The 56,830-nt window shown below is 39.2% G+C and carries 63 protein-coding genes and 1 other RNA gene (1 of these 64 cut by a window edge); 30 read left to right on the top strand and 34 right to left on the bottom strand.

The window, feature by feature from the left end:
• The 5 genes in view from murE to mraZ are tightly spaced (at most 28 nt apart) and all read right to left on the bottom strand, a layout consistent with a single transcriptional unit that may run on beyond the window.
• Positions 1–627 carry the 5' end (the start) of a UDP-N-acetylmuramoyl-L-alanyl-D-glutamate--2,6-diaminopimelate ligase gene (gene murE / locus H5161_RS14395; RefSeq protein ID WP_182769548.1) on the bottom strand. 852 nt of this gene lie to the left of the window's left edge, so the window shows 627 of its 1,479 coding nt (coding positions 1–627); it begins with the start codon at positions 625–627; the stop codon falls past the left edge of the window.
• Positions 620–2,437, bottom strand: coding sequence for a peptidoglycan glycosyltransferase FtsI (locus tag H5161_RS14390; RefSeq protein WP_002957987.1), 1,818 nt, complete (start codon positions 2,435–2,437; stop codon positions 620–622). Before H5161_RS14390 ends, murE begins: the two co-directional genes overlap by 8 nt.
• Positions 2,434–2,760, bottom strand: a complete 327-nt coding sequence (gene ftsL, locus H5161_RS14385) for a cell division protein FtsL (RefSeq protein WP_002957986.1) — start codon at positions 2,758–2,760, stop codon at positions 2,434–2,436. The genes H5161_RS14390 and ftsL overlap by 4 nt, the downstream gene beginning before the upstream one ends.
• On the bottom strand, positions 2,757–3,695 hold the full coding sequence (gene rsmH / locus H5161_RS14380) for a 16S rRNA (cytosine(1402)-N(4))-methyltransferase RsmH (RefSeq protein WP_024606338.1): 939 nt from the start codon (positions 3,693–3,695) through the stop codon (positions 2,757–2,759). The genes ftsL and rsmH overlap by 4 nt, the downstream gene beginning before the upstream one ends.
• 28 nt (positions 3,696–3,723) lie before the next feature.
• Complete coding sequence (gene mraZ / locus H5161_RS14375) at positions 3,724–4,182, bottom strand: division/cell wall cluster transcriptional repressor MraZ (RefSeq protein ID WP_007582904.1); 459 nt, start codon at positions 4,180–4,182, stop codon at positions 3,724–3,726.
• 496 nt (positions 4,183–4,678) lie between these two features.
• Here mraZ and H5161_RS14370 point away from each other — a divergent pair, with 496 nt between their 5' ends.
• From H5161_RS14370 to H5161_RS14360, 3 genes are read left to right on the top strand one after another with little or no spacing between them, the layout of a single operon-like run.
• Positions 4,679–5,017, top strand: a complete 339-nt coding sequence (locus tag H5161_RS14370) for a hypothetical protein (RefSeq protein ID WP_002957982.1) — start codon at positions 4,679–4,681, stop codon at positions 5,015–5,017.
• A 6-nt stretch (positions 5,018–5,023) separates the two neighbouring features.
• A complete protein-coding gene (locus H5161_RS14365) occupies positions 5,024–5,479 on the top strand; it encodes a hypothetical protein (protein ID WP_182769547.1) in 456 nt (151 codons plus the stop codon).
• Position 5,480: 1 nt separating this feature from the next.
• A complete protein-coding gene (locus H5161_RS14360; protein ID WP_024596383.1) occupies positions 5,481–5,723 on the top strand; it encodes a hypothetical protein in 243 nt (80 codons plus the stop codon).
• Between the two features lie 3 nt (positions 5,724–5,726).
• Here the strand turns inward: H5161_RS14360 and H5161_RS14355 are convergent, their stop codons facing one another.
• Both H5161_RS14355 and H5161_RS14350 read right to left on the bottom strand, forming a co-directional pair.
• On the bottom strand, positions 5,727–6,701 hold the full coding sequence (locus H5161_RS14355; RefSeq protein ID WP_182769546.1) for a glutathione S-transferase family protein: 975 nt from the start codon (positions 6,699–6,701) through the stop codon (positions 5,727–5,729).
• A gap of 21 nt (positions 6,702–6,722) precedes the next feature.
• The gene (locus tag H5161_RS14350) at positions 6,723–7,565 is read right to left on the bottom strand and encodes a pirin family protein (RefSeq protein WP_182769545.1); all 843 of its coding nucleotides are present in this window, start codon (positions 7,563–7,565) and stop codon (positions 6,723–6,725) included.
• A 201-nt stretch (positions 7,566–7,766) separates the two neighbouring features.
• On the opposite strand from H5161_RS14350, the gene H5161_RS14345 reads away from it, so the two are divergent.
• The gene (locus H5161_RS14345; RefSeq protein WP_182769544.1) at positions 7,767–10,871 is read left to right on the top strand and encodes an EAL domain-containing protein; all 3,105 of its coding nucleotides are present in this window, start codon (positions 7,767–7,769) and stop codon (positions 10,869–10,871) included.
• 89 nt (positions 10,872–10,960) lie between these two features.
• On the top strand, positions 10,961–11,845 hold the full coding sequence (locus H5161_RS14340; RefSeq protein WP_182769543.1) for a LysR family transcriptional regulator: 885 nt from the start codon (positions 10,961–10,963) through the stop codon (positions 11,843–11,845).
• A gap of 3 nt (positions 11,846–11,848) precedes the next feature.
• On the opposite strand, the gene H5161_RS14335 is transcribed toward H5161_RS14340, so the two are convergent.
• Positions 11,849–12,802 carry a YihY/virulence factor BrkB family protein gene (locus H5161_RS14335; protein WP_182670939.1) on the bottom strand — a complete coding sequence of 318 codons (954 nt, stop codon included), beginning with the start codon at positions 12,800–12,802 and terminating at the stop codon, positions 11,849–11,851.
• A gap of 127 nt (positions 12,803–12,929) precedes the next feature.
• Between H5161_RS14335 and H5161_RS14330 the strand changes: the two genes are divergently transcribed.
• Positions 12,930–14,009: a mechanosensitive ion channel family protein gene (locus H5161_RS14330; RefSeq protein WP_182769542.1), complete on the top strand. Its 1,080-nt coding sequence runs from the start codon at positions 12,930–12,932 to the stop codon at positions 14,007–14,009.
• 280 nt (positions 14,010–14,289) lie between these two features.
• Here H5161_RS14330 and H5161_RS14325 read toward each other — a convergent pair whose 3' ends face one another.
• Positions 14,290–14,628: a transposase gene (locus H5161_RS14325; protein WP_259395014.1), complete on the bottom strand. Its 339-nt coding sequence runs from the start codon at positions 14,626–14,628 to the stop codon at positions 14,290–14,292.
• 320 nt (positions 14,629–14,948) lie between these two features.
• On the opposite strand from H5161_RS14325, the gene H5161_RS14320 reads away from it, so the two are divergent.
• Both H5161_RS14320 and H5161_RS14315 read left to right on the top strand, forming a co-directional pair.
• Positions 14,949–15,479 carry a DUF6795 domain-containing protein gene (locus H5161_RS14320; protein ID WP_154903853.1) on the top strand — a complete coding sequence of 177 codons (531 nt, stop codon included), beginning with the start codon at positions 14,949–14,951 and terminating at the stop codon, positions 15,477–15,479.
• Positions 15,480–15,511: 32 nt separating this feature from the next.
• Positions 15,512–16,666, top strand: a complete 1,155-nt coding sequence (locus H5161_RS14315) for a lipase family protein (protein WP_182732814.1) — start codon at positions 15,512–15,514, stop codon at positions 16,664–16,666.
• A gap of 268 nt (positions 16,667–16,934) precedes the next feature.
• On the opposite strand, the gene rnpB is transcribed toward H5161_RS14315, so the two are convergent.
• An RNA gene (gene rnpB / locus H5161_RS14310) (RNase P RNA component class A) lies at positions 16,935–17,312 on the bottom strand.
• Between the two features lie 41 nt (positions 17,313–17,353).
• Positions 17,354–18,211, bottom strand: coding sequence for a 16S rRNA (cytidine(1402)-2'-O)-methyltransferase (rsmI, locus tag H5161_RS14305; protein ID WP_154903851.1), 858 nt, complete (start codon positions 18,209–18,211; stop codon positions 17,354–17,356).
• A 61-nt stretch (positions 18,212–18,272) separates the two neighbouring features.
• Here rsmI and H5161_RS14300 point away from each other — a divergent pair, with 61 nt between their 5' ends.
• Genes H5161_RS14300 through dolP form a run of 4 tightly spaced genes read left to right on the top strand, consistent with a single transcriptional unit; the run spans position 18,273 to position 21,731 of the window.
• Positions 18,273–20,150 carry a penicillin-binding protein activator gene (locus tag H5161_RS14300; protein WP_002957971.1) on the top strand — a complete coding sequence of 626 codons (1,878 nt, stop codon included), beginning with the start codon at positions 18,273–18,275 and terminating at the stop codon, positions 20,148–20,150.
• Between the two features lie 24 nt (positions 20,151–20,174).
• The gene (locus H5161_RS14295) at positions 20,175–20,546 is read left to right on the top strand and encodes a YraN family protein (protein WP_182694726.1); all 372 of its coding nucleotides are present in this window, start codon (positions 20,175–20,177) and stop codon (positions 20,544–20,546) included.
• 32 nt (positions 20,547–20,578) lie between these two features.
• Positions 20,579–21,172, top strand: a complete 594-nt coding sequence (locus tag H5161_RS14290) for an SIS domain-containing protein (protein WP_002957968.1) — start codon at positions 20,579–20,581, stop codon at positions 21,170–21,172.
• On the top strand, positions 21,165–21,731 hold the full coding sequence (gene dolP / locus H5161_RS14285; RefSeq protein ID WP_039485369.1) for a division/outer membrane stress-associated lipid-binding lipoprotein: 567 nt from the start codon (positions 21,165–21,167) through the stop codon (positions 21,729–21,731). Before H5161_RS14290 ends, dolP begins: the two co-directional genes overlap by 8 nt.
• 58 nt (positions 21,732–21,789) lie before the next feature.
• On the opposite strand, the gene H5161_RS14280 is transcribed toward dolP, so the two are convergent.
• The 8 genes from H5161_RS14280 to zapE form a co-directional block, all read right to left on the bottom strand.
• On the bottom strand, positions 21,790–22,227 hold the full coding sequence (locus H5161_RS14280) for a ClpXP protease specificity-enhancing factor (RefSeq protein ID WP_002957966.1): 438 nt from the start codon (positions 22,225–22,227) through the stop codon (positions 21,790–21,792).
• Positions 22,227–22,853, bottom strand: a complete 627-nt coding sequence (gene sspA, locus H5161_RS14275; RefSeq protein ID WP_002957965.1) for a stringent starvation protein SspA — start codon at positions 22,851–22,853, stop codon at positions 22,227–22,229. Before sspA ends, H5161_RS14280 begins: the two co-directional genes overlap by 1 nt.
• An 80-nt stretch (positions 22,854–22,933) precedes the next feature.
• Positions 22,934–23,683: a cytochrome c1 gene (locus tag H5161_RS14270; RefSeq protein ID WP_002957964.1), complete on the bottom strand. Its 750-nt coding sequence runs from the start codon at positions 23,681–23,683 to the stop codon at positions 22,934–22,936.
• Positions 23,680–24,945: a cytochrome b N-terminal domain-containing protein gene (locus tag H5161_RS14265; protein WP_002957963.1), complete on the bottom strand. Its 1,266-nt coding sequence runs from the start codon at positions 24,943–24,945 to the stop codon at positions 23,680–23,682. Before H5161_RS14265 ends, H5161_RS14270 begins: the two co-directional genes overlap by 4 nt.
• Positions 24,945–25,535 (bottom strand): ubiquinol-cytochrome c reductase iron-sulfur subunit, encoded by a 591-nt coding sequence (gene petA, locus H5161_RS14260; RefSeq protein ID WP_002957962.1) that lies wholly within the window; start codon positions 25,533–25,535, stop codon positions 24,945–24,947. The genes H5161_RS14265 and petA overlap by 1 nt, the downstream gene beginning before the upstream one ends.
• Before the next feature lie 581 nt (positions 25,536–26,116).
• Complete coding sequence (gene rpsI / locus H5161_RS14255; RefSeq protein ID WP_024595789.1) at positions 26,117–26,509, bottom strand: 30S ribosomal protein S9; 393 nt, start codon at positions 26,507–26,509, stop codon at positions 26,117–26,119.
• 8 nt (positions 26,510–26,517) lie between these two features.
• Complete coding sequence (gene rplM, locus H5161_RS14250; protein WP_002957960.1) at positions 26,518–26,946, bottom strand: 50S ribosomal protein L13; 429 nt, start codon at positions 26,944–26,946, stop codon at positions 26,518–26,520.
• 282 nt (positions 26,947–27,228) lie between these two features.
• On the bottom strand, positions 27,229–28,317 hold the full coding sequence (gene zapE / locus H5161_RS14245) for a cell division protein ZapE (RefSeq protein ID WP_002957958.1): 1,089 nt from the start codon (positions 28,315–28,317) through the stop codon (positions 27,229–27,231).
• A 134-nt stretch (positions 28,318–28,451) separates the two neighbouring features.
• Between zapE and H5161_RS14240 the strand changes: the two genes are divergently transcribed.
• From H5161_RS14240 to H5161_RS14230, 3 genes are all read left to right on the top strand, one after another.
• Positions 28,452–28,895: a YhcB family protein gene (locus tag H5161_RS14240; RefSeq protein WP_182769541.1), complete on the top strand. Its 444-nt coding sequence runs from the start codon at positions 28,452–28,454 to the stop codon at positions 28,893–28,895.
• Positions 28,896–29,024: 129 nt separating this feature from the next.
• Positions 29,025–30,377 (top strand): Do family serine endopeptidase, encoded by a 1,353-nt coding sequence (locus H5161_RS14235; RefSeq protein ID WP_182769540.1) that lies wholly within the window; start codon positions 29,025–29,027, stop codon positions 30,375–30,377.
• Between the two features lie 102 nt (positions 30,378–30,479).
• Positions 30,480–31,562, top strand: coding sequence for a trypsin-like peptidase domain-containing protein (locus H5161_RS14230; protein WP_024595792.1), 1,083 nt, complete (start codon positions 30,480–30,482; stop codon positions 31,560–31,562).
• Positions 31,563–31,648: 86 nt separating this feature from the next.
• Here H5161_RS14230 and murA read toward each other — a convergent pair whose 3' ends face one another.
• Genes murA through H5161_RS14195 form a run of 7 tightly spaced genes read right to left on the bottom strand, consistent with a single transcriptional unit; the run spans position 31,649 to position 36,313 of the window.
• Positions 31,649–32,908, bottom strand: coding sequence for a UDP-N-acetylglucosamine 1-carboxyvinyltransferase (murA, locus tag H5161_RS14225; protein ID WP_039485386.1), 1,260 nt, complete (start codon positions 32,906–32,908; stop codon positions 31,649–31,651).
• A 13-nt stretch (positions 32,909–32,921) separates the two neighbouring features.
• A complete protein-coding gene (locus H5161_RS14220) occupies positions 32,922–33,179 on the bottom strand; it encodes a BolA family protein (protein WP_002957953.1) in 258 nt (85 codons plus the stop codon).
• A 5-nt stretch (positions 33,180–33,184) separates the two neighbouring features.
• Positions 33,185–33,478, bottom strand: coding sequence for a lipid asymmetry maintenance protein MlaB (locus tag H5161_RS14215; protein WP_002957952.1), 294 nt, complete (start codon positions 33,476–33,478; stop codon positions 33,185–33,187).
• Positions 33,471–34,151, bottom strand: coding sequence for a phospholipid-binding protein MlaC (locus H5161_RS14210; RefSeq protein WP_039485391.1), 681 nt, complete (start codon positions 34,149–34,151; stop codon positions 33,471–33,473). The genes H5161_RS14215 and H5161_RS14210 overlap by 8 nt, the downstream gene beginning before the upstream one ends.
• Positions 34,152–34,156: 5 nt before the next feature.
• Positions 34,157–34,705, bottom strand: a complete 549-nt coding sequence (gene mlaD, locus H5161_RS14205; RefSeq protein WP_002957950.1) for an outer membrane lipid asymmetry maintenance protein MlaD — start codon at positions 34,703–34,705, stop codon at positions 34,157–34,159.
• Positions 34,706–34,718: 13 nt separating this feature from the next.
• Positions 34,719–35,498, bottom strand: coding sequence for a lipid asymmetry maintenance ABC transporter permease subunit MlaE (gene mlaE, locus H5161_RS14200; protein WP_002957949.1), 780 nt, complete (start codon positions 35,496–35,498; stop codon positions 34,719–34,721).
• On the bottom strand, positions 35,498–36,313 hold the full coding sequence (locus tag H5161_RS14195; protein WP_080945050.1) for an ATP-binding cassette domain-containing protein: 816 nt from the start codon (positions 36,311–36,313) through the stop codon (positions 35,498–35,500). Before H5161_RS14195 ends, mlaE begins: the two co-directional genes overlap by 1 nt.
• A gap of 255 nt (positions 36,314–36,568) precedes the next feature.
• On the opposite strand from H5161_RS14195, the gene H5161_RS14190 reads away from it, so the two are divergent.
• The 13 genes from H5161_RS14190 (at position 36,569) to H5161_RS14130 (ending at position 46,491) form a co-directional block, all read left to right on the top strand.
• Positions 36,569–37,537: a calcium/sodium antiporter gene (locus H5161_RS14190; RefSeq protein ID WP_002957947.1), complete on the top strand. Its 969-nt coding sequence runs from the start codon at positions 36,569–36,571 to the stop codon at positions 37,535–37,537.
• A 3-nt stretch (positions 37,538–37,540) separates the two neighbouring features.
• The gene (locus H5161_RS14185) at positions 37,541–38,512 is read left to right on the top strand and encodes a KpsF/GutQ family sugar-phosphate isomerase (protein ID WP_002957946.1); all 972 of its coding nucleotides are present in this window, start codon (positions 37,541–37,543) and stop codon (positions 38,510–38,512) included.
• The gene (gene kdsC / locus H5161_RS14180) at positions 38,513–39,064 is read left to right on the top strand and encodes a 3-deoxy-manno-octulosonate-8-phosphatase KdsC (RefSeq protein WP_007580311.1); all 552 of its coding nucleotides are present in this window, start codon (positions 38,513–38,515) and stop codon (positions 39,062–39,064) included. It abuts the gene before it with no gap.
• Entirely contained in the window at positions 39,061–39,615 is a 555-nt protein-coding gene (gene lptC, locus H5161_RS14175; protein ID WP_002957944.1) for an LPS export ABC transporter periplasmic protein LptC, read from the top strand. Before kdsC ends, lptC begins: the two co-directional genes overlap by 4 nt.
• Positions 39,605–40,150, top strand: a complete 546-nt coding sequence (gene lptA, locus H5161_RS14170) for a lipopolysaccharide transport periplasmic protein LptA (protein WP_002957943.1) — start codon at positions 39,605–39,607, stop codon at positions 40,148–40,150. Before lptC ends, lptA begins: the two co-directional genes overlap by 11 nt.
• Complete coding sequence (gene lptB, locus H5161_RS14165; RefSeq protein WP_002957942.1) at positions 40,147–40,872, top strand: LPS export ABC transporter ATP-binding protein; 726 nt, start codon at positions 40,147–40,149, stop codon at positions 40,870–40,872. Before lptA ends, lptB begins: the two co-directional genes overlap by 4 nt.
• Positions 40,873–40,941: 69 nt before the next feature.
• Positions 40,942–42,441 carry an RNA polymerase factor sigma-54 gene (locus H5161_RS14160; protein WP_002957941.1) on the top strand — a complete coding sequence of 500 codons (1,500 nt, stop codon included), beginning with the start codon at positions 40,942–40,944 and terminating at the stop codon, positions 42,439–42,441.
• 26 nt (positions 42,442–42,467) lie between these two features.
• Positions 42,468–42,755: a ribosome hibernation promoting factor gene (gene hpf, locus H5161_RS14155; RefSeq protein ID WP_007580301.1), complete on the top strand. Its 288-nt coding sequence runs from the start codon at positions 42,468–42,470 to the stop codon at positions 42,753–42,755.
• A gap of 4 nt (positions 42,756–42,759) precedes the next feature.
• Positions 42,760–43,212 (top strand): PTS IIA-like nitrogen regulatory protein PtsN, encoded by a 453-nt coding sequence (ptsN, locus tag H5161_RS14150; protein WP_024595797.1) that lies wholly within the window; start codon positions 42,760–42,762, stop codon positions 43,210–43,212.
• 18 nt (positions 43,213–43,230) lie between these two features.
• Positions 43,231–44,076: an RNase adapter RapZ gene (rapZ, locus tag H5161_RS14145; protein WP_002957938.1), complete on the top strand. Its 846-nt coding sequence runs from the start codon at positions 43,231–43,233 to the stop codon at positions 44,074–44,076.
• A gap of 42 nt (positions 44,077–44,118) precedes the next feature.
• Positions 44,119–44,391, top strand: a complete 273-nt coding sequence (locus tag H5161_RS14140; RefSeq protein WP_002957937.1) for an HPr family phosphocarrier protein — start codon at positions 44,119–44,121, stop codon at positions 44,389–44,391.
• A gap of 131 nt (positions 44,392–44,522) precedes the next feature.
• Complete coding sequence (mgtE, locus tag H5161_RS14135; protein WP_002957935.1) at positions 44,523–45,881, top strand: magnesium transporter; 1,359 nt, start codon at positions 44,523–44,525, stop codon at positions 45,879–45,881.
• A 202-nt stretch (positions 45,882–46,083) separates the two neighbouring features.
• The gene (locus H5161_RS14130) at positions 46,084–46,491 is read left to right on the top strand and encodes a protein disulfide oxidoreductase (protein ID WP_220488593.1); all 408 of its coding nucleotides are present in this window, start codon (positions 46,084–46,086) and stop codon (positions 46,489–46,491) included.
• Positions 46,492–46,661: 170 nt separating this feature from the next.
• Here H5161_RS14130 and H5161_RS14125 read toward each other — a convergent pair whose 3' ends face one another.
• A complete protein-coding gene (locus H5161_RS14125; protein ID WP_154903848.1) occupies positions 46,662–48,839 on the bottom strand; it encodes a YgiQ family radical SAM protein in 2,178 nt (725 codons plus the stop codon).
• 132 nt (positions 48,840–48,971) lie between these two features.
• Positions 48,972–51,161: an EAL domain-containing protein gene (locus tag H5161_RS14120; RefSeq protein ID WP_182719897.1), complete on the bottom strand. Its 2,190-nt coding sequence runs from the start codon at positions 51,159–51,161 to the stop codon at positions 48,972–48,974.
• Between the two features lie 111 nt (positions 51,162–51,272).
• Between H5161_RS14120 and H5161_RS14115 the strand changes: the two genes are divergently transcribed.
• Entirely contained in the window at positions 51,273–51,854 is a 582-nt protein-coding gene (locus tag H5161_RS14115; protein WP_182715711.1) for an SRPBCC family protein, read from the top strand.
• The gene (locus H5161_RS14110) at positions 51,823–52,710 is read left to right on the top strand and encodes a TIGR03899 family protein (RefSeq protein WP_039485422.1); all 888 of its coding nucleotides are present in this window, start codon (positions 51,823–51,825) and stop codon (positions 52,708–52,710) included. The genes H5161_RS14115 and H5161_RS14110 overlap by 32 nt, the downstream gene beginning before the upstream one ends.
• A gap of 33 nt (positions 52,711–52,743) precedes the next feature.
• On the opposite strand, the gene H5161_RS14105 is transcribed toward H5161_RS14110, so the two are convergent.
• From H5161_RS14105 to H5161_RS14080, 6 genes are all read right to left on the bottom strand, one after another.
• Positions 52,744–53,514, bottom strand: a complete 771-nt coding sequence (locus tag H5161_RS14105) for a TIGR04219 family outer membrane beta-barrel protein (RefSeq protein WP_002957929.1) — start codon at positions 53,512–53,514, stop codon at positions 52,744–52,746.
• A 3-nt stretch (positions 53,515–53,517) separates the two neighbouring features.
• Complete coding sequence (locus H5161_RS14100) at positions 53,518–54,504, bottom strand: DUF2333 family protein (RefSeq protein WP_024603343.1); 987 nt, start codon at positions 54,502–54,504, stop codon at positions 53,518–53,520.
• Positions 54,505–54,512: 8 nt separating this feature from the next.
• A complete protein-coding gene (locus H5161_RS14095; protein WP_404936166.1) occupies positions 54,513–55,022 on the bottom strand; it encodes a copper chaperone PCu(A)C in 510 nt (169 codons plus the stop codon).
• 79 nt (positions 55,023–55,101) lie between these two features.
• Positions 55,102–55,428, bottom strand: a complete 327-nt coding sequence (locus tag H5161_RS14090; RefSeq protein ID WP_002957925.1) for a hypothetical protein — start codon at positions 55,426–55,428, stop codon at positions 55,102–55,104.
• Between the two features lie 172 nt (positions 55,429–55,600).
• On the bottom strand, positions 55,601–55,807 hold the full coding sequence (locus H5161_RS14085; protein ID WP_002957924.1) for a PspC domain-containing protein: 207 nt from the start codon (positions 55,805–55,807) through the stop codon (positions 55,601–55,603).
• 9 nt (positions 55,808–55,816) lie between these two features.
• Entirely contained in the window at positions 55,817–56,497 is a 681-nt protein-coding gene (locus H5161_RS14080) for a PspA/IM30 family protein (protein WP_154903844.1), read from the bottom strand.
• Positions 56,498–56,830 lie beyond the last annotated feature (333 nt).

The raw sequence follows: 56,830 nt of genomic DNA, 5'->3' as shown, positions 1-56,830 counted from the left end.
ATCACCATGGTAATCTAAGTGATCGCGCGAAAGATTAGTAAACACAGCCGCTTTAAACTGACATTTAGCAACGCGTTGTTGCACTAACCCATGAGATGATACTTCCATGGCTATCAGCTTTTTATGCTGCGAATTTAAATCGCTCAAAATATGCTGTAAATCAACTGTTGAAGGCGTTGTGTTTATCAGTGGAATTAAGTTATCAGGATGGCCATAACCTAAAGTACCTATAATAGCCGACTCAGTACTACAAAACTGTGCTAAGTGGGCAATCATTGCTGTGGTGGTCGATTTACCATTTGTACCTGTCACACCAATTAAATCAAGAGTCTGACTTGGTTGGCTATAAAAGCGACTAGCTAATTCTGGAAGCTTTTTATCAAGCTCTGAGACTAAATACAGTGGCTCAAAACTGCTTTCAAATTCACATAATCTGTCAGCAATGATAGCTATTGCGCCATTTTCAATTGCTTTAGCAATAAATTGTCCGCCATCAAGTGTATGGCCTTTAATAGCAACAAATACATCACCTGGCGTTACTTCACGGCTATCAAGGCGTAAATGCTTTACCAGTTGCGAGGGCGCATCTATTTCGATGTATTTTAAAATATCCTTTAAATCACGCATCGTTATCTTTACCTTGTACGTACGCAACCTCTTCCTTGTCAGGCGCTACGTTTAATATTCTTAATGCGTTAGAGATGATTTCTGCAAATGCAGGGCCAGCGGTGGCACCTCCATAGTACACATCACCACCTGGTTCATTAATCATAACTACCACGGCTAAACGAGGATTACTTGCCGGTGCTACACCTGCAAAGTAACCTACATATTCATCACCATAACCACCTGCTACGGCTTTTTTAGATGTACCTGTTTTACCGGCAGCACGATACCCATCAACTTTTATGTTGCGAGCAGTACCGTCTTTTTCAAATACACTTTCCATCATGTGGACTACGGCTTCTACGTCTTTTTGTTTAAAAATACGTTCGCCTTCAGGTATATTATCTTGCTTTAAAATAGTCAGTGGTCGATTAACTCCACCAGCGCCTAACATGGTATAAAAGCGCGCCATTTGCGCAGTACTTACCGAAATTGCATAACCAAATGATAAAGTGGCAATTTCAAAGTCAGACCAACGACGATTTGGATAAAACAAACCGCTGCTTTCACCTACCATTCCAGTACCGGTGTCACTGCCAAAGCCTACTTTTTGATATAAGCCAACAAGGTAATCTTTAGGCACTAACTGAGTAACCTTCGCAACCCCCATATTTGAGGAGTACTTTAGTATTTCGCGCAGTGTTAGTTCGCCGTGATTACGAGTATCTCTAACTAAACTACCACCTAAACGCATCCAACCTGGGTAGGTATCAATCGTGTCATCTGCCTGAATGGCGCCGTAGTCTAGCCCAGCTAAAATGGCTAGAGGCTTAACAGTTGAGCCTGGTTCAAACAAATCTGTAATTGCGCGATTACGACGCTTATGAGGTGCAGCATCGCTTAAGTTATTTGGATTAAATGAAGGACTATTTACCATTGCCAGCACTTCACCGGTTTTAACATCAACTACCATAGCTGAGCCCGATGTGGCTTTGTAAGTCAGTACAGCTGATTTTACAGCTTTGTAGGCAATAGCTTGAATTCGCTGGTCAATACTTAGTTCTATACTTTCTGGCTCTACGCGCTCACGCTCGTCAAGCACTTCTACTTCACGCCCTTGTGCGTCTTTACGTATAGTGCGGCGGCCTTCCTCGCCCGTTAAAGCGTTTTCGTATAGCTTTTCAATACCTTCAATGCCTTTACCGTCTATATTAGTAAAACCAATAACATGCGCGGTAACCTCACCGGCGGGGTAATAGCGTTTAGATTCATCTAGTAAATGAATACCTGGTAGGCGTAAATCGCCAATATAATTTGCTACAGCAGGAGTAACTTGGCGCTTTAAATAAACAAAGCGACGCGAGGGATCGTTTAATAGTCGAGAGTTAATCTTCTTAGGATCAATGCGCAATACATCTGCAAGCTCACGCCAGCGTAAATCGTTTTTATAATAAAGTGCAGTACGCTTATCAAGCTCAGCGGTATTTTCAGCTAAAGATAAATGATCTTCGCCGCTTTTACGCGCTTGTTTAATTACTTTAGAGACAAGCGACTTGTGCAATGCTTTAGGATCAGCATATACACTTACAACAGGCACACTTACCGCTAACTCTTTACCATTACGGTCAAAAATCATCCCGCGTTGCACATGTAGTTTTTCAACGCGCACGGTACGTTTGTCACTTTCTGAACGTGCTTTATCAGGTTCTATTACTTGTAAATAAGCAGCGCGAGATACGAGTGTTACAAACACCATAAACACAACTGCACACACCAGCATAAAGCGCCATGTGATTAAATTAGTGACTGGTTTTTTGCCTCTATTTCTCATTGTACTATTATTACCTGCTCATCTTGACTCGTAGGTCTTTTCATTTTCAATTGTGATGTAGCTACTTCTTCAATGCGTGCATGTTGCGAATAAAATTCTTCTTCAACAAGTAAGTAGCGCCACTCTAAATCGAGCTCATCGCGTTCTTGTAATAATTGATCTTGCTGTATAAGTTGGCCACGAGCTAAGTGGGTTGTTTGCACAACAGCTAAACTAGAAGCGAATATCACAACCAACAAGGCCGAGGTTAGCTTATTAGCTCCTAGGCCTTTTAATATTTCAAAGAATAAATTAGGTTGCCGATAGCTCGCTTTTTTACTCATCCCAACCTCTGTGCAATCCTAAGTACAGAACTACGAGAACGTGGATTACGCTCTACTTCTGCAGCACTTGGCTTAATAGCTTTACCCACTGCTTTTAACGTCAGATTTTTATTTATTTGTGCATCAGTTAAAGGCAAACCTCTGGGTAATGCTTCTCCCTTACTCTGTTTTCTAATAAACTGTTTTACAATACGGTCTTCTAAAGAATGAAACGAAATCACTACTAAACGTCCGCCTGGCTTTAGCACTTTAACTGCAGACTGTAGCGCAGTTTGAATCTCTTCAAGCTCACTATTAATGTAAATACGAATAGCCTGAAAAGTACGGGTAGCTGGGTGTTTAAACTTATCTTTTACCGGTACAGCTTCATCAACAAGGTCAGCAAGCTGCTTGGTAGTTGTGATTGGCGTGTGCTCACGAACTTCAAGTACTTTGTGTGCAATGCGTTTACCAAACTTTTCTTCGCCCAATTTTTTAATTACGTGGGTAATATCATCCAACTCAGCCTCTGCTAACCACTGTGCTGCACTGCGACCTGTTGTAGGGTCCATACGCATATCGAGTGGGCCGTCTTTCATAAAACTAAAGCCACGCTCAGCGTCATCTAATTGTGGTGACGAAACACCAATGTCTAATAAAATGCCATCGACTTTACCAATTAGATCGTTTTGCTGTGCAACTTCGTATAGGTTTGAAAAGCGAGTATGTGCAATTGCAAAACGTGGGTCATCAGCAAATTTTTCAGCTGATTGTATTGCTTGTGGATCTTGGTCAATTGCTTGCAGGCGACCTTCATCACCAAGGCGTGCTAAAATTTGCCCAGAGTGGCCACCACGTCCAAATGTACCATCCATGTATATACCGTCTGGCTTAATTGCAAGGGCATCGATGGTCTCATCCATTAATACGGATACGTGTTCAAATTGCGCTGTCATTAGCTATTGTGTGCCTTTTTTTGTGCCGTTAGAGTGTAAAATTATCTAAATCTTGGTTAGGTTCAAAATCACCAAGCCTTTCAAGCTCAGTATCTTGCTGCATTTGCTCGTGCCAACGCGCCTCGTCCCAAATTTCAAACTTATTCATCAAACCAACCAGCATGATTTTTTTGCCAAGAGATGCATGGGCACGTAATGACGGCGCAAGCAAAATTCGACCATTTTTATCAAGTTGATACTCTGTAGCGTTACCTAGCAACATACGTTGCATTCGTCGAGCTCGTGGATTCATATTAGATATTTTCGCTAAACGGCTTTCTATTTCGAGCCACTCAGCCAATGGATATAACCATAAACACGGTTCATTTAATGCGACGGTACAAATAACTGTCCCCTGATCTTCAGACAACAGAGATTCTCGGTACTTTGTCGGTACCGCAAAACGCCCCTTATCATCCAAACTCAGTGAACTCGCGCCACGAAACATAAAAAACCTACTTTGAAATTGTTTTATTCAATTTTTTGTTTATTTTATCCAATGAGATCCACTAAAAACCACTTTTTACCACAGTGCTCCAGTTTAGGGCTTGACAAGCCATTTTGTCAAGTAAGCTGACCAGCTTTAGTGAGTCTCAAAGCTAGAAAAAATAAGGGCTCAAGCGAAGCGTTTGAATTACGTGGGAAAAAGTGGGATTGAGGTAAAGAAAAATATCAGCTTTGCTTTTGTAACTTTCTGTTTACATGCATTGCTTACTGAATAACCAATGAATATTTACAATTTTTAAGGCGTTTTTATCCTCTTTGTAAAATTTACCTAGCCGTGTAGTAATAGTTACTGTTTATTTTAAAATACTAATTATCAAAAATTAAAAAACACAAACAAAACCTTTCAAATTCAGGCAGTTAAAATAAATAACAAGTTTGGTTTAATCATTGCATCATCTAAATCACTATTTAAATTTTTAACTTATTAAGGATTGATTATGGCTACTGCAACGAATACGAAACCAAATACAACTTCAGATGTTAAGCCTGACGTTAAACTAACAAATACTGAGTCTCCTCTTACAGAGAAAGCAACATCAGCGGCGCACGATGCTGTAGATGCACTTTCTAGCAAAGCTGCAACAGCTGAAAGCAGTGTGCGTAAAGGAGCTTCTAGCTCAGCAGATGCATTGAGCGAAAAACAACTTATTGCACGTGAAAAACTAAGCGAATGTACTGCAAAAACTCGTGCTTTTGCTTCTGAAAATCCATTAGCAACTGCGGGTATTGCTTTTGCTGCGGGTATGTTAATCACATCACTACTTCGTCGTAAGTAATTAGTGATGAATAACCCACAAACAACAGCAACCAAGGATGGTAATGCGCAAGACCAAACTACTGAGCAACATAGCCAAAAGGATGGTTGGCAAGATCATGTTGCAATGCTTTTAGAGTATTCTAAGCAGCTCAAGGATGATTACCAAACTCAAGGAAAGATCACCCACCAGCTTGCTAAAGCTGAATGGCGGTTATCGCTTAGATCGCTTGCATTGATCACTATATTTTTAGGATGCTTTGCCAGTGGTTTGGTTTTGTTGTGGGCAGGATTTCTAGGTGCTGTTGGATACGGTGTATACGATGTTTTTGGGTCGGTATGGCTAAGTATAGCAACAGCTACTTTACTACAAGTTGCTTGTTTAATATGGCTTTGGAAAAATACAGTTTACTTAAGCAATAAAATTGGCTTTAGTAAAACACTTAAAAGTTTAAAGCAGCTATTTAACTTACAAGGAAATTAGTATGTTAGTTAACTACTTAATTAAAGCACCTAATGAAAACGTTGATGCTCTAAGTAAGCAAATGGATACGCGCAGTGAATTGAAACGCCAACATCATGCAGCGTTCCAATATAGACTAAAGCGTTTTGCCGTAACCAAAGTTGGACTTTCAAGTGCCTTTATCGCAGGTGCAGCAGTACAAGCGGGTAAAAGCGAAACCAGCTTCGTAAGAAAATACGGCTGGCTAGTGAACTTGATAGCTTAAGCGCTAAACATTTCTACCGTGATCAGATAAGTAATCAATACTTGGACCACTTGGCACAACTTGTGTTGGGTTGATCATTGTGTGACTAAAATAGTAGTGACGCTTAATATGATAAAAATCAACTTTTTCAGCCACTCCTTTAACTTGATATAGCTCCCTAAGGTATCCACTTAATGCAGGATAGCTTTCAATTGTGCGTAAATTACATTTAAAATGGCCAACGTACACACTATCAAACCGAATGAGTGTAGTGAATAATCGCCAATCTGCCTCGGTGAGCCTATTACCTGTTAAATAACGCTGCTTGCTCAGTATCCCTTCTACTTCATCGAGTGCTTTGAATAAACCGTTAAACGCCTCTTCGTATGCATCTTGAGTTGTTGCGAATCCCGTACGATAAACACCATTATTTATATTTGGATAAATCAACGCATTTAATTCATCAATTTTTGGTCGTAGTGCCTCCGGATAGTAGTCATCGTTATTACCTGTTAATTCATTAAATGCACTATTGAACATACGTATAATATCGGCAGACTCATTACTGACAATTTTATTTAGCTTTTTATCCCACAATACGGGTACGGTAACTCGCCCGGAATACTTAGGATTATTTTTTGTATACACTTGATGTAAGTAGTTACTATTAAATAAAGCATCACCAGTACTGTGGTTTTGCGTATCAAAAGCCCAACCACTATCAAGCATATCAGGGCTAACAACCGACACCGTAATTAAATCTTGCAGTCCTTTTAACGCTCTAAATATAAGCGTTCGATGCGCCCAAGGACACGCAAGTGACACATATAAATGATACCTGTTCGCTTGTGCTTTAAATCCGGCCTCGCCCGTTATTCCAGCGCTACCATCAACAGTTACCCAGTGACGTAACTGCGCCGTTTCGCGTTCAAACTTACCGTTACTTGAATCTGTGTCGTACCATTTATCTTGCCATTGGCCGTTAACTAATAATCCCATAAAACTCTCCTAAAAATACCGTTATATTTTGCCAAACTCACCGTTTTGATAATCACGCACTGCTTGCTGTACTTCTGCTTGCGTCGTCATTACAAACGGACCCATATGAGCAATTGGCTGATTAAGTGGATCGCCTGCTAAAACCAAAACGCCAGCGCCTTGTTCAGAGCTAATATTAATATCACTGCCTGGTTCTAAAATAAGTAACTTACCCGCTGGTATTGTTTGATTGTCGCTCATTATTAGTGAGCCGCTATGAATATAAAGCATTACTTTTTGTTGGCTAAGAGGATCTAAATAAATGCTTTTACCAGCAGGTAATGTAATATCAGCGAGCGCCGCATTAGCAGCTAAACTTTGCAGCTTGCTTGCAAGCGTTTTACTTTCGAACTGCCACGATCCCGCAAGTGCTTTTAACGTCACGCCTTGCGTATTTGTAAAACTAGGAGCTGGGTTTTTAGTCGTATCTTGATAACGTGAATCACGCATTTTTTCTGCGCTTGGCATGTTTATCCAAATTTGAAAGCCATGCAGACCATCTATAGCATCAGCGAGTGGCATTTCACTGTGCATGACGCCGCGCCCTGTGCTCATCCATTGCACATCGCCTGCTTTAATTGCTTCTTTGTTACCCATTTGGTCACGATGCTCAAAGCCACCTTTTAGAATATAAGTAAACGTTTCAATTCCTCGGTGCGGATGCTCTGGAAAGCCTCCCATATAATCTTTTTTGTCGTCTGACTTAAGTTCATCAATCATCAAAAACGGATCTAAATATTTACCATCAAACCCAGGTATACGGCTAATGCTCACGCCATCGCCATCTTGAGTTGCATAAGCTGTAAGTATTTTTGATATTTTCATTTTTTAATTCACTCTAAAGAATAAGTTTATGAGGCTATTAAATCATTCATTAAACAAAACAACTATGTCTTTAAATCGAGCTTAAGGTTCTAAAAAATAGAACGACATTGATTCATTGGTTACATTTTCAACCTTATAATTACTATGGTTATTTGGAGTGAATTTGGCTACAATTGTTATTGCAAAATACGAAACTAAGGAATGGTTATTTTTACTTATTCTCTCAAACATCAGCTTTATCGTTTGCTTATATTGCTAAGTATTCCGGGCACCGCTGTAATTATTTTTACTCTGCTGCTTGAACGCCACCACTCTATTGAGCAAAGTGAAAAAAAAGTAGAAAACATTGCTAAGCAATTAATTTTACAGCAAAAGCACTTAGTCGATGATATTGACCGTTTAGCGCGTTATTTGGCTAAAGAGGAAAGTAAGAAAGAAAATATAGCAACGTCCTGCCCTAATTATTTTAATCAATTTAGAGCTATTTATGCCCATGTTGCCAATATCGGGATTATAGATCCAAATGGCATTGTTATGTGTACAACAAGCGGATTAACCAAAACAATAAGTATTGCAGATCGTGCGTATTTTCAAAATGCCTTAAAAAGTAACCAATTGTCGGTAGGTTATTTTCAGCACGATAGAAACTTGCAAAAAAACACCCTTAACTTTGCGTTGCCTATCATTAATAAAAAAAATGTAATTCAGGGCGTTGTAGTTATCGTTGTTGCGCTTGACTGGTGGAACAATGCTTTTAATAATATTGAACTGCCGACTGGCTCTGTTGCTGCAATCGCTGATTCTAATGGAAAAATTCTAGCGCGTTACCCACCAACAACTGCAGCCCTTGGCGATAATATTGCAAAGACTTTATTAGCAACTGATTCTTCGATTGATAATGAGGCATCAACAAAAATAAAATCTATTGAGGGTGAAGATCGAATGCTTCATCACTCTATTATTTATAAAGATCCGAGTAATAACAGCTTAAATATACATATTGCACTTCCTATTACGCATGCTTTAAAGCAAATAAATAATAATTTTTTTATAGCGATTGGTGTGTTTATTTTATCACTGCTAGTGCTATGTTTAATTGCACGTAAGCTGCTTAAAACCAGCATTATCGACCCAATTAATAATCTAACAAATGCAACAAACGTGTTGGCTAAGGGCGAAATGCCGTCACAAAATACACAGCCAAATAATCCAGAGCTAAATACTCTCTATCAGCGCTTTAAATCAATGGCGCAAACTAGGTTAACCGCCGAGGCTAATTTAAAAAACAAGCACGATGAGCTTACCAGCTTGCTTAATACTCTACCCGACAGTTACGTTAGAATTAACATCCATGGCGATATTCTCAACATAACGGGGCAATTTAAGCCTCAAGTAAACCCAAACAGCACTGCAGTACCTCATTTATCATCAATACTTTCACACAGCAATGTTCAGCTTTTGTTATCGCAGTTATCTAAGCTTGATGTTTCGAGTAATTTAGAATTTACACTCGAAAAATCAGATCCTAAACGCAGCTTTGAAGCGCGTATTAGTGCAATGCAAAGTAAAAATGAATACGTTGTTGTGCTAAGAGATATAACACAACGAAAAATAAATGAAGAAGCACTCCACCTTGCCTCGCTAGTATATAACAACAGTAGTGAAGGCATGGCAATCACCGATCCAGCAGGTATAATATTTGATGTAAACCCTGCGTTTTGCGAAACGACTTTATATAATAAAGAAGAAGTTATTGGGCGATCCTCTTCAATTCTTTCATCAGGAAAACATGATAAGAATTTTTACAATAAAATGTGGTCTGAATTACAGCAAACAGGCCGCTGGCAAGGCGAGGTTATTAACCGTAAAAAGAACGGGCAGCTTTACTCTGAGTGGCTCACAATCGATACGGTTTATGATACAAACAAAGCACCTATTCGTCGAATCGCGATATTCACAGACCTCACTGAGAAAAAACAAGCCGATGAAACAATTTGGCGACAAGCTCACTATGATCACCTAACTGACTTACCAAATCGTCTAGAGTTAAAGGAGCGATTAAATCAACGATTTTCAAACGTTGTTACTCCCGACAATCAATTGGTTGTCATGCTTTTAGATATAGATCACTTTAAAGATATTAATGACACATTAGGCCATCACTATGGTGATAACTTATTAAAACTCGTATCTCAGCGTATAGTCCAGTCGGCAAAAAATGCTGAGTTTGTGGCACGTATTGGTGGTGATGAGTTTGTTATTGTGTTTAATCGTATAAAAAGTACGCGTCATATTAATCAAATTGCCAGTAATATTTTGCTTAGCCTATCGTCGGCTTTGCATCTTGAAAACGAAGAGTTATTTATTAGCGCCAGCATGGGCATAGCATGCGCCCCTAATGATGGTGAAAATACTGAACAGCTTTTAAAGGCAGCCGATCAGGCTATGTATAAAGCAAAAAGTAATGGTCGTAACTGTTTTGAATTTTTCTCTGCTGACATGCGCGAATATGCACACGCGCGCATGGTGCTATTAAAAGACTTACGAAGTGCCATTGAACTTGAACAGTTTGAGTTGTTTTATCAGCCCATTGTTGCTTTGAATGATTTACATATTCATAAAGCTGAAGCACTTATTCGTTGGCAACATCCCGAAAAAGGCCTAATTAGCCCTGTCGCATTTATTCCTCTTGCTGAAGAAACTAGGCAAATAAATGCAATTGGCCAATTTGTATTTGCTCAAACCTTGCAAACGCTTAACGATATAAAAACCCTAACCGATGACACTTTTCAAATAAGTGTAAACGTGTCGCCAGTGCAGTTATCCACGCCAGAGAGTGGTATAGATGAATGGTACGATATGCTAAAAGCTGCAAAATTACCTGCATCCTCAATTGTGGCAGAAATAACTGAAGGCCTAATGATTAACCCCGAAGCATTAACGCGACGTCGCTTAAAAGAAATAGTAAAATCAGGTATGCAGCTTGCCCTTGATGATTTTGGTACAGGATATTCGTCACTCGCTTACTTACAAGAAATGGATACCGATTATTTAAAAATAGATAAACGTTTTGTTGATAATATCCAAGTAGGCAGTCAAGAACTTGCACTGTGTGAAGCTATAATTGTTATGGCGCATCAACTAGGCTTAAAAGTAATCGCCGAAGGAATTGAAACTAAATTGCAAATGCAGCTATTACTGGAAGCTGGATGCGATTACGGACAAGGTTATTTGTTTTCAAAACCTTTAAATAAAAGCAGTTTTATGGCACTTCTAGCGGATAAAAAAGTAGCTTTGTTAAAATAATTAGACAAAAAATAACTGTTACGCAATAAATAATGCGTCTGCGCGGTCAAGTTAAGCAATCAGATATAAAGTAGTAACAGGATTTTAAAATGGCAAAAGCAACATTAGAGCAATGGCGAATGTTTAAAGCTGTTGTAGATCATGGCGGGTTCGCAGGCGCAAGCGCAGCTGTACATAAAAGTCAGTCAACCGTACACCATGCAGTGCAAAAACTTGAAGCCGCCTTGCAAATTAAGTTGCTTGAAGTAAAAGGTCGTAAAGCATTTTTAACCGATAGCGGTAAGCTTATTTTACGCAGAGCTGAATTTTTAATTGAAGAAGCAACTAAAATAGAATCGGTAGCAAGTACACTAAGCGAAGGCGTAGAAAGCACGTTAAAAATAGCTGTTGATGAGGTTTTTCCACACACCATTTTATACCAGGCACTTGCTAACACGAGTGAACTTTACCCGCTTTTAAAGATTGATTTAGTAGAAAGCGTGCTAACCGGTGCAAACGAATTACTACATAACTCAGTGGTTGATTTAGCCATTTCATCAATCCCTATCTATGGAATTAGTTGCAGTACGTTATGCGATATAGAGTTTATAGCCGTTGCGCATAAAGACCATGTATTACACCAACAAACTGAACAACTCAACTTTCGCGATTTAAAGCTACACCGGCAAATAGTAGTTCGCGACTCAGCAACCCACACCAGTCACAATGATGGCTGGTTAGGTGCTGATATGCGCTGGACAGTCAGCCATTTACGCAACTCTATTGATATGGTTAGTCAAAATTTGGGTTACGCTTGGCTGCCAAAAACACAAATAGCACATTTAATTGAAGATAAAACGCTCATCCCACTTAATTTAGACCAAGGTACAACCCGTACCCTTAATTTATATTTAATGTGCAACGACAACGACAGGCTTGGTCCTGCAGCACAAGAGTTTAAAGAGCAGCTTATAGCTCTCACTAACTTTAGCTAATAGCTATTCGTTTTTTACATCGAGGTGATCTGCCACATAGGCGCCTCGCTGCCCACGCTCTTTAGCTGGGCCTATAGTACTGTCTTTACCTGTTTGCTGCTCAGTAGCTGCATTAATAACAGCACCTAATGTGATTATATAAGCGCTGATATACAACCACATCAACATGATCACTACACCACCTAGTGAGCCGTAAGTTTCGTTGTAACTAGAAAAACGCGACACATAAAAAGAAAAACCTATAGATGCCAAAATCCAAAGTACAGTAGCAATAGACGAACCCATCGTGATCCAACGCCATTTGGCCGGTTTACGATGTGGGGCATAACGATATAAAAGTACCAATGCAAAATTAAAGGTAAAAGCTAATAATGGCCAAGAGATGAGTTTAATTAATAAATCTATACTTTCTTTTAGTCCCACTAAATTAAGTACAATAGGTAAAATACCAATAATTAATAACGCAAAAATTGCGACAACAATCGCCCCTACCGAAAATAAAAAGCGTACTAATTGAGCTTTAAAAAATGAACGTTTTTCATATTCACGATAACTAATATTACACGCAGTAATAAGTGCTTGGCTGCCCTTAGAACTACTCCAAATAGTAAGTATAAGCGTACCGATTGCACTTAAGCTCAAGCTTGCACTTGATGTTTTTGCAAGGCTAGAAACCTGAGATAAAATTAGTTCACTGGTACTTGGTGGGAGCAAAGTAACTATTTTACTTAAATGATCACTAATATCTGCGGGGGATGAAAAGTACGCATACACAGATACCATCGCCGCAATGGCCGGAAAAATAGCAAGTAACGCATAAAATGCCACACCCGCTGCCACTATAGATAAGTTATCTTCACTCATTTGCTTAAAAATGCGCTTAACAATATCCCACCAACCTATAAAAGGGATATGACCAGGCTGCTCAGCTTGCTGTCCTCGTTTAGCTTCTTTCATTCTAAACCTCAATATTTGTATTACATTACTACAGCAAAATGTTTGCCAAGTTAAATAAAGTATTTGGTACTAAACTTGCTGTTACCTAATATTAGCGATTATAAAAACCAAACACGGACGATAAGCCATGCCTAGTAGCCAATCAAACATTATAGCTTTAAACAATACGCCTCCCAGCACGCAAAGTTTTCAAGGCGATGTGTTTACGTGGCAGTTTTTTCATGAACAAGCTGTGCAATTACTTCATGCAACAGCGCAAATATTACCCACACTATTACTCGGTATAATACTTTTAGCATTAAGCTATTTAATTGCAGGGCCACTTTCTCGATTGCTTATAAAGCCTGTTGACTACATGACTGACAGTAAACTAGTTCATCTAGTTGTAAGGCGCAGTATAAGCACTTTAATTATTTTATTTGGCGTGTACTTATTCCTGCGTTTAGCAGGGCTTACCGAGTTTGCTGTTGCCATTATGAGTGGCACGGGACTAATAGGACTTATATTAGGTTTTGCCTTTAGAGACATAGCTGAGAACTTTATCGCTAGTTTATTACTGAGCATACAAAGGCCTTTTAAAATCGACGATGTAATTGAAGTAGACAATCGTTTAGGTGTTGTTAAAAAAGTAACCGCAAGAGCAACCACACTTGTTGATTATGATGGCAATCATATTCAAATACCCAATGCAACGGTATATAAAAATACTATTAAAAACCTGACTGCCAATCCAAAAATGCGCGGAAAAGTAGAAATTGGTATTGGCTATGATAACGATATACGCAGCGCACAAACCCTCGCCCTAGATATTGCCAATCAACAAAATGCGGTGCTTAGCGATCCACCTGCGCAGGTTTTAATAAAAAACTTAGGCTCATCTACTATTAACTTCGTTTTGTATTTTTGGGTTAATAGCGAGCAGCACAGTCCATTAAAAGTAGCTTCCCAGCTTATGCGCGAATTAGTCAATGAGTTCACAAAACAAAACATCAGCATGCCTGATGACGCACGAGAAAGAATTATACTCACCGACCCTAGTGAAAATGTTTCTAATTTAGAGGAAAAACAACCACCGCAAGTGCAAAGCGAAAAAAGTGAAACTGTTGAGCAAACTAAAACACTTGATGATGTGAGCAGTGATACCGACGAAATACGTGAACAAGCAGAGCAATCTCGAGATCCAGAACAAGGTAAAAATATTATTTAATAATGCTGAAGTTGTATATATTAGTATTTAGCTCAATATTAATACTCTCGACCCAATAAGCAAAATAAGTAATCAACGCTAATATATATTAACGCTGGTTAGGAAGTATCTTATGAAAAGGCAAAAGGCTTTATAGGATATTAATCGACTTTTGCCCTTTGTTTGCGGAGTTTTTCAAGTTAGTTGTCGCATCAAATAAAATTTTATGCCGCCCGCATTGCTTCTTTTTTCTCTGGATTTAAATTTACTTCATTGGTCAGATGCCCACAGCTAGTCTGGTCTAGTTACTACTACAATCCACCAACACCGCCTTGTATCGACCTCTAAACAGTTCACCATCTGTATTATGTGTTCTATTAGAATATTGCGTATAGAGACCATTAATATGTTTCATGGCTCTGCCCATGTTTGCATCAGGGATTTTTATTAGTAGGTGGTAATGATCGGTCATTAAATAATACGAATGCACTTCAATATTAAAACGAAAACTGGCTTCCTCAATGCAGTATAAAAAATGCTTAGAATCGTCATCGCTCAAAAAGGTGTTTTCACGCCCTCTTCCGCGATTCATCACATGATAAAACACATTTTCATACTCTATTCGTAGTGGTCTAGCCATAATAATAAACTCAATGAGCAATAAACTATAAATCTAGATCATTGATGTATGAAGGTAAGATTTGACCCTGCCGAATCGCTAAAAAGCAGTTAACACCCTCCTACCTTTATATTAATGACCTTAGCTCAAAGTCATTTTCTTCGCGCCCAGCTTTATCTCTCGCTTTATCTATACATCTTAAGTTTTAACTATTGTACTTTATATAAGCTTGTTTATCATATGAGATCTATTTACAAAGGCATGTGAATATTAAAGTTTGCAAGGGAATCATGTAGCCTCCCCACAAAAAATTCACAGCCTATTTTTAAGGCTTCTTGTTTATGTCATTTTTAACAACACTTAAAAAGTTTGGTAATCATATTGGTGCTTACAAAGTGCACTTGTGCCCTGAGGTAAAAGGCCAAGCTAGTGAAAAAGGCAAACCTTTATCGAATGTAAAAATAGAGAGAGTATTGAATTTTTCTGATGGTAAAAGTGTTGAAGATTTCACTTACACGGATAATAATGGGGGCTTCTCATTACCTGAAATTAATATCCGTTCTAATCAACCAGCAGTCCCACTTGCTGAGATTTTCACTTCTCAAGCTATTTATCTATCCTACAATAATGAAGAATATTGCCTTTGGGGTTCTAGATTATCAGGCGTTAAATATCGAGAGGAATATGCAAGAAAGTTAAGGCAATTAATAGCCGACATCTCTAATGGAAAGGTTCTTTTTAAATTTCAGAATAAGAAAACTGAAGGCTATAAATTTGAGGCTTTAAGTATTTGTCGTTGGTCTGATGATTTTGAAGTAGTGGAACAAAATGCTTATTTTGACCTTTCAGAAATTGAAACGGATAATAATTAATAAATCAAAAACTAAATTATAAGGAAATATTAATGAATGTTTTAAGCCCTGCAATAGCTGCTAATTTTGCAGCTATCTCATACGAAAGCCTTGACAAAAGAGGCTTGAGAGCTAATCCATATTTTGAAAGAATTAGCTCTTTATTTTCATTCGAATCAGAATCTATAAAAGGTGTAAGTGGTTCTATTCTCGAACGAGTTTTTAACCACTCGACCAATTTTGGCTGCATTGCAGAGGGTAAGAAAGGAGCATATGAAGATGAAGATGATTATGTTTTAGCTTTACGAGGCACGGCTAAAGTTCGTGATGTTGTCACTGATTTACATTGTGGCTTAAGTACTTGTAGTAATAATCAACCTGTACATGCAGGCTTTAACCATACATTTAACTCTTTCAAAAATCAGTTAGAACTATACTTTAAAAAAAGCACTAAGAAAAAGTTAAACATTCATGTTGTAGGTCATAGTTTAGGTGGGGCTTTAGCAAACTTAGCTGCTAACTGGCTAAAGCAACGTTTCGGTGCCAATGTAAAATTATATACTTTTGGTGCGCCGCGCGTTGGTTATAATAGCTTTGCTGTAAAAACAGAGTCCGCAACAGATAACAACATCTATCGTTGCGTACATGCCGCAGATCCAGTTCCTTTAGTGCCTGTGTGGCCATTTATGCATACTGAACAAGAATATATTTTACACGGTGCTGCCACTATTACTCCAAAAGCACATAGTATGACTAATGAGACGCCAGGATATTTACATACAGCAAGCAACTTCAAAAGTTACTCTGCTATCAACAAAGGAATGGAAAAACGAATTCAAGAAGAGGTAAGGCTTGATTATGATAGACGGCTCGAATGTAGCCGCACGTCTAAATGGGCTAGGAAAATTGGTGCAGCTTTAATAACTCATTTACGTGATACTGGTAAGCTATATGCGATACAAAATCATTTATCGAACGCTCTCACAGTCTACGATCAGATAGCTAAAGCATTAGCTGATAGCATTGACTTCTCTAAAAACTGTACCAAAGATATAAAAGGGATTTTAGGGCACATACTAACATTTTGTGGCTATCCATTTAAGGTAATTTCTTTTACTTACGCTTCGATTAGACATATTTTACAATTAATGCTTAAAAATATTTTCGCACTTGCGGGTGAAGCGATAGCATTAGCAAAACCTTCCTAAAATGAAATTATACAAAAAAACCGCCAAATGGCGGTTTTTTATTAACAAGTAAAGCTGTTAGTGTTATGTGAAATTTAACAAAAGCCAATGTGCAAAAGCCAACGGGGCCAAATCTTGACTTCATACATCATAATTTCTCACTGCCCGGTTATCACTCTTTGTTGAAATTCTAACGAGTACTGCAAACAGATAGCCAAAAACTAATTACTTGCCTTAATTTACAAGCACAAAAAAGCCCGCAGCGTTAACTGCGGGCTTTTTTATTGAATGAGTGAGTCAGCCGGTAAGCCGGGTTTTGTCCTTTCCGAAGAAAGTGATAATCATTCGTCTAGGCCATAAATCGCTCTATGGCTCAAGCAACCTACCCGGTTCTCACGTGGGCCACGCGTTCATTATTTAAAATGATAGAACCCTATTTGGTCTTGCTCCGAGTGGAGTTTACCTTGCAACCGACTATTACTAGCGGCCCGGTGCGCTCTTACCGCACCCTTTCACCCTTACCAATCGAGATTGGCGGTCTCCTCTCTGCTGCACTTGTCGTGGGCTCACGCCCCCCAGCCGTTAGCTGGCACTCTGCCCTATGGAGCCCGGACTTTCCTCCCCCTGATCATTTTCGTCACAGGCAGCGATCATCTTGGCTGACTCGGCGCGCAGTATACATGAGGCTAATACCAAGCGCAGTAAAATTTACTCTTTTTCTTCAATAATTGTTTTGTATAAAGCGTTTTTCTTCATTCCAAAGTATTCAGCAACAACGCCACAGGCTTTTTTCATTGGCATTTCACTCTCAAGCAGTGCCAGCATTTTGCGCGCTTCTGGTGGAACATCGTCTACTAGTTTTGGTTTGCCCGGCAACATTAATACAATTTCGCCGCGTTGCTTAGTGGGATCATCTGTTAAAAACTGTTTAAGCTCACTTACACTACCATTAAAAAATGTTTCAAAGGTTTTGGTTAGCTCTTTAGCAAACACAACTTGCTGCTCATCACCAAGAGCTAGTGCTAAATCATCAAGGCTTGCCATAATACGGTGCGTACTTTCGTACATTATGCTGGTAATACCTGAGTTAACAGCTTCGGTAAAAAAGTCTTGGCGAGCTTTGCTTTTAGCTGGCGTAAAACCAATAAACTGAAAACGATCGGTTGGTAAGCCTGAACAACATACTGCTGTAATTGCAGCACATGCACCTGGAACAGGTGTAACATGAGCGCCTTGTTCACGACATAGATTTACAACCGCGTAGCCTGGATCACTAATTAGTGGCGTACCAGCGTCAGATACTAAAGCAATATTTAAACCTTGATTAAGTTGATCAATAATTTGTTGTGCTTTTTGCTTTTCGTTGTGGTCGTGTAATGCAAACGTTTTTGCCTTAATTCCAAAGTGGCTAAGTAGCTTGCCGGTATGGCGAGTGTCTTCAGCAGCTATTAAGTCAACTTGCGATAATGTCGCAATGGCACGGTGACTTAAGTCGTCATAATTGCCAATTGGGGTGGCAACAATGTAAAGAGTGCCAATTTTCTGTGAATTCTCCTCATTTAACATTGAGGTCTCCTGCGTCAGTCAGTAATATAAGCAAATCGCGTTAACGTATTGGGAAATCATTGTGCGACTTAAACTAGTTAGTCTATTAATTATATTGTCAGGGTTATCGGCGTGTAGCACAACCGAAAAACCAACTAAAAACAGCGATAACGTAAGTAACCGCACTAATGCACTGCAAAATCAGGCAACCAGTGCGCAATCTATCTATCAATTGGCGCAAAACCGCCAAGGTGCCGATAAAATACAGTTATTGTATAGCGCCCGTGATGCTGCAATTAGTGAGCAAAATTGGCCTTTGTTAGAGAAAATTGGTAATGAGCTTGAATTAACCGCAAGTGTTGATCAAATCCAAAACCGTCTTTATATTGCATTTGCACAAAAACAACAGAATAAGAATGATCAAGCTTTGGTGATTTTACAATCGCTAGACGGACAACTTACTCAACCTGAGCATTTTGCTTGGCATCAGTTTTTAACAGCCAGTATTTATGCATCGCAAAATTTTCCAAAAAAAGCTGCCCCCTATTTCTTTAGAGCTTCTGAAACAGCTACAAAAAACAATATAGAAATCCCTCAGCTCAATCAAAATTTGTGGGATAACTTAAAACAGCTCTCTTCATATGCGCTTGAACGTTTTAACCGTGGTTCGGTTATCCAGCAAGGCTGGGTAAACCTTGGTCTATACTATCAAGTATATGCAAGTAGTGGCGTGGAGCTAGACCAAGCAATTAATAATTGGCGCAGGCGCTATATTGGGCATCCGGCTTTTTCTGTATTACCTGAACAAGACGAAATGCTTACTGAGCTCGCCCCTATTAATATAGAGCGTTTAGTTGTGTTGTTTCCACAATCAGGCCCTAACGAACGCTTAGGTGATGCGCTTAAAGCGGGTGTGTTAGCTGCACTTGATACGCAAACTATCAACGACACTATTTTTATTGATGAAAACCTAAGCACTGAGGAAATCGCAGCGCAACTTGAAGAAATAAAGCCTGATTTTGTAATTGGTCCTCTACTTAAAGCAAATATTGATAAACTAGCCAATGCACAAACTCTTATTGATACTCCGGTACTGCATTTAAACACCTTTGATGGTGAGCGCATTTCGCTTCAGCATTATTACTTTGCATTGAACCCTGAGCACGAAGTACAACAAGCTCTGGAACACTTTTTAACTAAGGGCTATCAAAAGCCTATGCTGCTTGCGCCAAATAATGCAAATGGCCAACGTTTAGTTGATTATTTTAACCTACAGTGGCAACGCTACAGCGAAACCAAGCCACAAATCGGTTTTTATAACGATAAAAAAGATATGCCAAACACAATTACCAGCTTATTAGAAGTTGATAAGTCAAAAGATCGCATACAAACAGTTAAAGCATTATTTAAGCAAGAAGTAGAAAACGAAACGCGTTCACGCAGTGATATAGACGTTATTTATATTTTGGGTGATGCCATAGAAACTCGCTTAATTAAACCTTACCTTGATGTAAACGTCAGTACATTTGCTGATCGTATCCCACTTTATGCAAGCTCTAAAAGTCATAGTAAACAAATTGACAGTACAGACAAAGGCGACTTAGACGGCCTATACTTCACAGAATTACCGTGGATGCTTGATTCACAAATTAAACAACATAATTTACGCCAGCAGTACAACTCTCTATGGCCTGAGCAAATTGATATTAGCCAACGCTTATTTGCAATGGCGTACGATGCTGTATCAATATTACATGACATTAGACAGTTAAGCGTAATGCCAGGCAATCAATATAGTGGTTTAAGTGGTAAGTTGTCTGTTAATACCAGCGGCCATATAGAACGCATGCTCGACTGGGCTCAATATACAAACCGTCGCATTAAGCCTGTGCAATTAGAAACACAACGCCCGGTACCATTGTTTATGCAATCAGCGGGTGATATACAAACTATAAATTAAACTTTATTAAGTTAAGGGGGCGGCATGTCGTGGTTTAAAGAGCTGTGGCAAAATAGTCGCGAAAAAGGCCAGTATTATGAGCTTGAAGCGCAAAAATACTTAGTTACTCAGGGCTTAACACCCATTGAACGTAATTATTACTGCCCCTTTGGCGAGCTTGATGTCATTATGAAAGAAGGCGACACCCTTGTATTCATTGAGGTCAAGTTTCGCAAAAATAATGCCCGTGGCGGTGCCAACTATGCACTTAGCCCACAAAAACAAGCTCGATTAAAACGTAGTATTTATCATTACTTAGCAGCTAAAAATTTAACTAACCAAGCACTAAGAATTGATTATGTAGCCATTACAGGAGAAGCATCTCCTAATATTAATTGGCTTAAAAATGTATTTTAAACGCAAATACAAAGATAAATTATTGGTAGGCTATGCAAGACACAATTAAAGAAATTTTTACAGAAAGCATTCAAGTTCAAATCGCTGCTGGTGAAGTGCTACCTAGTGCGCTTGAGTCAGCTGCATTTACTATTGCACAAAGTCTGATCAACGGAAATAAACTCATTTGCTGCGGTACTGCAAATTGCCACATGCTCGCTCAGCATATGGCGGGTGTATTGGTTAATCACTATGAAACCGAGCGTCCTTGTTTGCCGGCAATCGCTCTATCGCAAGAAAACGTTAATCTTGGGCAAAGTACCCAGGTAGACGATCACGATACATTTGCTCGTCAAGTCCGCGCTTTTGCCCAGCAAGGCGACTTATTGCTCGTACTGGCTATTAACGGTAACGAAAAGCATGTTATTTCTGCCGTTGAAGCAGCACTAACTAAAGATATGAAGGTCATAGTTATGGTTGGTGATGATGGTGGCGAGTTGGTTGGCCTACTTGGCCCTAACGATGTTGAAATTAGATCGCCATCTAAACGCCCTAGCCGCATTATCGAATCCCATTTAGTTAACTTACATTGTTTAAGCGAACTTGTTGATTTAACGCTTTTCCCTCAGGATGAAAATTATGTTTAAACGCTCTCTTATTGTTTTAGGTACTGTTGTATTACTACAAGGCTGCGCAGCTGCTGTTGTTGCAGGTACAGCCAGTGCAGTAACTGCAGCGAACGATCGCCGTACCATTGGCTCTCAAATTGACGATAACAATATTGAAATAAAAGCCAGTATTGCACTTAGCGAAGTAGAACGCCTTGAAAAGTTTGCCAATATAAGCGCTGTAAGCGTTAACGGTATTGTTTTACTTGTAGGCCAAGTATCTAATGAAGAAATGAGAAACGAAGCACAGCGTACCATTGAGGGCGTTTCAGGTATTCGTAAGATACATAACCAAATTCGTATTGGCTCAAATATTGGCATTACTACACAAACGCATGACTCTTGGTTAACATCTAAAGTAAAAGCTCAGCTACTAACAGCAAAAGACATTAGCAGTAATAACATTAAAGTAGTTACTGAAAACGCTGAAGTATTTTTAATGGGTTTAGTATCTGACTCTGAGTCTACTCAAGCTGTAAACATTGCCCGAAATGTATCTGGCGTAGAGCGGGTAATTAAAGTATTTGAATATATGTAAAGTAAAATACAGACATAAAAAAACCGCTTATTAAGCGGTTTTTTTTTGCATTTACTTATTATTTAATAACGCGTAAATGAGAGCCTTTTTTCTTCTGTGGCTTTTCTGGTGGTGTTTCATCAATAAATTCAGCTGATGAATCAACACTTTCAAGCTCAGGCACAAAATCGTCTTCGTCCTCTAAAAACTCATCTGCAGTAAAGACTGTTCCTTCGCCATTTTCACGCGCGTATATTGCAAGCACAGCACCTAGAGGCACGTACACTTGCATTGGCTGACCACCAAAGCGCGCATTGAAGCTAAGTTGGGTTAAGTCTAACGAAAACTGTGTGACCGCTGATGGACTTATGTTTAAAACAATTTGTCCGTCTTGAACAAACTGTGTTGGCACTTGTACATTTGCAAACCCAGCGTCTACCACTAAATGCGGTGTACACTCGTTATCGACTATCCAATCAAAAAAAGCACGTAATAAATAAGGACGATTAGGCGTCATTATAAACGGATCTCACGCTCAGCTTCAGTTAAAGAGGCTTGGAATGACTCACGTTCAAATAAACGGATCATGTACTCTTTAAGCTCTTTAGAACCTGCACCATTAAGCTCAATACCAAACTCTGGTAAACGCCATAATAGTGGAGCTAAATAACAATCTACTAAGCTAAACTCTTCACTCATAAAGTAAGGTGCTTCGCTAAAAATAGGTGCTACAGCAAGTAATGCTTCTGTTAGCTCTTTACGAGCTTGAGCAGCATCTGACGTGTTGTTACTGATTTTGTCAGCTAGGCTGTACCAGTCAGTATCAATACGATGCATCATTAAGCGGCTACGACCACGCATTACCGGGTAAACAGGCATTAGTGGAGGATGAGGAAAACGCTCATCAAGGTATTCCATGATGATGTTTGCCTGGTATAAACCAAGCTCACGGTCAATCAGTGTTGGCACTGTGCCGTAAGGGTTAATTTCGTGAAGTGCTTCTGGCAAGTTATCTTTTTCAGCCAAATGAATATCTACACTTACACCTTTTTCCGCAAGTACAATACGTACTTGGTGGCTATACATACAGTTAGCACCAGAAAAAAGGGTCATTACAGGGCGCTTATTGGCAGCTACGGCCATGCCTATACCTCCATTAAATAACTAAAACAGCAAAAGGGGCTTAAGCCCCTATTGCAAAATTACCTTTAAAAATGTTCAAGTTAATGAACATCTCTCCAGTATTCTTTCTTAAGCATAAATGCCAAGATAAATAGAATTATTAAGAATCCTATTACCTTAATACCTAGCGCTTCCGATTCAAGACGTGAAGGTTCACCCACGTACTCAAGGAAGTTTGTTAAATCACGAGCCGCTTGGTCGTATTCATCTACGCTTAATTCACCCGTACCATCAGTTTCAGTAGCAATAACTTTGGTCACAGTGTGGCCATGTTCTTCTACTTCTTTAGTGATAGGCGTTGGTAAACCTTGTAGTTCTTGAAGAACATGAGGCATACCTACCGATGGAAAAACAATATTGTTAACTCCAAACGGGCGAGATTCATCTTTATAAAACGATTTTAGGTACGTGTAAATATAATCTGGTGATTTTACACGTGCAATTAGAGTTAAATCCGGCGGAGCCGCACCAAACCATTTTGCTGCATCGTCTTTTGTAATTGCGTTGGTGATATGGCTACCTACTTTAGAGCCGTCAAAAATTAACTGCTCTAAACCAACTTCTGTTGGGATACCGATATCACGAAAAGTACGCTCATAACGTTGATACTGCATTTGGTGACAACCAAGACAGTAGTTCATGAACAACTTTGCACCGCGTTGTAAAGATGGTTGATCAGTAAGGTCGTTATTCGCTTCCATTAAAGGAACCGACGGACCTGCTGCCATAACCATGTTAGGCAACAAGTTTACTGATAAAGCAAATAAACCAATAATAAGCTTCTTCATCATTTCGTTAACCTCTCTGGCAATGGCTTAGTTTTTTCGTTCTTACTGTATACAAACAACAGTACGAAGAACATAAAGTAAGTCACAGTACAGATTTGAGAAATAATCGTTTTCATATCAGTTTGTGGAGTTGCACCCACCCAACCAAGAAGAACGAAAGTTACAACAAAGCCTGCAATGTTCCATTTATGGAAACCACAACGGTAACGAACCGATTTAACTCTACCACGGTCTATCCAAGGTAGTAATGCAAGTACTACAATCGATGCACCCATCGCCGCAACACCGATTAACTTATCAGGGATTGCACGTAAGATTGCATAGAATGGCGTAAAGTACCAAACCGGGAAAATATGCTCAGGTGTTTTAAGTGGGTTAGCTGCCTCGAAGTTTGGACCTTCTAAAAAGAAGCCATTCATCGCCGGCATAAAGAACACAACCCAACAAAACAGTATTAAGAAACCAACCACACCCACAATATCTTTAACTGTGTAGTAAGGGTGGAACGGTATCGCATCAACAATGTCTTTTTTGTTAGTGTAATACTCGTGGAATTTAAATTTAGGCTTATCTTCTTCAGCTACTGAGCCTTTCTTACGTTTAATCTCAATACCTTCAGGGTTATTTGAACCCACTTCGTGTAGAGCAACAATGTGTAAGAAAACTAAGATTACAATAACCAGTGGTAGTGCAATTACATGTAATGCAAAGAAGCGATTAAGCGTTGCACCTGATATTACGTAGTCACCACGGATCCAAAGTGTTAAGTCATCACCAATAACCGGAATAGCACCGAATAATGAAATGATTACTTGTGCGCCCCAGAACGACATTTGGCCCCATGGTAATAAGTATCCCATGAATGCTTCAGCCATTAGCGCTAAGAAAATGAACATACCAAATAACCACAGTAATTCACGCGGTTTTTGATAAGAACCGTAGATCATGCCACGGAACATATGCATATATACAACGATGAAAAACGCTGATGCACCTGTTGAGTGCAAGTAACGTAGTAACCAGCCATATTCTACATCACGCATGATGTACTCTACCGAGGCAAAAGCACCTTCAGCAGACGGAACAAAGTTCATCGTTAACCAAATACCTGTTAGGATTTGGTTTACCAGTACTAACATGGCTAGTGAGCCAAAAAAGTACCAGAAGTTAAAGTTTTTAGGTGCTGGATACTGTGCAATGTGCATGTTCCAAACACGTGTCATTGGGATTCGGTCGTCTATCCAACCAATAATCTTACCAAACATTAGGCTACCCCTCTTTCTTCGCCCACTAAAATAGTGGTGTCATCTAGAAAAGTATAAGGTGGTATTTCTAAGTTTAATGGTGCAGGTACCGATTGAAATACTCGACCAGCCATATCAAATTTAGAACCGTGGCACGGGCAGTAGAAACCGTCATCAGTCCCTTCTACTTTCTCACCAAAATTACCTTGTAAAAAGCCTGGTGAACATCCTAAATGCGTACAAATACCTACAGCCAAAAATATTTCTGGACGTAATGAACGGTAATCATTTGTTGATGATTCTAATTGTTGTGGCTCTTGCGATTGCGGATCACGAAGTTGACCTTCATGTTCTTTCATCTGCTCAAGCATTTTTGGGGTACGTGATACAACCCATACAGGTTTACCACGCCACTCGACACGTATTAATTGTCCAGGCTCAAGTTTGCTGATATCTACTTCTACAGGCGCACCCGCAGATTTAGCTCGCTCACTTGGATTCCAAGACGCAATAAAAGGAACAGCAGCCCCAGCCGCACCAACACCACCTACAACAGAGGTAGCTATGGTTAAAAAGCGACGTCGGCCATTGTCTACAGGCGCATTGCTCATCCACTTATCTCCACTATGATTCTCAACACTTGCTATATTGAGAACATCAGTTACAGCAGGTTAATTATTCGAAATTTTTAAAATAGAAGCGATCATAATTAAAACCCTTGATTAAAACAAGGTTATTCAAAGCCCCATGCTCGAATAAACCTGACTTGATCAAAAATTTGATTAAGCTAGCTCGAGAATAAAGCCGAACGACTATAATAACGCTTCTGTAAAAACAATATACTGACCGAGATCAACACCACTAAGAGGAAACAGTAAAAACTGTACATAGTGTCGTTAAACTCACTCATTTTACTTCCACGCCAATTGTAGCAAAAAATTCCACCAATTAACTGATGGATTTAAACTAATTACGATAATTATTTAACTTTTTTGCAGCTATCTGAGTGTTTTTTAACTTTCGTTCGATTAATACGCAGTTATTAATAAATTTGATCATCATTAATTACAGCAATACCAAGTATGGCGACCGCTATAAACAAATTTAAATTAAGTAGCAAATGTAAACTTTTTGATTTGAAAACAAAAAACCCAGCATAAGCTGGGTTTTTGAATTCTTGATAACGTATAGATTAACGTTTTGAGAACTGTGGACGCTTACGCGCTTTCTTAAGACCCACTTTCTTACGTTCAACTTTACGTGCATCACGTGTAACAAAACCTGCTTTACGAAGTTGTGGACGTAGTGACTCGTCAAACTCCATAAGTGCACGAGTGATACCGTGACGGATAGCACCAGCTTGACCAGTTGTACCACCACCAGAAACGGTGATGTAAAGGTCAAATTTTTCAGTCATATCAACTAGCTCAAGAGCTTGATGAACAACCATGCGTGCTGTTTCGCGACCAAAATACTCTTCTAGAGAGCGTTTGTTGATTACGATGTTACCAGTGCCTGGGCGTAAGAATACGCGAGCACTTGAACTTTTACGACGACCTGTACCGTAGTATTGATTTGCCATGATGGTGCTCCTTAAATGTCTAGAACCTGAGGCTGTTGTGCAGCATGGTTATGCTCAGTACCTGCGTAAACTTTAAGTTTACGGTACATAGCGCGGCCTAAAGGACCACGTGGCAACATGCCTTTTACAGCTTTCTCGATGATCATTTCAGGCTTTGCAGCTTGAAGTTTATCAAAAGTAGTAGACTTAAGGCCACCTGGAAAACCAGAGTGAGCGTAGTACACTTTATCTTTGAATTTGTTACCAGTTACAGTAACTTTTTCAGCGTTGATAACGATGATGTAATCACCAGTATCTACGTGAGGAGTGTATTCAGCTTTATGCTTACCGCGTAGGCGGTGAGCGATTTCAGTAGCGATGCGACCTAAAGTTTTACCTTCAGCGTCAACTACGTACCAGTCACGTTTTACTGTTTCTGGTTTAGCAACAAACGTTTTCATTTATAAAAATCCAATGTTTTTCAATTAAAACCACAAGTAGTTAATATTAACTACTGCTCTAAGTTTGCTATAACCCCTTCGAGTTTTAGACTTTTGCGCCGCTCACAAGTGGCTAGACTATATGAGGACATAGAACGCAACGTGGCAGACGCGGGAGTATACCAGCACTTAAAACACATTGCTACTCGCCGGTTGTTTTTTCCACAAGAAATTTCAGAAATAAGAAGTACTATATATGTACCTCTTTTTTATAGTTGCCCTATTACACATTTACTTACTTATTTAAACTAAATGCTCTCTAGCTAAATATTCTAAGGATTGCATTTCTTGTAAACGACTAATACAACGCTTAAATTCAAAGTTTAAATTACCTTGGGTATAAAGTTCGGTAATAGGTTTTTCAGCCGATATAATTAAAGTTACATGGCGCTCATAAAATTCATCCACTAAAGCAATAAAGCGTCTAGCAGCATCATCATTAGTTTGCCCTAGCTGTTTTACGTTAGAAATAATCACCGTATTGTATAAGCGGCTAATCTCCATGTAATCGACCTGGCTACGTGCTGTTTCGCACAATTCACTAAACTCAAACATCACAACGCATTTAGCTACTTTACGCGTTTTGATTTTTCGCCCTTCTATCTCTATCGGCTCATCTAATTGCCCTGGCTCTGGCGATAACTTATCGAAGTACTCAAATAGGTTCTTATCCGCATCTTCATCTAATGGGCTGTGAAAAATTTCAGCTTGCTCTAAAGTACGTAAGCGATAATCGATACCTGAATCTACATTAACTATCTCGGTATTTTTTTTAACAAGCTCAATTGCTGGCATAAAACGCGCTCGCTGTAAGCCATTTCTGTAAAGTTCATCAGGCACTATATTAGAGGTTGCTACAAGTACTATGCCCCGTGCAAATAGCGCTTCCATTAAGCCACCTAATAGCATGGCATCAGTAATGTCTTGTACAAAAAACTCATCAAAGCAAATAATGTCTGTTTCTGCTTTAAAAGTGTCAGCAATTTTTTCTAATGGATTAGCCGTATTATTTAGCTTTTTAAGCTCGTTATGCACTCGGTGCATAAATCGATGAAAGTGCACACGCATTTTACGTGTGCCCGGTAATGATTCGTAAAAAGTGTCAACTAAATAAGTTTTACCACGCCCTACTCCCCCCCAAAAGTACAAACCTTTTACAGGCGCAGGTTCTTCTTTACTAAATAGCTTAGCAAAAAAGCCTTTTTGTTTTGGCTTTGTCTGAGTTAGGTCATCGTATAGACGTTGTAAATGGCGCACAGCATTTTCTTGTGCTGCGTCGTGTACAAAGTCATCTCGCTTTAAGTCTTGTTGGTATGTTTGCCAAGGAGTCATATCTATTTACAGTTAAAACACAGTTTAATTTGCAAAGCATATTAACACGCATCATAACTCGGGGTATATTACACTTAGTATGATTTATAATTGAATCGGCATTCGTTAGTTATTTTCCCAAAGGGGTAGTTTTTATGGGCACAGTTATGTGGGTAGGTTTGATTGTTATTGTTGCTGTTGTAGCATTTTTTATTGGCGCATTTGTTACTAAAAAACAGTTCAAACAAGATGAATTAAAAGAGCAAGCAGAGCAAGCTAAAAATGCGTTAGAGCAGTATCGCCAAGATGTAGCTGATCATTTAGCGAATACTGGTAAGCTCGTAAATAAAATGAAAGAAAACTATGATCAACTGCTTAGTCACGTTGAAGAAACAAACCAGCTTCTTCTAGAAGATAGAAATAAAGCACCAGCTGAACCATTCTTTTCAAAAGAAACAACAGAACAACTGCAGGCTTCATTAAAAGAGCGTCAATGCGATCGTTCTACAGCCGCAGCACAACCAGCTGATTATGTATCAGGTGAATCAGGTTTATTTGCTGGTCAAAATAAAGTTTCAGAACATTCTAAAGCATCTTGATGAACTTTTTTTTGACCCCATAGTCTTTAGATATAACAGCTTTGTTGTTTTATCTTAATAAACCGAAAAGGGCTGCTGTAAAGTAGCCCTTTTTGTTTTGCTTTATCTTAAGTGGAGTTACCCCTGACTATGAAAATGAAATTATCACTTATCAGCGCAGCTATTTTATCTACAAGCTTGTTAATGAGCCCAGTAGCGTCTTATGCAAAAATGCCAATTGCAGTAAATGGTCAACAACTACCAACTCTTGCCCCCATGCTAGAGAAAATATCTCCAGGTGTTGTAAGTATCCAAGTTTCAGGCTCAAAAGAAGTACGCCGCCGTGCAGATCCGCTTGAATACTTTTTTGGACAGCAACAGCCTCGCAGTCAAAAGCGTCAATTTAGTGGATTAGGCTCTGGGGTGATTATTGATGCTGATGAGGGTTATGTAGTCACTAATAATCACGTAATCCAAGATGCCGAAAAAATGGTAGTAACCCTAGAAGATGGCCGTGAATTTGAAGCAACTAAAATTGGTACTGATACAGAATCAGACATCGCTCTTTTACAAATAGACGCTGATGACTTAACTGAAATAAAACTCGCAAATTCAGATAGTTTACGAGTGGGCGACTTTGCTGTTGCTATTGGTAACCCATTTGGACTTAGCCACACAGTTACATCTGGTATTGTTAGTGCTCTTGGCCGTAGTGGTTTAAATATTGAGGGCTACGAAGATTTCATTCAAACCGATGCTGCTATTAACCAAGGCAACTCTGGTGGTGCATTAGTTAACTTAAACGGTGAATTGATTGGTATTAACACTGCTATTTTAGGTGCTTCTGGCGGTAACGTGGGTATTGGTTTTGCCATTCCATCAAACATGATGAAAAACTTAGTTGATCAAATTGTTGAACACGGTGAAGTACGCCGAGGTTCGCTGGGTATTTCTGGCCGCCCACTTGATGCAGGCCTTGCTAAAGCGCAGCAACTTGACGTTAAACAAGGTGCTTATGTAATGCAAGTAATGGACGACACTGCTGCAAGTAAAGCAGGTATAAAAGCAGGTGACGTAATTGTTAGCATTAATGGCGGTGATATTAGTGGTTTCCATGAACTACGCAGCAAAATTGCTACGCTAGGTGAAGGCCGCGAAATAAAACTTGGTATTTACCGCGATGGTAAAATTAAAACGGTAAAAGTAACTCTTGATGGTGCATCAGGTGTTACAGCGACTGGCGAAGAGCTGCATCCTGCGTTCCAAGGCGCGGCACTTGAAAACGTGCAAAAAAATAGTAATAAAGGTGTTGAGGTTACGTCTGTAGACCCTCGCTCACCTTCTGCCCGTGTTGGCCTTGAAGAAGGTGATATTATTATGCAAGTGAATCGCCAAAGAGTAGAGACTATCCGTGATATGAATAAGATTATCGAAAACACTAAAGGTAATATCGTACTTGGCGTGCAACGTGGTCGTGAGTCTATATTTATTTTAATTCAGTAATAAATAGCACTATTAATGTAATAAAAATAACAGTGGCACTTGCCGCTGTTATTTTTTTTATGTCATCATAAAGAGATTGCTCACTTACATAATAAGAAAACTGTGCTGAAATTAATAAAATTTATTCTTCCCCCTTTATTTGCAGGTCTAAGTATTGCTTTTTTAGTGGTTTTTTTCAGCCCTAATATGCGAGCCGCCTTACTTCCTAATGTTCCCCTTCCAAGCGCGATGAGTGCGAGTCACCTGAGTTTTTCTGATGCAGTTAAACGAGCAGCTCCTTCTGTAGTTACTATTTTTTCAGAAAGCATTTCCAAAGAACCTCGTTATAAAAGAAAAAACACGGTACAAGAGCTAGGCTCTGGCGTCATTATGTCGCAAGACGGTTATATTCTTACTAACTATCATGTTGTTAATAATGCAGACCAAATTATGGTTATCTTAACCGATGGCCGACGCTTTTTTGATGTGCAACTCATTGGTTTTGATACTATTACTGATTTAGCCTTACTTAAAATCAATGCAGATCACCTCCCAGTGATTCCCGTAAACGATAGCTATGTATCAAATGTAGGCGATGTTGTACTTGCTATAGGCAACCCGCTTAACTTAGGGCAAACAATCACTCAAGGCATTATTAGTGCAACGGGTAAGCAAAAAATTACAGATAGCCCTTACAATAACTTATTGCAAATGGATGCAGCTATTAACGTGGGCAACTCCGGCGGCGCATTAGTTAACTCCAATGGTGATTTAGTCGGCATTACTTCTGCACAATTTAAAACGCGTGAGAACTTGAATATTCAAGGAATATTTTTTGCGGTTCCTTACTCACTTGCTAAAAAAGTGATGGGTAAACTCATTCGTCACGGTCGGGTTGTGCGCGGCTATTTAGGCTTTGAAGGCACAGCAGTAGATAGTACGGGTAAAGAAGTAAACGACAGCCTAACGCCGGTTACCGGCATGCGTATTACTAATTTAGACCCTTTGGGGCCAGCATGGCAAGCAGGCATTGAAGAGCAAGATATCGTCATTAAAATTGCAGGGCTTTCGGTAGCAAACCCACAAAAAGTGCTTGAAAAAATAGGTAATACGGAGCCCGGTAAAGAAATAGAATTTGAGCTATACAGAGATGGCAAAATAGAAAAAATCATGGTGGTAGTAGCTGAGCTTGAAACAAAGCTTTAAAAAAGAGTAATACCAATCGTCAATAAAAAGGTCGGATAGCAATTTGCGTATCCGACCTTTTTTAAATAGCTTAACTAGTTATCTACTTAGCTACTTCTACGTTTAATGTTTGCACCCAACGCACTTAGCTTATCTTCAATGCGCTGATAGCCTCTATCAACGTGATAAATACGGTCAACAACCGTTTCACCCTGTGCCACTATACCCGTTAAAATTAAGCTAGCTGAAGCGCGTAAATCGGTTGCCATCACTTGCGCACCCGTTAAGCTTTCAGTCTCACCACAAATTGCGGTATGCCCTTCTAAACGAATATTAGCGCCCATACGCTGCAACTCTGGTACATGCATAAAACGGTTTTCAAAAATCGTTTCTGTGATCGTTGCACTACCATTTGCTACTACATTCAATGCTGTAAACTGAGCTTGCATATCCGTAGGAAAACCTGGGTGTGGAGCTGTTTTAATATTCACGGCTTTAAGTTCTCGGCCGCGCATATCAAGATAAATACTATTGTTATGTACTTCTAGGTGCGCATTCGTAGCACGTAGCTTTTCAATCACAGGCTCAAGAGAATGAAAGTCTGTATTTTTACAAAGTACTTCACCGCCAGCCATTGCTGCTGCGACTAAAAACGTCCCAGTTTCAATTCGGTCAGGTAAAATACTGTGTTCACAGCCAGCTAAACGCTCAACGCCTTCAACTTCAATGCGGCTAGTACCTGCACCTGTGATTTTAGCGCCCATAGCAATTAGGCAGTTAGCTAAATCAATTATTTCAGGCTCGCGTGCCGCATTATCAAGTATGGTTTTACCATCAGCGAGGGCCGCTGCCATTAATAGGTTTTCGGTAGCGCCTACACTTACCATTTCCATAAAAATTTCAGCGCCTTTTAAGCGACCATTAACCTTGGCATTAATATAACCATTTTCAACGTTTATTTGTGCGCCCATGCGCTCCAAACCTTGAATATGGATATCAACAGGGCGAGCACCAATAGCGCACCCACCAGGTAAAGACACTTGAGCCTCACCAAAACGTGCAACTAGAGGGCCTAATGCAAGCACAGAGGCGCGCATTTGCTTTACTAAGTCGTAAGGCGCTAATGTTTTATTAACCGTTGCACCGTCAATTACTAGCGTATCGCCCTGCCAATTAACATCTGCACCTAAAGTTTTTAATAAGGCTTCAGTGGTCACTATGTCGCGAAGACGCGGTACATTAGTAAATATACTTTTACCATCAGCTAATAGTGAAGCAAATAAGATAGGAAGTGCGGCATTTTTAGCGCCCGAAATAGTCACTTCACCAGCAAGTGAAGTGCCACCTTGAATTACAAATTGATCCATTAGGAGGCCCTAGTTATTGCGGTAAAATAAATTTTTGTTCACGCTTCCACTCTACAGGAGTAAATGCACGAATAGATACTGCGTGAATTGTCCCATCTGAAATTGTATTCATTAATGGACCATAAACTAGCTGCTGCTTTTTAACTCGGCTTAAACCGTCAAAGCATTCGCCTACTGCAACAACTTCATAATGACTACCATTGGCTTTTACATGTACTTCAGCTAATTGAAGTTCTTCGCGTAATAATGTTTCGACTTGGCTAGTTTCCATAACTCTCACTCAAATAGGGTTGTAACCTGACCCAATTGCATTAAATTTTGCAATTGCTCAGGTAGGTTTTGCAATTCAAGGCGAATGCCTTGCTGCTTTAATTCTGCAAAAGAGTGAATTAACCAAGCTAAGCCAGCTGTGTCAACCCTTGATACTCCACTTAGGTCGAAATAGATGATTTTATGCTTAGTTAATAACTTATTGTTCAGAAGCTGTTCATCGCCAATTGAATTTCGAGTAAGCTCACCGCTTACTCCAAAATGTTGTCCATCAACTTGGCTTATTGCCAATTTAGTCATTCGAGTTACTGCCTCTAAACTGAACTGGTAGCTGACTCTTTTGCTCTAAAAGGTTACTTACATTATCAATACCTTGCTGACGCAAAATACCTTGCAGCTCGCTTTGCTTTGCATCCAGTAAACTAATACCTTCGGCAATCATATCGTACGCGCGCCATTCACCGTCGCGGTCTTCGCGTACTTTAAAATCGATTCTGATATCAGGTTTACCGTCTTCAATAATTTTAGTCTTAACAACAACGACGTCTTTACCTTTAAACGCTTGCTCTGCACCAAACTCAACTTTCTGGTTTGTGTATTGAGTAAATACACCTGCATAAGTAGCAACTAAGTACTCTCTAAATACACCAATAAAGCGTTGAATTTCTTTAATTGCTTTGGCCTTTTCAGCCTCGTCGGTAATTGCACGAACTTTAGATACTTCACTGCCAAGTACACGAAGTGCTGCATATTTATAGTCGATATAAGGCATTAATTCTTCTTCGACTATTACGCGAAGGTATTCCTGATCTTTAACAATTAATGGCTGATCTTTTTTAATGCGCGCAAATGTATTATCGGCAACTTGGCGTACCATTTTATTAGGATCGACTAATTTCACATCTGCTGCACTTACGCTTTGAGTTAGCGTCATTGTGCCAATTGCTACAATAGCTAAAAACTTTTTCAACATAATAATTACTCACTACCTTGGTTGAATAAAAACTGCCCGATTAATTCTTCAAGTACAATGGCAGACTTAGTATCAGTGATTGAATCGCCATCACCTAGTGCTTTACTTTCCACACCAAATAAATCGTCAATTGCTTCATCTTGCTTGTTTTCTGTCACTGTTTCGCCTAAACAACGTTGCTTAGCAGAATCTGGAGAAATTACAGGGTGAATACCTAAGTACTGCTCACCTAAAATACCCGACGTTAAAATAGAGATTGAGCTTGTGTCTGAAAAACGACATAAGTACTGTGCGTCAATGGTCATATTAACGACTGGTAAAAACTCTTGTGGGTGAACATAAATTGATTCAACACGGCCAATTACAACACCACCTACTTTTACTGGCGCACGCGCTTTTAACGAGCCGATGTTTTCAAACTTGGCATTAAGCGTATATGTTTCGCCAGAGCCACTAATACCTGAATTGGCAACTTTAAGTGCAAGCATCGCAAAAGCTAAAATGCCAAGTGCTACAAAAAAACCAACTAAAATTTCTAATTTCCGTGAATTCATTATCTATACCCTATTAGCTGGTAAACATTACCGCTGTCAAAATAAAGTCAAAACCTAAAACTGCTAATGACGAATGAACAACCGTTTCGGTGGTTGCTTTGCTGATCCCTTCTGAGGTCGGCACACAGTCATATCCTTTATAAAGCGCAATCCAGGTCACCACTATGGCAAATACAAAGCTTTTAATAATACCGTTTAGTATGTCTTGCTGAAACGACACTTGCGATTGCATGATTGACCAAAAACTACCTGTATCAACCCCCAGCCAATCTACCCCCACTAAATGAGCGCCTATAATTGCTACAGCTGAAAATATCAATGCAAGCAATGGCATGCTTATAAAACCCGCCCAAAAGCGCGGTGCAATAATACGTTTTAGCGGATCGATTGCCATCATCTCAAGTGATGAAAGTTGCTCTGTTGCTTTCATTAAGCCAATTTCAGCTGTCAAAGCGCTACCTGCGCGTCCTGCAAATAATAATGCAGTAACAACCGGGCCTAGTTCTCGCAATAAGCTCAGTGCCACTAACGGCCCTAAACTATCCTCAGCGCCATAACCAACCAATACGGTGTAACCTTGTAAAGCCAACACCATACCGATAAACAAACCCGACACCATAATAATGAGTAACGATTGCGAACCAACCATATAAAGCTGGCGAACAAGTAACGGTGTGCCTTTTTTAAAATTAGGAACATGCGCTAATGCACTAAACAGCATATAAGCAGAACGACCAAGGGCCGCAAAGCGTCCTAGCGTTTTATGTCCTAGCTTTTGAAATAAATCCAACATTATGCTTTTTCTCCAAGTAGTTCGTCTGCATAAGCCTGAGCCGGAAAATGAAATGGTACAGGACCATCCGACAAGCCTTTTAAAAACTGTTGAACTAAAGGAGATTCATGATTACGCATTTCATCTGGAGTACCAGAACCAATTACCCCTTGATCGGCGATAATTATAACGTGTTCGGCAATACTCATTACCTCTGTTACATCGTGCGTCACGATTAAAGACGATAAACCTAATACTTCGTTGAGCGACTTAATTAGCTTAACCAATACGCCCATCGAAATAGGATCTTGCCCTGCAAATGGTTCATCGTACATGATTAGCTCTGGATCAAGTGCTATAGCGCGTGCAAGTGCAGCACGCCTTGCCATACCGCCGGATAACTCAGATGGCATTAAATCTTTAGCGCCACGTAGTCCAACCGCTTGCAGTTTCATTAACACAACTAATCGAATCAGGTCTTCACTTAGCTTTGTGTGCTCTCTTATAGGGAACGCGATATTGTCAAATACCGACATATCAGTAAACAACGCACCACTTTGAAAAAGCATACTCATTTTAGTACGTGCTTCGTATAACTCTTTACGAGACATTTTAGGAATGCTGCCACCTTCAAATAAAATATCACCTGAATCTGGTTTAAGCTGACCACCAATTAAACGCAACATAGTGGTTTTGCCAATTCCGCTTGGCCCCATAATCGCAGTAATTTTACCTTTAGGAACGCTAAAACTCATATTTTTATATATGGTTCTATTGCCTCTCGAAAAGCTAACATCCTTGACTTCTACTATTGATTGCGACAAGTCGCTCTCCATAAAAATGTTCACTAGTGCCCCTATTTTAAAGCTTTTTTGTCAAAGATGGAAAAAACAATTCGTAAGATTTTGTAATACACCCATGAAAAGGATTATAAGACTCGCTCAAAACAGCTTAACCCCGGCTTAAATTTTTAAATTAGCTGTTTAAAAGCAACATTGTTACCTAGTTGACCTTACTCTTTTATTTATACTTTCATCTTGGCTTTTGTTACTATTCGCGCCATCCGTATTTTGTATAACTGGCTTAACACAATGGTTACCTCGTTTGTTATTTTAATTCTTGGTTTTGCAGCTCTTGTTTGGAGTGCCGATAGGTTTGTTTATGGGGCTGCGGCTCTTGCTAAAAACTTTGGTGTACCTACACTTATTGTTGGTTTGACCGTTGTAGCCATGGGCTCTTCAGCCCCTGAAATGATGGTTTCAGCCTCTGCCGCTCTGGCTAACAAAACCGACACAGCCGTTGGCAATGCTGTTGGCTCTAATATTACAAACATTTTACTTGTGTTAGGTATCACTGCTCTATTTCGCCCTCTTTCAGTTTCATCTAGTACGTTAAAACGTGAAATGCCATTAGTGATGCTCGTATCTTTAGCTACTTGGTATGTGTTCTCAGATAACTACTTTTCATTTAGTGAAGGTGTTGCGCTTTTAGTTGGCTTTATCGTATTCATCGGTGGGTTAATCATTGTATCTATGCGTGCAAAAAACCAAGATGACCCATTTGTCTCAGAAGCCTGCGACGATGTACCAAACGATGTACCTACTAAAAAAGCAGTATTTTGGTTAATTGTTGGCATGATACTCCTGCCGGTTAGTTCTCATTTTTTAATCGGCTCAGCTGTTGATATTGCTAAATACTTCGGCTTAAGCGACTTAGTCATTGGTTTAACAATTATTGCCATTGGTACTAGCTTGCCTGAACTTGCCGCCTCGGTTGCAGGTGTACTTAAAAATGAAGATGATTTAGCACTAGGTAATATTGTTGGCTCAAACATATTTAATATTTTAGCTGTATTACCTCTAGCAGGTATTATTAATCCTTCAGCAATTGATCCATCGTTAGTAAGCCGAGATATATTAATTATGATTGGTGCAACACTTGCTCTTATTATTATGTCATTGAACTTTAGAGGCACCCAGCGTATCAATAGGGTAGAAGGCGGCTTATTGCTAATAGCGTTTTTGGGTTACCAAGGGTATATTTTTAGTCAAGTAGGGTAAATGATGGCAACGCTAAACTTTATTGAACAAGGCCTTCGCGTTTTAGATGTTGAGCGCCAAGCACTTAGTGATATTGCACAATATGTAGATGAAAATTTTCATAACGCGTGCCAATTAATGTACGACTGTGAAGGCCGTATTATTGTCATTGGCATGGGAAAATCAGGCCATATTGGCAATAAAATAGCGGCAACCCTTGCAAGTACTGGCAGCCCAGCGTTTTTTGTTCACCCTGGTGAAGCAAGTCATGGTGATTTAGGTATGATCACTAAAAATGACGTGGTTATGCTTATTTCTAATTCAGGGGAAACCAGCGAAGTTTTAAATATCATTCCGGTTTTAAAACGACTTGGTGCCAAAATGATAGCGATGACTGGCAATACACAATCAACCATGGCAACCCTTGCTAATGTACATGTGTGCATTAAAGTAGAAAAAGAAGCTTGTTCATTGGGTCTAGCCCCTACATCAAGTACCACTGCAACGCTTGCGATGGGCGATGCCATGGCAGTTGCATTATTAGAAGCTCGCGGCTTTACAGCTGATGACTTCGCGCTATCTCACCCAGGTGGTAGTTTAGGCAAGCGCTTATTACTTACTTTAAAAGATGTTATGCACAGCGGCGCAAATACACCTATTATTGATGTTTCACAAACAGTTAAAGATGCTCTAATAGAAATGTCAGCTAAAGGATTAGGTATGACAGCCATTGTTGATGAAAATCAGCAACTCGTAGGGTTATTTACCGATGGTGACTTACGTCGCATTTTAGAACAAAGAATTGATATTCATACAACACAAATAGATGTTGTTATGACTAAGTCATGCACTACAGCTACGCAAGATATTTTAGCCGCTGAAGCGCTCAATATTATGGAACGTAAACGTATAAATGGCCTAATCGTCGTCAATGAGAAAAACCAACCTATTGGCGCATTAAATATGCAAGACCTATTAAAAGCAGGAGTGTTATAAATGCAATTTGAAGAACTCTATCAACCGCTGAGCGATGATGCAAAAGCACGCGCTAAAAAAGTAAAACTACTTATATGCGATATTGATGGTGTATTTTCTGATGGCCGTATTTACCTTGGCAATCAAGGTGAAGAGCTAAAAGCATTTAATACAAAAGATGGTTTTGGCATTAAAGCACTTATAAACAGTGGCTTTGAAGTAGCTGTTATTACTGGTCGTCATTCACAGATAGTACAACAACGTATGAGCAGCTTAACCGTACAGCATATTTATCAAGGCCAAGAAAATAAGCTCATTGCCTATCAAGAATTAAAAGATAAACTCAACCTTAGCGATGAACAAATTGCTTATATTGGTGATGACGGTCCTGACATGCCTGTTATGGAGTTAGTAGGCTTTGCCGTTGCAGTAAATGATGCCCACCCTCTTATTAAGCGTTTGTCACATTATGTAACGCAAATGCCTGGTGGTTTTGGCGCTGTGAGAGAACTCACCGATTTGCTCATGCTTGAAAATGGTAAAGCATTGACTACACAAGGCACTAGTTCATGAATGCAGCGCGCATAATATTAAGCGTTTTATTCATTAGCTGTATGGTTTGGCTTTGGTACCCTTATTTTACACAAACAAATATTGTGCCTCAGGCTGAGCCTGAAGTTGTTGCTAAGCCTGATTACATAGCTATTGAGCTCAAACAGACAGCCTATGATGAGCAAGGTAAAATTAGCCACAAAGTCACTGCGGCTAAAATGGAGCTATACCAGCAATTAGGTTTCACGTTTTTTGAAAAACCCATTTTTACTTTATATAACGAGCAACAAACGTGGCAAATAAATGCAGACGAAGCAACATTATATGAAGATAAACAATTAATTTTAGAAGGTAATGTGGTTGCCAAAAATTTAACCGATAACGCCATGATAGACAAAATCAATGCTGATAATATTCAGGTTGATATAAAGTTATTAACAATGCGTTCGGAGCAACCCGTCATTATCACTGGACCCAATTTAAAAATCACCGGTAAAGGCCTAGAAGCCGACTTGAAAACCGAAGTGATAAAACTAATTAACCATACGCGAACCATATATTATGACCAATAAAATATTAAAATCACTTATAATTCCTACACTTATACTAGCGTTTAATAGTAGTGCTGCAGAGCAAAACACGCAACCTGCTGCCAATCAAATTTCAATAAGTGCCGACAAGCAAGAAGGTCAATTGAAAGCTAATGTGGGTATTTTTGAGAAAAACGTTGAGATTATTCACGGTAATCGCCGCATTACAGCCGATCGCCTAGAAGTACACAAACGTGATGAACTTGGTGATAATAAACAATTATTAATTGCCACAGGTAGCCCTGCGCACTTTGAAGAAAAGCAATCAGACGGCACGACTATGAGCGCCAGTGCTGACGAAGTACGTTATGATGTATCTAAGCGTTTTTTAACGCTTGTTGGTAATGCACAAGTTTCGCAAGCCGGACAAAAAATAAATGCTAAAAGCATTACCTACGACATAGAGCAGCAGCTCATCAGTGCCGAAAAAGATGAAAACTCAACTGACCGCGTTCACACAATTTTAGTACCGATCGAAACTAAAAAAAGTAAAAAAGGCGATAAAGGTCAACCATGAGCACATTAAAAGCAGAACTATTAGCAAAAAGCTATAAAGGTCGTGAAGTTGTAAAAAACGTCGGCCTTGAAGTACAAGCTGGCAGTATAGTTGGCTTACTTGGCCCTAACGGTGCTGGTAAAACAACGACTTTTTATATGATTGTAGGGCTTGTTCCTAGCGACAAAGGTAAAATATCTATTGATGATAACGATATTACTCTTTTACCTATGCATAGTCGTGCTAGATTAGGCATAGGCTACTTACCACAAGAGTCATCGATTTTTAGAAAGCTGACTGTTTATCAAAACTTAATGGCCATTTTAGAAACGCGCAAAGAACTAAATAAACAAGCCAGAGAAGACACGCTCAATAACTTATTAGATGAATTTAGCATACAACACATTCGTGATAGCCAAGGTATGGCATTATCGGGGGGAGAACGTCGTCGTGTAGAAATAGCACGAGCGCTGGCAGCAGATCCTAAATTTATATTACTGGATGAACCGTTTGCCGGTGTTGACCCTATTTCGGTATTAGATATAAAGAAAATAATAGAACATCTTAAAAATCGTGGGATTGGTGTATTAATTACCGACCATAACGTAAGAGAGACCCTTGATGTTTGTGAAAAAGCCTACATTGTTTCTCATGGGGAGCTGATTGCATCAGGTACTCCAGAACACGTATTAAATGATAAAACAGTACGCGATGTTTACTTAGGCGAGCAATTTAGGCTGTAACATTTACGCCATGTCTTTAAGCATCTGCTAGTATTAATTATAACAACATAAAAGGATTGTTAGAGATACATGAGGCAATCACTACAGCTGCGCATGGGCCAGCAACTTACAATGACTCCACAGTTGCAACAAGCTATTCGTTTGTTGCAACTCAGTACATTGGATCTCCAGCAAGAAATACAAGAAGCTCTCGACAGTAATCCACTATTAGAGGTTGAAGAGGCAGACTATTCCGAAGACGCTGCTGGTAAAAACGAGCAAAAAGCTGATACCGATGACATAACTGTTAGCGCATCTGCTGATGATGCTCCGAGCGAATACGAACAAGATACTGGTGAAGCACTTGCAAAAGACACGCTAAGTGACGACATGGCTATGGATGTCAGTTGGGATGAGTACATGAGTGCCGCTCCTGCAGCCTCATCAGGTCCAATGCCTGAAGACGAATCAATATACCAAGGCGCCTCTACTGAAACGCTCCATGAGTATTTAATGTGGCAATTACAACTAACGCCATTTAGCCCTACAGACGAAGCTATTGCTATTGCTATTGTAGAAGCTGTCGATGATTCAGGTATTTTAACACTAAGCTGCGAAGAGATTTTAGAAAGCTTTAATCAAGAAAACGAAGATGATAACGAAGTCGAACTTGATGAAATTGAAGCGGTATTAAAACGCATCCAACTGTTTGATCCTGTTGGTATTGCTGCACGTAGTTTACAAGAGTGTTTGTGTATTCAGCTTAATCAATTTGATAAAGAAACACCTTATATTAATGAAACGAAAATGATTTTAACCGAGCATATTGATCTATTAGCAGCTCGCGACTATCGTACATTAATGAAAAAAACTAAGCTCAAAGAAGAAGAGCTTAAAGAAGTAATGACACTAATACATACTCTCAACCCAAAACCTGCAGATACTATTGTAAGGGAAGAATCTGAGTATGTTATTCCTGATGTGTCAGTTAAAAAAATTAAAGGCCGCTGGGTTGTCGAATTAAACCCAGATAGCATGCCTAAAATTCGTGTTAATAGCCAATACGCAGCAATGTCTCGCACTGTAAAATCAAGTGGCGACAGCCAGTTTATTCGCTCACATTTACAAGAAGCTAAATGGTTTATTAAAAGCTTAGAAAGTAGAAACGACACGCTATTAAAAGTTACTAATTGTATTGTTAAGCAACAACAAGGCTTTTTTGAACATGGCCCTGAAGCCATGAAACCAATGGTTTTAAATGATGTTGCTGAAATGGTAGAAATGCACGAATCGACAATTTCTCGCGTAACTACTCAAAAGTACATGCATACACCCCGTGGTATATTTGAGCTTAAATATTTTTTCTCAAGCCATGTAAGTACTGAAAACGGTGGTGAATGTTCATCTACAGCAATACGTGCGCTTATCCGAAAATTAATCGCAGCAGAAAACTCAGCAAAACCATTGAGTGATAGCAAAATAGCGGATATATTGGCTGAGCAAGGAATTAAAGTAGCGAGACGTACAATCGCAAAATACCGCGAATCTCTTGCTATTCCACCGTCAAATCAGCGTAAAAGTCTGATTTAAGACGCTAAACTAAGAGGGTAATGCTTATGCAACTAAACTTAACTGGTCGTCACGTAGAATTAACCGATTCACTAAGAGACTATATTAATACTAAATTTGCGAAGCTTGAAAGACACTCTGATCATATTAATAATGTTCATGTCATTCTCGATGTAGAAAAATTAAATCAAAAAGCAGAAGCCACAATACACGTAAGCGGTGCTGAGCTATTTGCCTCTACAGAACATCAAGATATGTATGCCGCTATTGACTCGTTGATCGACAAGCTCGATCGCCAAGTAATCAAACACAAAGAGAAGCTTGCTCGACACTAATATGATGAAATTAAGTTCACTTATATGCCAGGACTGCAGCAAAGCTGCGGTCCTTTTTAATAGCAAAAAAAGAATTTTAGAGTTCATTAGCGAACTTGCTCACGACAAACTTCCGTATTTACCGCAACAAGATATTCTTAATGCTTTAATGAGCAGAGAGAAATTAGGTAGTACAGGTATAGGACGTGGCATTGCTATTCCTCATGGAAGAATGAGCGGTGCAGAAGAGCCTTTGGCTTTAGTGCTCGTTAGCGAAACTCCAATAAACTTTGATGCAATCGATAATCGCCCTGTTGATATTTTTGTCGCACTCATCGTACCAGATGGCGATAACCAGCAGCACTTAAAGACTCTAGCAACCATTGCTGATAAACTAAACAACAAAGATTTTTGTAAACAGTTACGCAGTGCAAAATCTGATACTGAGCTTTACCAAGTTATTGTCGATCAATCATAGTTTTATAAAGGGTGTTAAATGGAGTTAATTATCATAAGCGGCCGTTCCGGTTCTGGAAAGTCGGTTGCTTTGCGCGTTGTAGAAGATTTAGGTTATTATTGCGTAGATAATATTCCAGTAAACCTACTACCTTCATTAGTTCGCAGTGTGTCTGATAGCTACGATAAAATTGCTGTTAGCATAGATGTGCGCAACATCCCTAAAGAACAAGATGAATTTAACGATATTCTTGAATACTTACCAGGCTTTGCAAACCCTACGTTATTTTATTTAGATAGTGACGATCAGACATTGATCAAACGCTTTTCTGAAACACGCAGATTACACCCACTATCAATAGACTCGTTGCCTCTTGATTTAGCCATCAAAAAAGAAAAAGAATTACTTGATGTATTAACCACTCGCGCCGACTTTATGATAGATACGACTGATTTAAGTGTTCATCAACTCGCTGAATCTATTCGTGAAAAGATTTTAGGTAAAAAAGATAAGCAACTGATTGTCACATTTGAATCATTTGGTTTTAAACACGGTATACCAAAAGAAGCAGACTACGTATTTGATGCACGCTTTTTACCAAATCCACACTGGGAACCAGAGTTGAAGCCTTTAAATGGGTTAGATCAACCGGTTAAAGACTATTTAGCTAATCACAGCATAGTGCAAAAATTCACATGGCAAATTCAAACATTTGTACAAACGTGGTTACCGCATTTAGAACGAAATAACCGCAGTTATTTAACCATTGCTATTGGGTGTACAGGTGGGCAACATCGCTCTGTGTATTTAGCGCAAACTATCGGTGAAAGTTTTGCAATGACACATCCCAATGTAAAAATTCGCCATCGCGAACAAGAAAAATAATATAGCTGAATAATCACCTGTTCAGCTTAGGTAGAGTAAGTTATGCATTGTGAAGATACCTTTTTAATAAAAAACAAATTAGGCTTACACGCCAGAGCAGCTACTGTGCTTGCGCAATTAGCAGTACAATTTGATGCTACAATCACATTATTCCAAGATGACAAAGAAGCAGCAGGCGATAGCGTACTTGCATTAATGTTACTTGAAAGTAGCCAAGGAAAAGAAGTTAAAGTTGTTTGTAAAGGCCCTGATTCTGAGCAAGCTTTACACGCTGTTGGAGAATTAATAGCACAACGCTTTAATGAACAAGAATAATCTGTTTTATAAAAACAATATTCGCATTACTAGTGCTTCAATTAAAACAGATATATAAAATAAATAGGTTAGTAACGCCAGTTAACTCACCTCCCCCCATAAAGTAATATAACAATTTATAAAGGACGCCAATGCCAGAAGCTTTTGAACAAGATTATCCACTACAGCAACTAAAGCAGGTGACGAAGTCACTCAATAGTGGTCAATTTGTTCAAGTTAGGCGCATGCTCGCAAAAACGGCTCCTTGTGATACCGCATTATTATTAGAATCATCACCGCATAAAATTCGCCGACTGCTTTGGCAATTGGTCGATCCTGATGTGCAGGGTGATGTTCTTGAAGAATTATCTGAAGATGTTCGTTTAGGCATTATTGCCCAAATGGAACCTAAGCACATTGCCGCCGCAACTGAAGACATGGGCCACGATGACTTAGGTGAAGTATTACGTAGCCTGCCAGATACCGTCTATAAAGACGTTGTTAGCGCGATGGACATTCAAGACCGTGAACGTGCCACGCAAGCACTGTCATATCAAGAGCGTTCAGCAGGTGCGCTAATGAACACCGATACGGTGACCATTCGCCCTGATGTAACACTCGATGTTGTACTTCGTTATATTAGACTGCGTGGTGAGTTACCAGAGGGTACAGATGATTTATATGTTGTTGATAAACATAACTGCTTTATAGGCGCTTTATCGCTGAGTACATTATTAACTAATCCGCCAGAAAAAATTGTCCGCGATTTAATGGATGAAGATTGTGAGTCTATCCCAATCTCAATGGATGAAAGTGAAGTAGCGCAATTATTTGAGCGTCATAATTGGATATCGGCCCCAGTGGTGGACGATAACGACCAACTCCTCGGTCGTGTTACTATCGATGACATCGTTGATGTAATCCGAGAAGATGCCGAGCATAGCTTATTAAGCCTAGCCGGTCTTGATGATGAAGAGGATACATTCGCGCCAGTACTAAAAAGCTCTAAAAAACGCTCAGTTTGGCTAGGAGTTAACTTACTAACCGCACTTGCAGCTGCTTTTGTAGCTAGCTTTTTTGAAGGCACTTTAGATGTGCTCCCTATTTTGGCTGTGCTTAACGGTATTGTCCCTTCTATGGGTGGTGTTGCTGGTAGCCAATCATTAACGCTTGTTATCCGTGGTATTGCAGTAGGTCATATAAACCAAACAAACCAACGTTTCTTGATGATGAAAGAACTGGCCATTGGCGCGCTAAACGGTATTTTGTGGTCACTATTAATTGCGGGTGTTATTGCGCTATGGCAGTGGGACTTTATGCTTGGTGGCGTACTCGCCTTCGCTATGTTTATGAACTTAGTGGTGGCAGGTGTTGCTGGTGCAAGTATTCCAATAATTCTTAAAAGAATGAATATAGACCCTGCTCTTGCAGGGAGTGTGGTGCTAACCACGGTGACTGATATTGTTGGTATATTCGCCTTTTTAGGTACTGCTACATGGTTGCTGATATAAATTAAACGCTTTAAATGTAAAAAACTACAGCAAAAATACTTAGGGTAAATCAGTAGCTATGGCAACGGATACCAAACATAAAAATGACATACCTAAAAAAACGCTAAAACAAAAAAGCGTATCCATATTAAAAAGTCTACTGGTATATGGCTCTATATTTTTCGTCATTTATACCGCCGTCAATTGGTGGCGGCAACCTGTCATGCCAGCAAATCCTCAATTACAATTAATCGACTATAAAGGGCAAAACATTAATTTAGCAGCAATGAGCCAAGATAAACCCACGCTTGTGTATTTTTGGGGAACTTGGTGTCCTATTTGTAGTATTACCTCCCCTGCCATAAACGAACTCGCAAACGAGAATAAATACCCTGTTGTGAGCATCGCGATAAAATCAGGCTCTGATCAAGAGCTGCATGATTATTTAAATGAGCAAGGCTACAGCTTCAGTACTGTTAACGATCAACACGGGGAGATATTTTCCGATTGGCAGGGACAAGTCACGCCATCTTATATAATCTTAAAAGATAATAAAATGACGCAAGGACTCACCGGCATTCAGCCGTTATGGTCACTTAAATTGCGTTTGTGGTTATCATCAATGCTTTAAAAAAAAGCTAAACTTAGCACAGGATATCTAAAGAGAGGGGGGCTCTAAAACCTCACTCTTTATCACCTACAATAATATAGATAATAAAGAGCAAAGCTGACTTAATTTACGTATACAAAAGCTAAAAAACGCGTACCGCAATTAGCCTTATCTATTAGCGAATAAAATTACTAACGTGTGCTTTGACGATTAGCGCCCACTTTTGGCTTAGTGTTTGCCTTTTTAAATTGGCTAAAACCAGTATGTCGCGTTAGTGCCGGACGCCCACCTTTTTTACCACCTTTACCTGATTTTTCATCGCGCCCTTCTTCTGGCACTAAACAGTTAGGCCCTTTACCAATTAAATTAGCTTTACCCATTTTACGTAGAGCTTCACGTATCATTGGCCAACCAGCTGCATCGTGGTAGCGTAAAATAGCTTTATGTAATCTACGTTGGCGTGCGCCTTTAGGTACTGGAACAACTTCTGAGTTGTTTTTTATATTACGTAAAGAGTTCATCTCTGTATGGTAAATAGTCGTCGCATTAGCCATAGGTGATGGGTAAAAATTTTGTACCTGATCAAGCTTAAAGTCGTTTGATTTAAGCCATAAAGCCATGTTTACCATGTCTTCATCTTTTGTACCTGGGTGAGCAGATATAAAGTAAGGAATTAAATACTGCTTTTTACCGGCTTCTTTAGAGTACTTATCAAATAGTTCTTTAAATTGATCGTACGCTCCCATACCTGGTTTCATCATTTTTGATAATGGACCATCCTCTGTATGCTCTGGCGCTATTTTTAAGTAACCGCCTACATGGTGCGTTACTAATTCTTTAACGTAACGCGGGTCGCGTACAGCTAAATCGTAACGTACACCTGAAGCAATCAATACCTTTTTAATACCCTTAACTTCACGTGCTTTTTTATACAAATCTATTGTTGGCGTATGATCTGTATCCATGTGTTTACAAATATCTGGATACACACATGATAAGCGTCTACAGGTACTCTCGGCCTTTTTACTAGTACAGCGCAGCTTATACATATTCGCCGTTGGGCCACCTAAATCAGAAATAACACCAGTAAAGCCGGGAACTTTATCTCTAATTTGTTCAATTTCTTCAATAATAGATTCTTGCGAACGACTTTGAATAATGCGCCCTTCATGCTCTGTAATTGAGCAAAACGAACAACCACCAAAACAGCCACGCATAATATTAACTGACGTTTTAATCATATCGTAAGCAGGTATTTTAGCATCACCATAACTTGGGTGAGGAATACGCTGATACGGCAAACCAAATACAGCATCCATCTCATGTGTTTCTAATGGATATGCTGGCGGGTTTACCCAAATAGAGCGATCGCCATGTCGTTGGTAAAGCGCTCTTGCACAACCAGGGTTTGTTTCTTGATGTAAAATTCGCGAGGCATGGGCGTATAAAGGTTTGTTAACACTTACTTGCTCATAAGCAGGTAACTTAACATAGGTTTTTTCCCACGGCTTAGGACGTGCAGGCTGAACCATGATTGGTTTTGCCGCTTCTGCTTTTAAATCAATACCCGCTTGTTTAAATTCAGATTTACTACAGCCAACATCATCCGCGCCATATGGGTTTGGAATAGGGTCTATTTTACCAATTTTATCAATAGCGGTAGAATCACTGCCACGCCAACCAGGTAGAGGCTCTTTTCGAATAACAGCCGTGCCGCGAATATCCTGAATCGTATCCATCGTTTCACCCGCCGCAATACGGTGTGCAACTTCAACTAGCGGGCGCTCTGCGTTACCGTAAATTAAAATATCGGCTTTTGCATCAAACAAAATACTACGACGTACTTTTTCCTGCCAATAGTCGTAATGAGCAATACGGCGAAGGCTGGCTTCAATACCGCCAATAACAATTGGGATACCTTTGTATGCTTCACGGCATTTTTGCGAGTAAATCATCACGGCGCGATCTGGGCGCTTACCGCCAACGTTATTAGGCGTGTAAGCATCATCGTGGCGCATGCGCTTTTCCGCTGTATAGCGGTTGATCATCGAATCCATGTTGCCGGCTGTTACACCAAAAAATAAATTCGGTCTGCCGAGCTCCATAAATGCATCTTTAGAGTCCCATGCAGGTTGGGCAATAATCCCCACTCTAAAGCCTTGCGCTTCAAGTACACGGCCAATTACCGCCATCCCAAAACTAGGATGATCAACATACGCATCACCACTAATTATTATTATGTCGCAACTATCCCAGCCAAGTGCATCCATTTCTTCACGTGTAGTTGGTAAAAATGGCGCGGTGCCATAACATTCAGCCCAGTATTTAGGGTATGAAAATAAGGCGCGCTTAGCTTTGAGTGTGCTCATAATTGTGGCCGTAGAATAACAAAAGGCGCGAATTATACCCTACTAAATTCTTTATATATACAAAGTAGTCAAAGCATATCGCGCTTTAAATTCTAAATCGTTCATTAGCTTAAATAATAAGTTAATCTTTTTTTAGCGTTTATTTATAAATTCTATCAATTCATGCTCAGGCATAGGTTTAGCATACATAAAACCTTGTACCTCATCACAGCCTAAGTTTTTTAAGAACTGAGCTTGTTCTTGTGTTTCAACGCCTTCAGCAATCGTTTTTAAACCCAACTTAGCACCAAGAGAAATAACTAAGGCAGCAATAGCGCCAGTGTCATCATTTGGCAGATCCTTAATAAATGCACGATCTATTTTCAACCTATCCAAGGGTAAACTTTGTATATAACTAAGCGATGAAAAGCCAGTCCCAAAGTCATCAATAGCAACCTCAATCCCTAACTCTTGAAGCTCTCTAAGTGTATTAATAACAGTTTCGAGTTCATCCATTACTACGCTTTCTGTGACTTCTAACTCTATGTTTTTTGGCTTAACGCCATATTTTAATAATGTATTTTTAACGTTTTGAGCATAGCCTTTTACTTTAAACTGCGGAACAGACACATTAACCGCAATACAAATTTCGGTACCCATATTTTCTAGGCGCTTTTGTTGTTGGCAAGCTTGCTCTAAAACCCACTGCCCTATATCAACAATCAAGCCCGCATCTTCTGCAAGTGGAACAAATACCGCTGGCGATATATATGATCCATTACCGGTGGGCCACCTAAGTAATGCCTCACACCCAATTAGAGACAAGTCTCCTAATGAAAGTTGAGGTTGGTACCATACCTCTAACTTGTTTCGAGCAAAATCATGGCGTAATTGCCTAATAATTCCTATGCGCCAAGCCATTTTATCTTGCATGTCGATATTGTAATAAACGCCTTCTTTATGCTTTGCTTTTTTAGCTTGGTCAAGTGCAATATAAGCAACTTTAAGTGTATCAATCCCGCTACTTTGAAAGTCTTGCTGTTGGCATAAACCCAATCTAAAATCGATAGGCAATGTATGCTCTTCTGCGCAAAATGGAACACCTAACTGCTCATTCAATTTTTTTAAGTCGAGTTCATCACGGCGAATAATAAAACCAAAAACATCAGCACCAATACGAGATAGTAACTTAGCTGTTGGGTAGTTTTCTTTTAACCTTTGCACAATGCCAATTAATACTTTATTACCGACCTCTTGCCCTAAGCCATTATTAATATCTGCAAAATTAACTATATCAAGTAGTACAAATACATAATCATTCACGTGCGGCTTTTGATAACGCTCTACCCGTTCAATAAAATTGGTACGATTTGAAATACCTGTAAGCACATCTTTATAAGCTGCATCTCTTAACTTTACAAACAGCCTTATATTATCGAGGGCAACACTCACATTTGTTAAGAAGATTTCAGCAAACTGCAATTGTGCTTGCAAAGGAACATGGTCACATTCTATATATAAAGCCGCTTTTCTATGCTTACTTTTTAATACAAATGTTGCACTTGAGTCTGTATGTTGATGCTTTGATAAATCAAAACACAACTCAACTTGTTTAAATACTTTGCTATCAACATTAATTAATTTTTCACCAAAGTAGTCTTCGTAATGCCCACAACCACCTAATACTTGAATAAAGTCATCGCCGTCTAATTTGCTGCACACAAGCCCTCGAGGTGAACACTTTAAAATAATACTCATGTGCTTGATGATTTCTTTGCATAGTTGCTTAATATCAGTAAGCCCTAAAATAGACTTTGATGCAGAAACAATCGTGTTCATTGCATCACTTTGATATTCAAGCTGGCATACCTGCTCGTAAGAGCGAATAGCGGTTATGAGCGATGTTACTAATTTAGAGCGAGTGAGTTCTGTTTTAGTTTTATAATCATTTATATCGTATTCACGTATTACTTTTTCTTCTGGTATATTACCAGCTTGCCCTGTTCTTAAAATAATTCTCACATGTTGATTATTTAATTCGTCACGCACCCTTTTTACAACCTGCAAGCCAGCATCGTCAGTTTCCATAATAACGTCTAAAAAAATAACTGAAATATCGTTATTTTCAGCTAAAATCTCTATTGCTTCAGCTCCCGAATAGGCATCATGAAATCGCAAGCCTGCCCCCAAAAACTCAACCCCAGACAAAGCTAACTTTGTTACAGAGTGGATCTCAGGTTCGTCATCAACAATTAAAATATCCCAAAACTTAGTCGGCTCAATTACTGCATCATCTTCATAGTCTTGTTCAAAAAATAAAAAATCGTTTTGATCTGACGACATTCGCTCTCCTAGGTAGCAATTTATAAATTATTTTTGGTTTATAATCTAATTCATACTATAGTCGATTAATAAAAAGTTGTTGTATTTCAACTCAAAAAACTAATAAAAGGTGTGCTTATTAAACCATTAAAAATATTAATCAAAGGCGTACTGTTATTGTTATTGGTATTAGTGCTGGTAGGGCTGATACTTCCCCAAAGTTATAATGTAAATAAAACAATAGAAATCAATGCAAATATTGACGCAGTAAAACCGCTTATTACTGACTTTAATCAATGGCAAAAATGGTCTCCATGGGAAAAAGTAGACCCCAGTATACGTTTTACCTTGGGCGAACCTAGCTCTGGCCTAGGTGCTCATCAGTCTTGGAAAGGAAAATGGGGGTATGGTGAAATGATCATAACTTCGGTGAATCAAAATAAGGTCAGCTTTAATATACTTTTAAATGCTGAGCATATTATTAGGGGGACTTTTAATTTTAGTGAGCAAAACGGTATCGTCACTTTAATATGTAAGATTAACGGACAAACAACCGCCCCTTTAATATCGGGTTACACCGCAATTTTGAGCGAATATGTGCTCCGTAATACAGTTTCAATGGGGTTAAATAACCTTAAAACTGTTGCTCAGCTTAGTCATTCACAAAGGACAATGCACAGCCATGCCAGTCAAGACAGCACAAGCGAGAATTAACCTTGCTAACATTATCGAATCCTTACTTGGTTACCCTATAACAAAAATAGGCAGTAACGGAATATTGCCTACCCCCGAACAAAATTACGATATTAAAGGCCAAGTTAAGCCGCTTTATCATATCAACAGTGAAAACTCTGTTTTAGCTCGTGCCCAAAAGCGCCAAGATTTACTACTAATAAAACAACAACAAAATATAGAGTCAATTTTAGCAATGGCTATGGGGTTTTGCCCCGATGTAGCAAGTACTAAACAACCCGATGCTGACTGGGTAGAGCATTTTATCGCACTGTGCGAAGATACTTCAAATGCGTCAATGCAAACTTTATGGGCCAAAATTTTAACGGGAGAAACACTCAACCCTGGTACGTTTTCAATTAAAAGCCTGCAAACGTTAAAGCATATGACACAGCGAGAAGCTGACTCTTTGCAAAAATGTGTGTCGCTCTCAGGCTATAACGAAAAAGACGACAGCCACTTTATTTTACTCGGCTTTTACAAAAAACCGTCATTGTTTGATTTGCTACGAAAAGGCAATAAAGTGTCTCTAAATTTAGGAAAAACAGGTATTAGTTTTCCTGATATTTTAACACTTATGGATCTTAATTTACTGTATAGAAAAGAAATTGAATCTGCAGTGCTTAAAGCGGGGCAAGAACTTACCCTTTCATTTTTATCGCAAAAAGTAACGTTAAAAGCAAAAAGCAGTGATTTGGTATTAAGCTATTATAAATTCACGCAAACAGGTGATGAGTTATCTAAACTCATTAATTTTCCTGTAAATAAAATTTATAAGCAGTTAATTAATAATGCGCTGGAGGGAGAGTTTGATTTAGCGTGGCACGCAATAAAATAATATGCCACGCTTTGTTTAATTAGAAAATACTAATTAAAAGTGAACCTGAATACCCGCAAATGGGCCTGATGCATCAATATCAGTTGTAATATCATCTACATCATCAAGTTCTAATACCATAGAGCGGTAACCTGCTTTAACAGCAACATCTACTGCTAGGTTATCAATAAGTTCCCACGCTACGCCTACTTGGTAATCTTGTACTTTGCTATCGTCAATAGCCAAAAAGCTACCTTCAAAAAATACACTTAAACCAGTAAATGGTAAGCCTGCTTCGGCACGGCCATATGCAAGAGGAACAAAACCAGAGAAGTCTTTTGTTTCGGTAAAGTTAGTACCACCATTTTGAGTAGTACCATTTACAACAATATCACCATCAAACTGCTTAGCATTTAAACCTAAGTCAATTGAGATTAAATCGTTATCAAAAATCTCATAATAAAAAATGTAATCGATGTGTGTTAAATCACTTACAGTATTTACCGTAGAGCCTACAACATAATCAGAGCCATTAAAGCTAAATGTATCTGTAAGTAGCGCAGAACCATTTAACTCAAGCTCGGTATACTTTAATTTAATATTTGGAACTAATGGTACAGGGTGCTCAAGTGCCGCGTAGTAACTTACAAAAGTCTCATCTTCAAAATTAAAATCTTGAGATGCATTATTTTTATAAGAAAATTGACCATCGTTATCTGACTTCCACCCATCAACACCTACGTATAAACCTAGTAGAGTGTCAGCTTGCGCTGCTGGTGCTAAACATGCCATTGAAAGGGCTGCTGCTAAACAATACTTTTTCATTTTTTATCCTTGAGCTAGTAGTTCGCTGAGTTCGATTAAAGCCGCATTGGCTCTAGAAATATAATTTGCCATAACTAAAGAATGGTTAGCAACATAGCCAAAACCATTACCGTTTAAAATAAGTGGGCTCCATACTGTTTCTTGAGTCGCCTCAAGTTCACGTATGATTTGTTGTAAGCTTACACGTGCATTTTTCTTTTCAAGCACGTCATTAAAGTCATACTCTATCGCTTGTAAAAAATGCAGTAACGCCCAAGTAGCACCGCGCGACTCGTAAAACACATCGTCAATTTCTAACCACGGTGTTCTTACTTGCTGCTGCAGTGGCGCAAGAGTTGCTTGTTTATTAGATGAATTACCCGCTAAATCGGTGTTCACTTTTTCTTGGCCTACACTGGCACTTAAACGTTGGCTTAAGCTACCTAAACGTTTCTCAGCTTCTTTAAGCCAACTACGTAAGTTATCTGCTCGTGCGTAAAATTGGCTATCGCGCTCATGCTCATTAGCAATTTGTCCACGATATACCATTAAGTAGTCAATACCTTTTTGGTACTCACCTTCGGCACTTGGCCATGCCCATGCCTCAGAGCTTATATTAAACTGCGGCTGCGCCTTTTTAAGGGCTTCATGTTCCGTTGATTGTGATTGAGAACGGCTAAAATCTTTTCGCATAGAAAGCGATAAATCACGTACCATTTCTAGTGCGCCATATTCCCACGCTGGCATATCATCCATAATAATACTTGGTGGTATTACATCATTTGATAAGTAGCCACCCGGTTTATCTAGTAAGGTATTGGCTACCGTAATTAATGTAGAAGTAGTTACATAACCCGTTACTATTTTTTCATTACGAAGCTGCGCTTGCTCTTTCGCGTTTGCAACAACGTCAAAACGTGAAGGTTCTGTGCTCCAATAAACAGCAATTGCGTAAAAAATGATAAGCAGTAAAACAATTATTCCTGCTATTTTTCCTTTATGTTGCGACATGTGTACTCCTAATGATGAGCGTGTTGAGTAGATGGTTTTGACTGCTTAGCTTGCGCCTCAAGCGACACGACTTGAGCATTAGTAAATAAGCGATTACCGTCACTAAAATATAGTGTGAGTTTACGTTCTTGTCCTACTTTTAATAGCTCTTGTGGTTCAAATGCCATTAAATGATAACCGCCAGGCTGAAAGCTGACACTTTCGTGCGCCTTAATTTCAACCGATTCAACTTGTTGCATTTTCATCATGCCGTCTACATGTGAATGCTCGTGTATTTCAACACGCCCCAAGCCATCAATAGTTGCCTTAGTTAAAGTTGCTGCGGCTCCACTGTGATTAATAAGGGTTAAATAACCTACAGTTGAAGTACTGCCAGGTAAAAACTCTCTAACTTGCGCGTTAGTTACTTCGAGCACAGCCACATCAGAACCATGATCGTGCCCTGAGTGCGCCGCCAACGATGACGAAAAAAAACTAAATATTAATGCAGAAGCCATCGAAAAACATAGTTTCGTCATCATTATTATCCTTATGAAAACTTTAAATTACAGGCTAAATTTAACATAGTTAACCTATAATAGTCAGTCAAATTAAGGATTAAGAGGCTACTTTTTTGTTATCAGCAACAAGCCAACACAACACTGCAACAAATAGTAACGGCCATGCAATCATTATAGATCCGAATAAAAGCGCTAAAACAGTCCCTGCTAATGCCACTACACCGGCACCAACTAATCCCATAGTAATTAAAGCCACTACCGCAACTACAGCAATAATTGCGGCCAAAGCACCTACAAGCTCGAGCCCAGCCCAACTAATGTCAGCAATCCATAACGGCAACTGCCAAGAATCAATCTGCACAAACGTTATTAAATCAGTAAACAGTAATAAATAGATAATTACACATACTGCCAAAGCTTTCATAGTAATTCTCCTTATACCAACCGGCTTATACATGAGGTCTATTTAACGATAAGAAAATTGCGTTATAACTAGGCAAAAATTTTTATACCTAGCTGTTCTAAATTAAAATTTTTAACAACGTTATAGGGTGATTTAATTCGTTAAATTGTTCAAATATTTATGCCTGTTGGTATTAATACTCTTTATTTTCAAGGCAGCAATGCGCTATAAAATAGCCAAGTGCAACTGCAAACGGAAAACTCAAAAACAACAAAATAGTAACTACGCGTGTTGCCCAAACCGGAAAGTCCAATCTATGGGCTAAACCACTACAAACACCAGATATTTTTTTATTCAGAGTATCTTTATACCAACCTTGTTGACGATTAAAGCTGTTCATAGCAATCTCCTAAGCAGTGTGTTTTAAATTAGTATTTAAGTTCGCCTTTAAGCGAGCCAACTCAGCATCAACTTTTTCATTTTTAACTAACGACTCAATTTGGGCACTGGTAGAACTTGCTGTATCAGTCAGCTCATAAGCCTCTACTTGAGCTTCAATACCTTCAACACGCTGCTCTATTTGTTCAAAACGAGACAACGCATGGGCAACTTTATCGCTTTGTAGTTGCGTACTGATTCGCCCTCTAGCAATAGCAACATTATGGCGTTGCATTAACTGAGCTTGCTTAGTTTTAGCCATAGCCATTTTTTGCTGCAAGCGTTCACAATCAGACTTAATTTTTGCAATAGACTCTTGCAATGTTTCTAGTTGAGTTTGCTTATTTTCAATGCTTTCGTTAACGCGTTGCTTCTCAAGTAAAGCTGATTTAGCAAGGTCATCACTGCCCTTCTCAACCGCACGTTCTGCTTTCATTTGCCAAGCTGCTAATTCTGTTTTTTTAGTATCAATTTGGCGATTAATTACTTTCTCTTCACACAATAAAGCGGCTGCTGTACTACGACACTCATTCAATGCATCTTGCATCTCGGTAAGCATTAGGTTTAAAAGTTTTTCTGGATCTTCTGCTTTATCAAGCATGGCGACAATGTTTGATTGAATTACATCATTTACGCGGTTAAATATTCCCATGGTATTCTCCTGTTGATTTTTAATTAATTTCAACAAGAAGATTCCAAGAGTTGTGCCAAGTCCATCAAAAAGAAAATAAAGCATTTAAAATCATAATGGTAAATAACAAACACTCTAAATTTTAGTGACTTTAAGCTGAACAACATAGAGTGTAATTGGCCAATAAATTATGATTTTGACTAATTTTTAGGATTAAAAAAGCCACTCGAAAGCTGTCTCTTATACACAAATCCCTGCTAAGAAATTAGCGGGGATTTTTTTGAACTAAATCTCAATGTCATGATCAGATCTTCAAATCTTGTTTGAGGGCACATTATGATTAACGAACATACT

This window comes from Pseudoalteromonas sp. SG43-5, assembly GCF_014164345.1.
Taxonomy (GTDB): Bacteria; Pseudomonadota; Gammaproteobacteria; order Enterobacterales; family Alteromonadaceae; genus Pseudoalteromonas; species Pseudoalteromonas distincta.
The sequence above is the reverse complement of the archived record's forward strand: the minus strand, read 5'-3'. Positions and strand labels throughout refer to the sequence as shown.

Excerpts from the sequence above, each read along its gene's own strand:
- H5161_RS14140 (WP_002957937.1), top strand. The coding sequence starts at position 44,119 with ATGCATTGTGAAGATACCTTTTTAATAAAAAACAAATTAGGCTTACAC.
- H5161_RS14295 (WP_182694726.1), top strand. The coding sequence starts at position 20,175 with ATGTCGTGGTTTAAAGAGCTGTGGCAAAATAGTCGCGAAAAAGGCCAG.
- H5161_RS14190 (WP_002957947.1), top strand. The coding sequence starts at position 36,569 with ATGGTTACCTCGTTTGTTATTTTAATTCTTGGTTTTGCAGCTCTTGTT.
- H5161_RS14315 (WP_182732814.1), top strand. The coding sequence starts at position 15,512 with ATGAATGTTTTAAGCCCTGCAATAGCTGCTAATTTTGCAGCTATCTCA.
- H5161_RS14370 (WP_002957982.1), top strand. The coding sequence starts at position 4,679 with ATGGCTACTGCAACGAATACGAAACCAAATACAACTTCAGATGTTAAG.
- H5161_RS14130 (WP_220488593.1), top strand. The coding sequence starts at position 46,084 with ATGCCAGCAAATCCTCAATTACAATTAATCGACTATAAAGGGCAAAAC.
- H5161_RS14325 (WP_259395014.1), bottom strand. The coding sequence starts at position 14,628 with ATGGCTAGACCACTACGAATAGAGTATGAAAATGTGTTTTATCATGTG.
- H5161_RS14240 (WP_182769541.1), top strand. The coding sequence starts at position 28,452 with ATGGGCACAGTTATGTGGGTAGGTTTGATTGTTATTGTTGCTGTTGTA.
- H5161_RS14195 (WP_080945050.1), bottom strand. The coding sequence starts at position 36,313 with ATGGAGAGCGACTTGTCGCAATCAATAGTAGAAGTCAAGGATGTTAGC.
- H5161_RS14160 (WP_002957941.1), top strand. The coding sequence starts at position 40,942 with ATGAGGCAATCACTACAGCTGCGCATGGGCCAGCAACTTACAATGACT.
- rsmH (WP_024606338.1), bottom strand. The coding sequence starts at position 3,695 with ATGACAGCGCAATTTGAACACGTATCCGTATTAATGGATGAGACCATC.
- H5161_RS14235 (WP_182769540.1), top strand. The coding sequence starts at position 29,025 with ATGAAAATGAAATTATCACTTATCAGCGCAGCTATTTTATCTACAAGC.
- H5161_RS14100 (WP_024603343.1), bottom strand. The coding sequence starts at position 54,504 with ATGTCGCAACATAAAGGAAAAATAGCAGGAATAATTGTTTTACTGCTT.
- lptA (WP_002957943.1), top strand. The coding sequence starts at position 39,605 with ATGACCAATAAAATATTAAAATCACTTATAATTCCTACACTTATACTA.
- H5161_RS14210 (WP_039485391.1), bottom strand. The coding sequence starts at position 34,151 with ATGTTGAAAAAGTTTTTAGCTATTGTAGCAATTGGCACAATGACGCTA.
- hpf (WP_007580301.1), top strand. The coding sequence starts at position 42,468 with ATGCAACTAAACTTAACTGGTCGTCACGTAGAATTAACCGATTCACTA.
- dolP (WP_039485369.1), top strand. The coding sequence starts at position 21,165 with ATGTTTAAACGCTCTCTTATTGTTTTAGGTACTGTTGTATTACTACAA.
- ptsN (WP_024595797.1), top strand. The coding sequence starts at position 42,760 with ATGAAATTAAGTTCACTTATATGCCAGGACTGCAGCAAAGCTGCGGTC.
- H5161_RS14215 (WP_002957952.1), bottom strand. The coding sequence starts at position 33,478 with ATGACTAAATTGGCAATAAGCCAAGTTGATGGACAACATTTTGGAGTA.
- H5161_RS14090 (WP_002957925.1), bottom strand. The coding sequence starts at position 55,428 with ATGAAAGCTTTGGCAGTATGTGTAATTATCTATTTATTACTGTTTACT.
- lptC (WP_002957944.1), top strand. The coding sequence starts at position 39,061 with ATGAATGCAGCGCGCATAATATTAAGCGTTTTATTCATTAGCTGTATG.
- H5161_RS14360 (WP_024596383.1), top strand. The coding sequence starts at position 5,481 with ATGTTAGTTAACTACTTAATTAAAGCACCTAATGAAAACGTTGATGCT.
- H5161_RS14280 (WP_002957966.1), bottom strand. The coding sequence starts at position 22,227 with ATGACGCCTAATCGTCCTTATTTATTACGTGCTTTTTTTGATTGGATA.
- H5161_RS14345 (WP_182769544.1), top strand. The coding sequence starts at position 7,767 with ATGGTTATTTTTACTTATTCTCTCAAACATCAGCTTTATCGTTTGCTT.
- H5161_RS14185 (WP_002957946.1), top strand. The coding sequence starts at position 37,541 with ATGGCAACGCTAAACTTTATTGAACAAGGCCTTCGCGTTTTAGATGTT.
- H5161_RS14220 (WP_002957953.1), bottom strand. The coding sequence starts at position 33,179 with ATGGAAACTAGCCAAGTCGAAACATTATTACGCGAAGAACTTCAATTA.
- mraZ (WP_007582904.1), bottom strand. The coding sequence starts at position 4,182 with ATGTTTCGTGGCGCGAGTTCACTGAGTTTGGATGATAAGGGGCGTTTT.
- kdsC (WP_007580311.1), top strand. The coding sequence starts at position 38,513 with ATGCAATTTGAAGAACTCTATCAACCGCTGAGCGATGATGCAAAAGCA.
- H5161_RS14095 (WP_404936166.1), bottom strand. The coding sequence starts at position 55,022 with ATGACGAAACTATGTTTTTCGATGGCTTCTGCATTAATATTTAGTTTT.
- H5161_RS14390 (WP_002957987.1), bottom strand. The coding sequence starts at position 2,437 with ATGAGAAATAGAGGCAAAAAACCAGTCACTAATTTAATCACATGGCGC.
- H5161_RS14355 (WP_182769546.1), bottom strand. The coding sequence starts at position 6,701 with ATGGGATTATTAGTTAACGGCCAATGGCAAGATAAATGGTACGACACA.
- H5161_RS14120 (WP_182719897.1), bottom strand. The coding sequence starts at position 51,161 with ATGTCGTCAGATCAAAACGATTTTTTATTTTTTGAACAAGACTATGAA.
- H5161_RS14365 (WP_182769547.1), top strand. The coding sequence starts at position 5,024 with ATGAATAACCCACAAACAACAGCAACCAAGGATGGTAATGCGCAAGAC.
- sspA (WP_002957965.1), bottom strand. The coding sequence starts at position 22,853 with ATGGCCGTAGCTGCCAATAAGCGCCCTGTAATGACCCTTTTTTCTGGT.
- H5161_RS14320 (WP_154903853.1), top strand. The coding sequence starts at position 14,949 with ATGTCATTTTTAACAACACTTAAAAAGTTTGGTAATCATATTGGTGCT.
- H5161_RS14330 (WP_182769542.1), top strand. The coding sequence starts at position 12,930 with ATGCCTAGTAGCCAATCAAACATTATAGCTTTAAACAATACGCCTCCC.
- H5161_RS14125 (WP_154903848.1), bottom strand. The coding sequence starts at position 48,839 with ATGAGCACACTCAAAGCTAAGCGCGCCTTATTTTCATACCCTAAATAC.
- rplM (WP_002957960.1), bottom strand. The coding sequence starts at position 26,946 with ATGAAAACGTTTGTTGCTAAACCAGAAACAGTAAAACGTGACTGGTAC.
- murA (WP_039485386.1), bottom strand. The coding sequence starts at position 32,908 with ATGGATCAATTTGTAATTCAAGGTGGCACTTCACTTGCTGGTGAAGTG.
- zapE (WP_002957958.1), bottom strand. The coding sequence starts at position 28,317 with ATGACTCCTTGGCAAACATACCAACAAGACTTAAAGCGAGATGACTTT.
- H5161_RS14105 (WP_002957929.1), bottom strand. The coding sequence starts at position 53,514 with ATGAAAAAGTATTGTTTAGCAGCAGCCCTTTCAATGGCATGTTTAGCA.
- H5161_RS14290 (WP_002957968.1), top strand. The coding sequence starts at position 20,579 with ATGCAAGACACAATTAAAGAAATTTTTACAGAAAGCATTCAAGTTCAA.
- ftsL (WP_002957986.1), bottom strand. The coding sequence starts at position 2,760 with ATGAGTAAAAAAGCGAGCTATCGGCAACCTAATTTATTCTTTGAAATA.
- H5161_RS14270 (WP_002957964.1), bottom strand. The coding sequence starts at position 23,683 with ATGATGAAGAAGCTTATTATTGGTTTATTTGCTTTATCAGTAAACTTG.
- H5161_RS14335 (WP_182670939.1), bottom strand. The coding sequence starts at position 12,802 with ATGAAAGAAGCTAAACGAGGACAGCAAGCTGAGCAGCCTGGTCATATC.
- mgtE (WP_002957935.1), top strand. The coding sequence starts at position 44,523 with ATGCCAGAAGCTTTTGAACAAGATTATCCACTACAGCAACTAAAGCAG.
- rapZ (WP_002957938.1), top strand. The coding sequence starts at position 43,231 with ATGGAGTTAATTATCATAAGCGGCCGTTCCGGTTCTGGAAAGTCGGTT.
- H5161_RS14080 (WP_154903844.1), bottom strand. The coding sequence starts at position 56,497 with ATGGGAATATTTAACCGCGTAAATGATGTAATTCAATCAAACATTGTC.
- H5161_RS14350 (WP_182769545.1), bottom strand. The coding sequence starts at position 7,565 with ATGAAAATATCAAAAATACTTACAGCTTATGCAACTCAAGATGGCGAT.
- H5161_RS14340 (WP_182769543.1), top strand. The coding sequence starts at position 10,961 with ATGGCAAAAGCAACATTAGAGCAATGGCGAATGTTTAAAGCTGTTGTA.
- mlaD (WP_002957950.1), bottom strand. The coding sequence starts at position 34,705 with ATGAATTCACGGAAATTAGAAATTTTAGTTGGTTTTTTTGTAGCACTT.
- rsmI (WP_154903851.1), bottom strand. The coding sequence starts at position 18,211 with ATGTTAAATGAGGAGAATTCACAGAAAATTGGCACTCTTTACATTGTT.
- H5161_RS14110 (WP_039485422.1), top strand. The coding sequence starts at position 51,823 with ATGCCAGTCAAGACAGCACAAGCGAGAATTAACCTTGCTAACATTATC.
- petA (WP_002957962.1), bottom strand. The coding sequence starts at position 25,535 with ATGAGCAATGCGCCTGTAGACAATGGCCGACGTCGCTTTTTAACCATA.
- H5161_RS14085 (WP_002957924.1), bottom strand. The coding sequence starts at position 55,807 with ATGAACAGCTTTAATCGTCAACAAGGTTGGTATAAAGATACTCTGAAT.
- mlaE (WP_002957949.1), bottom strand. The coding sequence starts at position 35,498 with ATGTTGGATTTATTTCAAAAGCTAGGACATAAAACGCTAGGACGCTTT.
- H5161_RS14265 (WP_002957963.1), bottom strand. The coding sequence starts at position 24,945 with ATGTTTGGTAAGATTATTGGTTGGATAGACGACCGAATCCCAATGACA.
- lptB (WP_002957942.1), top strand. The coding sequence starts at position 40,147 with ATGAGCACATTAAAAGCAGAACTATTAGCAAAAAGCTATAAAGGTCGT.